The sequence below is a fragment of the Gardnerella sp. DNF01144 genome, from assembly GCF_049244245.1.
In the GTDB taxonomy this organism is placed as follows: domain Bacteria; phylum Actinomycetota; class Actinomycetes; order Actinomycetales; family Bifidobacteriaceae; genus Bifidobacterium; species Bifidobacterium piotii.
This window is the reverse complement of record NZ_CP058390.1, coordinates 1-57,671: the sequence shown is the minus strand read 5'-3', so window position 1 is coordinate 57,671 and position 57,671 is coordinate 1. Positions and strand designations below refer to the sequence as shown.

The 57,671-nt window shown below is 44.6% G+C and carries 36 protein-coding genes and 1 tRNA gene (1 of these 37 running past the window's edge); 11 read left to right on the top strand and 26 right to left on the bottom strand.

Features of this window, described 5'->3' with window-relative positions:
• From HXT36_RS00185 to hpt, 6 genes are all read right to left on the bottom strand, one after another.
• Positions 1–5,113: the 5' portion of a GA module gene (locus HXT36_RS00185; protein ID WP_421778810.1), read on the bottom strand. The gene continues 656 nt to the left of window position 1, outside the view; the window shows 5,113 of its 5,769 coding nt (coding positions 1–5,113); it begins with the start codon at positions 5,111–5,113; its stop codon lies off the left edge, out of view.
• Positions 5,114–5,670: 557 nt separating this feature from the next.
• The gene (locus HXT36_RS00180) at positions 5,671–6,696 is read right to left on the bottom strand and encodes a lipid II:glycine glycyltransferase FemX (RefSeq protein WP_016831155.1); all 1,026 of its coding nucleotides are present in this window, start codon (positions 6,694–6,696) and stop codon (positions 5,671–5,673) included.
• A 211-nt stretch (positions 6,697–6,907) separates the two neighbouring features.
• The gene (ettA, locus tag HXT36_RS00175; RefSeq protein ID WP_004130043.1) at positions 6,908–8,584 is read right to left on the bottom strand and encodes an energy-dependent translational throttle protein EttA; all 1,677 of its coding nucleotides are present in this window, start codon (positions 8,582–8,584) and stop codon (positions 6,908–6,910) included.
• A 94-nt stretch (positions 8,585–8,678) separates the two neighbouring features.
• On the bottom strand, positions 8,679–9,188 hold the full coding sequence (locus tag HXT36_RS00170; RefSeq protein ID WP_016831152.1) for a DUF3180 domain-containing protein: 510 nt from the start codon (positions 9,186–9,188) through the stop codon (positions 8,679–8,681).
• Positions 9,188–12,034: an ATP-dependent zinc metalloprotease FtsH gene (gene ftsH, locus HXT36_RS00165; protein WP_421778809.1), complete on the bottom strand. Its 2,847-nt coding sequence runs from the start codon at positions 12,032–12,034 to the stop codon at positions 9,188–9,190. Before ftsH ends, HXT36_RS00170 begins: the two co-directional genes overlap by 1 nt.
• A 233-nt stretch (positions 12,035–12,267) precedes the next feature.
• Positions 12,268–12,822, bottom strand: a complete 555-nt coding sequence (gene hpt / locus HXT36_RS00160; RefSeq protein ID WP_016833125.1) for a hypoxanthine phosphoribosyltransferase — start codon at positions 12,820–12,822, stop codon at positions 12,268–12,270.
• 69 nt (positions 12,823–12,891) lie between these two features.
• Here hpt and tilS point away from each other — a divergent pair, with 69 nt between their 5' ends.
• Positions 12,892–13,974 carry a tRNA lysidine(34) synthetase TilS gene (gene tilS / locus HXT36_RS00155; RefSeq protein WP_421778808.1) on the top strand — a complete coding sequence of 361 codons (1,083 nt, stop codon included), beginning with the start codon at positions 12,892–12,894 and terminating at the stop codon, positions 13,972–13,974.
• Positions 13,975–14,478: 504 nt separating this feature from the next.
• On the opposite strand, the gene HXT36_RS00150 is transcribed toward tilS, so the two are convergent.
• From HXT36_RS00150 to HXT36_RS00130, 5 genes are all read right to left on the bottom strand, one after another.
• Positions 14,479–16,131 carry a D-alanyl-D-alanine carboxypeptidase/D-alanyl-D-alanine-endopeptidase gene (locus HXT36_RS00150; protein WP_020757111.1) on the bottom strand — a complete coding sequence of 551 codons (1,653 nt, stop codon included), beginning with the start codon at positions 16,129–16,131 and terminating at the stop codon, positions 14,479–14,481.
• A 140-nt stretch (positions 16,132–16,271) separates the two neighbouring features.
• The gene (locus HXT36_RS00145) at positions 16,272–17,924 is read right to left on the bottom strand and encodes a hypothetical protein (protein WP_020757110.1); all 1,653 of its coding nucleotides are present in this window, start codon (positions 17,922–17,924) and stop codon (positions 16,272–16,274) included.
• Between the two features lie 20 nt (positions 17,925–17,944).
• A complete protein-coding gene (locus HXT36_RS00140) occupies positions 17,945–18,808 on the bottom strand; it encodes an ABC transporter ATP-binding protein (protein ID WP_016794953.1) in 864 nt (287 codons plus the stop codon).
• Positions 18,809–19,049: 241 nt separating this feature from the next.
• Complete coding sequence (locus tag HXT36_RS00135) at positions 19,050–20,276, bottom strand: glycosyltransferase family 2 protein (RefSeq protein ID WP_004130024.1); 1,227 nt, start codon at positions 20,274–20,276, stop codon at positions 19,050–19,052.
• The gene (locus HXT36_RS00130; protein ID WP_421778807.1) at positions 20,273–21,925 is read right to left on the bottom strand and encodes an AI-2E family transporter; all 1,653 of its coding nucleotides are present in this window, start codon (positions 21,923–21,925) and stop codon (positions 20,273–20,275) included. Before HXT36_RS00130 ends, HXT36_RS00135 begins: the two co-directional genes overlap by 4 nt.
• A gap of 123 nt (positions 21,926–22,048) precedes the next feature.
• Here HXT36_RS00130 and glnA point away from each other — a divergent pair, with 123 nt between their 5' ends.
• The gene (gene glnA, locus HXT36_RS00125) at positions 22,049–23,485 is read left to right on the top strand and encodes a type I glutamate--ammonia ligase (RefSeq protein ID WP_004132709.1); all 1,437 of its coding nucleotides are present in this window, start codon (positions 22,049–22,051) and stop codon (positions 23,483–23,485) included.
• Positions 23,486–23,554: 69 nt separating this feature from the next.
• On the opposite strand, the gene HXT36_RS00120 is transcribed toward glnA, so the two are convergent.
• The 5 genes from HXT36_RS00120 to infC all read right to left on the bottom strand — a co-directional run bounded on the left by HXT36_RS00120 (position 23,555) and on the right by infC (position 27,516).
• Positions 23,555–24,208: a peptide deformylase gene (locus HXT36_RS00120; protein ID WP_004130015.1), complete on the bottom strand. Its 654-nt coding sequence runs from the start codon at positions 24,206–24,208 to the stop codon at positions 23,555–23,557.
• A gap of 272 nt (positions 24,209–24,480) precedes the next feature.
• Positions 24,481–25,893: a phosphoglucosamine mutase gene (gene glmM, locus HXT36_RS00115; RefSeq protein WP_116438647.1), complete on the bottom strand. Its 1,413-nt coding sequence runs from the start codon at positions 25,891–25,893 to the stop codon at positions 24,481–24,483.
• Between the two features lie 242 nt (positions 25,894–26,135).
• Positions 26,136–26,519 (bottom strand): 50S ribosomal protein L20, encoded by a 384-nt coding sequence (gene rplT, locus HXT36_RS00110; protein ID WP_004114536.1) that lies wholly within the window; start codon positions 26,517–26,519, stop codon positions 26,136–26,138.
• A 54-nt stretch (positions 26,520–26,573) separates the two neighbouring features.
• Positions 26,574–26,768 carry a 50S ribosomal protein L35 gene (gene rpmI, locus HXT36_RS00105; protein WP_004112988.1) on the bottom strand — a complete coding sequence of 65 codons (195 nt, stop codon included), beginning with the start codon at positions 26,766–26,768 and terminating at the stop codon, positions 26,574–26,576.
• Positions 26,749–27,516 (bottom strand): translation initiation factor IF-3, encoded by a 768-nt coding sequence (gene infC, locus HXT36_RS00100; protein ID WP_016636400.1) that lies wholly within the window; start codon positions 27,514–27,516, stop codon positions 26,749–26,751. Before infC ends, rpmI begins: the two co-directional genes overlap by 20 nt.
• Before the next feature lie 257 nt (positions 27,517–27,773).
• On the opposite strand from infC, the gene HXT36_RS00095 reads away from it, so the two are divergent.
• From HXT36_RS00095 to HXT36_RS00070, 6 genes are all read left to right on the top strand, one after another.
• Positions 27,774–28,511: a thiamine diphosphokinase gene (locus HXT36_RS00095; protein WP_421778806.1), complete on the top strand. Its 738-nt coding sequence runs from the start codon at positions 27,774–27,776 to the stop codon at positions 28,509–28,511.
• Between the two features lie 198 nt (positions 28,512–28,709).
• Complete coding sequence (gap, locus tag HXT36_RS00090; RefSeq protein ID WP_016636398.1) at positions 28,710–29,765, top strand: type I glyceraldehyde-3-phosphate dehydrogenase; 1,056 nt, start codon at positions 28,710–28,712, stop codon at positions 29,763–29,765.
• Between the two features lie 95 nt (positions 29,766–29,860).
• Positions 29,861–30,361, top strand: coding sequence for a Cys-tRNA(Pro) deacylase (gene ybaK / locus HXT36_RS00085; RefSeq protein WP_004130002.1), 501 nt, complete (start codon positions 29,861–29,863; stop codon positions 30,359–30,361).
• 69 nt (positions 30,362–30,430) lie between these two features.
• Positions 30,431–30,505 carry a 50S ribosomal protein bL37 gene (locus HXT36_RS00080; protein WP_369803150.1) on the top strand — a complete coding sequence of 25 codons (75 nt, stop codon included), beginning with the start codon at positions 30,431–30,433 and terminating at the stop codon, positions 30,503–30,505.
• A gap of 181 nt (positions 30,506–30,686) precedes the next feature.
• The gene (locus tag HXT36_RS00075) at positions 30,687–31,457 is read left to right on the top strand and encodes an exonuclease domain-containing protein (RefSeq protein ID WP_248899337.1); all 771 of its coding nucleotides are present in this window, start codon (positions 30,687–30,689) and stop codon (positions 31,455–31,457) included.
• A 128-nt stretch (positions 31,458–31,585) separates the two neighbouring features.
• The gene (locus HXT36_RS00070; RefSeq protein WP_421778805.1) at positions 31,586–33,376 is read left to right on the top strand and encodes a UDP-N-acetylmuramoyl-L-alanyl-D-glutamate--2,6-diaminopimelate ligase; all 1,791 of its coding nucleotides are present in this window, start codon (positions 31,586–31,588) and stop codon (positions 33,374–33,376) included.
• A 27-nt stretch (positions 33,377–33,403) separates the two neighbouring features.
• Here HXT36_RS00070 and HXT36_RS00065 read toward each other — a convergent pair whose 3' ends face one another.
• Positions 33,404–34,858, bottom strand: a complete 1,455-nt coding sequence (locus tag HXT36_RS00065; protein ID WP_032815748.1) for a bifunctional folylpolyglutamate synthase/dihydrofolate synthase — start codon at positions 34,856–34,858, stop codon at positions 33,404–33,406.
• Between the two features lie 445 nt (positions 34,859–35,303).
• Between HXT36_RS00065 and HXT36_RS00060 the strand changes: the two genes are divergently transcribed.
• Together HXT36_RS00060 and HXT36_RS00055 are read left to right on the top strand one after the other, a co-directional pair.
• Positions 35,304–36,020, top strand: a complete 717-nt coding sequence (locus HXT36_RS00060) for an ECF transporter S component (protein WP_016636392.1) — start codon at positions 35,304–35,306, stop codon at positions 36,018–36,020.
• A 147-nt stretch (positions 36,021–36,167) separates the two neighbouring features.
• Positions 36,168–36,241 (top strand) — tRNA-Ile (locus HXT36_RS00055).
• A 106-nt stretch (positions 36,242–36,347) separates the two neighbouring features.
• On the opposite strand, the gene HXT36_RS00050 is transcribed toward HXT36_RS00055, so the two are convergent.
• From HXT36_RS00050 to HXT36_RS00030, 5 genes are all read right to left on the bottom strand, one after another.
• Entirely contained in the window at positions 36,348–37,244 is an 897-nt protein-coding gene (locus HXT36_RS00050; RefSeq protein ID WP_004132728.1) for a carbohydrate kinase family protein, read from the bottom strand.
• Between the two features lie 298 nt (positions 37,245–37,542).
• Positions 37,543–39,123 (bottom strand): aminopeptidase P family protein, encoded by a 1,581-nt coding sequence (locus tag HXT36_RS00045; protein ID WP_421779251.1) that lies wholly within the window; start codon positions 39,121–39,123, stop codon positions 37,543–37,545.
• Between the two features lie 132 nt (positions 39,124–39,255).
• Positions 39,256–41,868 (bottom strand): aminopeptidase N, encoded by a 2,613-nt coding sequence (gene pepN / locus HXT36_RS00040; protein ID WP_421778804.1) that lies wholly within the window; start codon positions 41,866–41,868, stop codon positions 39,256–39,258.
• 115 nt (positions 41,869–41,983) lie between these two features.
• On the bottom strand, positions 41,984–43,939 hold the full coding sequence (locus HXT36_RS00035) for a ribonuclease J (protein WP_421778803.1): 1,956 nt from the start codon (positions 43,937–43,939) through the stop codon (positions 41,984–41,986).
• 194 nt (positions 43,940–44,133) lie between these two features.
• Positions 44,134–44,277: a hypothetical protein gene (locus tag HXT36_RS00030; protein WP_020973320.1), complete on the bottom strand. Its 144-nt coding sequence runs from the start codon at positions 44,275–44,277 to the stop codon at positions 44,134–44,136.
• A gap of 457 nt (positions 44,278–44,734) precedes the next feature.
• Here HXT36_RS00030 and HXT36_RS00025 point away from each other — a divergent pair, with 457 nt between their 5' ends.
• Complete coding sequence (locus HXT36_RS00025; protein ID WP_421778802.1) at positions 44,735–46,138, top strand: MFS transporter; 1,404 nt, start codon at positions 44,735–44,737, stop codon at positions 46,136–46,138.
• On the opposite strand, the gene HXT36_RS00020 is transcribed toward HXT36_RS00025, so the two are convergent.
• The 4 genes from HXT36_RS00020 to HXT36_RS00005 form a co-directional block, all read right to left on the bottom strand.
• The gene (locus HXT36_RS00020) at positions 46,139–46,819 is read right to left on the bottom strand and encodes a GNAT family N-acetyltransferase (protein ID WP_421778801.1); all 681 of its coding nucleotides are present in this window, start codon (positions 46,817–46,819) and stop codon (positions 46,139–46,141) included. It lies immediately after the preceding gene.
• A gap of 87 nt (positions 46,820–46,906) precedes the next feature.
• Positions 46,907–51,169 carry a UvrD-helicase domain-containing protein gene (locus HXT36_RS00015; RefSeq protein ID WP_421778800.1) on the bottom strand — a complete coding sequence of 1,421 codons (4,263 nt, stop codon included), beginning with the start codon at positions 51,167–51,169 and terminating at the stop codon, positions 46,907–46,909.
• Positions 51,159–56,174: a PD-(D/E)XK nuclease family protein gene (locus HXT36_RS00010; protein WP_421778799.1), complete on the bottom strand. Its 5,016-nt coding sequence runs from the start codon at positions 56,172–56,174 to the stop codon at positions 51,159–51,161. Before HXT36_RS00010 ends, HXT36_RS00015 begins: the two co-directional genes overlap by 11 nt.
• A 434-nt stretch (positions 56,175–56,608) precedes the next feature.
• Positions 56,609–57,385, bottom strand: coding sequence for a hypothetical protein (locus HXT36_RS00005; RefSeq protein ID WP_421778798.1), 777 nt, complete (start codon positions 57,383–57,385; stop codon positions 56,609–56,611).
• Positions 57,386–57,671: the final 286 nt, after the last annotated feature.

Sequence of the window (57,671 nt, the reverse complement as noted above, 5' to 3'; positions counted from 1 at the left end):
AACCAGAGCCAGGATTTTCATCACCGCTTGGCGGAACTGGATCTGTAGTCTTGCCATCAAGAGCAGCAGCCGCGTCTCTCAACGCCTTAAGAGCTGCATCCAAAGCCTTCTGCTTAGCATCCTTTGTGTCAAGATGATCGTCTGCGCTAGCCTGCTTCTTACCGGTCAGCTTATCGATAAGATCCTTAGCCTTTTGAAGAGCCTCGTCGTACGCCTGCTTCTTATCAGCAGAAGCATTGGTGTACTCTACAGACTTCTTAATATCTGCATCTTTAGCGATTTGTTTCTCAAGAGGCTTGGTGTTAACGCCATCCAAAGCAAGGCGAGCCTTAATGAGCTTGTCTAGAGCTTCGTCAACCTTCTTTTGAGCATCCGCTTCCTGTTTAGGAGTTCGCGGCGTGGTGCCTTCCTTCTTATAATTTGCATTATCGTCGTTTGCAGTCTTCAAAGCTTGCTCAGCGGCAGTCAAAGCGTCATCAAATGCTTTTTTCTTATCTGCAGAAGCAGTGGTATAAACAGAATCGCCTGGAGTCTTAGGATCAGTTTCACTTGGCTTCAAGCCCTTATCAGAGCCAATCTCCGCAGCAAGAGCATCGGTTTTAACACCTGCACCCTTAACTGTGTTGTCAAGCGCTTGCATTGCTTTAAGAAGATCCGCGTAGATATCGTTGACTTCGGCAGCGCCCTTAGCATCGCCCTTATCTCTGTCTAGCACGGCACCAGCAGCGGTAGAGGCATCATCAAATGCCTTCTTTTGCTTATTTCCGTCTTGCAAGGCCTTGTACTTATCGCCCGTAGCAAACTTATCCGCAATAACCTTCAAGTCTTCAAGACGAGCCATAGCATTATCGGTGTTTGCAGCGTTAGCGAGCGCATCGTCAATGTCGTCAACACCAGTGTCATTGCCATTATCATCTTTGTGATTACCAGCATCAGTATCTTCAATAATCTTCTTGAAAGCTTCCTTCTGCTTATCATTAAGATGATTGAACTCATCAATCTTCTTTAGAGCATCGGCAATCTTCTGGGCCTTTTCTGCACGGTTTGCAATAGCAGTTGGGTCGCCAGACTTTTTACTATCGTCAATCTGTTTATTGAACTTGTCCTTTTCTTCCTGAGACAAATTAGTAGCATTGACCCGCTCTTTGGCCTTCTGCTTTTCCTCGTCAAGTTTTCCATTTTGTGTTTGACTTGGATCACTAGCATTTGTCTTCTGTGCGTTAGTCACCTGCGCGTTGATAGCATCCATAGCATCTTTGATGCTTACTCCACCAACAGCATTCTTGATATCAGAAGGCTTCTTAGCATCTTTTACAGAAGTCTTAGCACCGTTGATTGCAGTCTTGGCAGTTTCTACCTTCTTCTTAACAGCTTCTTTCTGAGTATCATTCAAGCCATTTTCAGCATCCTCAAGCTGCTGCAAAAGCGCATCAAGCTTCGCAATACCAGCGTTCTTGGCATTTTCTTCGTTAATCGCATTCTGGCGCTTGGCTGCGGCAAGAGCATTCTTAATATCTTCTGCAGTAGCCTTAGAGCCTTCCTTCAGCTTCTCAGCCAAAGTCTTAAGCGTAGAATCTTCTTCTGGCGTAGAGTCAAGCACGCTGTTAAGAGCAGCGTCCTCAGTGTGATTTGGATCAGACGAATCATCTTTTCCACCCTTACCATGGTCAAGGAACACAAACGTTGCTTCTTTAGCTTCCTTCTTAACGCCATTAAGTTCGTTTTGCTTCTTGGATTCATCAACAACGCTATTTACGCCATTAATGTCATTTGCTTTATCAACCTTACCTTTAAGATCCTTCTTTTCTTGTTCAGACAAATTCTTAAGAGCATCGATTGCTTTCTTAGCAGCTTCTTTAGCAGCATCAAGCTCGTGCTGCTTCTTTTCGTCGCCGCCGCCCTTATTGTTGTTGATGATTTGCTGAACGTTAGGATCAGTTGTGTTGTTCTTATTCTCATTGCCTTTATCATTTGCAGCTTTCAGAATCTTCTGAATAGCAGTCTGATCCTTAGCATCATCAATCTGCTTCTTGAAATCTTCCTTCTGCTTAGGAGTCAGATACGGATTCTTATCAATAATCTTCTTCGCATCATCCTTCATCTGCTGGAGTTGCTTATCATCAGGCTTTGGAGTTGGCGTGGTTTCTTCCTTATTATAGGTAATGGAAACCGTGAAGAGCTGCTTGCCGCTCTGATCCTTAAAGACAATTGACTTATAATCTTTCGTGTTACCAGTTTCACTTGATGTAACTGACTTGATATTATTGTCAGCAATCTCCATGTCAACAGTGCCAGACTTTGGCTTAAGATCAGAAGCAGATGGAAGGTACGGAATAGTCATGCCATTCGTTGTAACTTGGAAATTATTCTGTCCATCATAGTTAGCGTCAAAGAATGCTTTAACAGCCTTCTTGAAATCATCTTCAGTAGGCTTATTCGGATCTTTAACCTTAATCGCAGCAGGTGCGTTATACTTGCGCTCAGCTTTCTTTGCATCGGTAAGCTTGCGAATAAGATCGCGCAGGTCTTTCTCGGCCGTTTGACCTTTCGCCATTTCATCGATCTTGCTATCATTCAGCTGATCAGGATCCACGATACCAGCGCGCTTCAAGTCGTCGTTAGAAAGCCCATCAGTTTTCGTGCGCTTTTTCAGCAAATCCTTGGCTTGCTGCTTTAGATTGTCAATCGTATTGTCTTTTTGAGGTTGAGAGCTGTTCTTTTTAACATACAAATCTGTTAAAGGAACATCAAATAGTTTATCTGAGCTATTCCAACCAGTTTCAAAACCTTGAACAGCTATGGTTCCGTCCTGATTAAGGCTAAACGTTACTACGCCTACGCCATTATGCTCACCCTGAACATATCGTTGCATATTGGTCACACCTGATACAGGCGTATTATTCTCTTTAAGAGAATACGAGCCTGTACTCAACTCACTTTCGTTTACGTTAGTATAGTTCTTTTGAATGAACTTCTTAAACGCAGCAATCTGATCTGCGGGTTGAGGGGAATTAACGTTATCTACTTGTACTGGATCCACATAATACTTATATGCAGTCATCTGACCTGGATGGTGCAAAGTGGTATCTGGGGTTGGTGTTTGCGTATTAATTTCTTGCTTGAAGAATACGCTCATTGGGTAGGTAGCATCTTTATAGCCATCGGCTTTAAAGGTAATGTAACCCTTACCATCTTTCACGTTATACGAAACATCGGTAATAGTTACCTCTGAATTATCTTTAGCATCCTTACCTTTAGTTTTTTTCTTAAACGCATCTTTAGCTGCACCAAGTGCTTTATTATAAGTTGTTAAATCTTCTTCCTTCATATTGAAGGGATCAAATTTGACGTTTTTTTGGTTTTGAGGCGCTTCAACAATGAACTCTTTTTCGGCTGCAGGAGTAGGCACTGATGGATCTGGAGATGGCGTAGTCTTTGGCTTCTGCTTTAAGAACTGCCACGCTGCGATAGTGGTTGTTGAGCCATCTGCCCATTTGATTGTTGCGTTTCCAGTGTTGGCATCTACCGCAACAGGTGCTTTATTACCATTTTTAGTCTTTGCCTCGTCATACGGCGTTATGCCAGTGTTGGCTGTATCAAATTCATTGATAATCTGCGTTTTTTCTTGTTCCGTCAAGCTAGAAAGATTCTCAACCTCAATTGGATCAGGCACAACGTAAGGAGCCCAGTCGGAGATCTTTGGCCCTTGGAACACAAGCTCAGACGCAGGAATCGTAGCCTTGGAGCCATCCTTGTACGTCACAACAAGGTTCTTGCCGTTATCATCAAACTTAATTCCGTCAGTTTCAGCAAGATGGCTGTTAAAATCACTATTATCCTTGTTCGCCTTCTTGAACGCAGCAATAACAGCTTCCTTATCTTCCTTCGTCAAAGCGCTCGGATTTACAACAGGAGTTGCAGCAGGCAAAGTTGGCTTATACTTATCGCTATCGTACTCGTCTTTTGTTACAAGCAAGCTAGCTGGCATAGTGCGCTTGGTACCGTCTTTAAAGGTGATAGTTGCAGAGCCATCCTTATTTACCACAACACCATCTTTGGCAACTAATTCTTTATAGTACGTGGTGCTTTCGTTTGCTTTTTCAATTTTTGCTTTAATAGCCTTTTGCTCATCGGGGCTTACATCGTCAAGCTTCTTAACCTTCGTAACCTCTGGATACGCAAGCTTCAAATGGTCCGCAATCTTTGGAGTATTGTGCTTTTGACCAACAGCATAGTGCCAGTTACCTGCAAAGCGATAAACACCAGCAGCAAAACGAAGCGGATTCTTATCGCGCTCTTTCCAGGCAGTATCTTCCATCTCGGAAACGTAGGTCATATCATACCAACGCTGACCAGCAGATTCCCAGTCTACAAAAATACCCTTAAGGCCTTGAGTTTGCTTTTGGTATTCTTCCCATTGTTGTGCGGTATTGCCCGTATTATCGTAACCTTTATTGTTTTTGGTACCCAAGCCCATAAGCTGTTTCCAGCCCTTGCTTGCAAGAATATTTTCGTCACTAAAATAATAATTAGAAATATTATTCCATTGCTTAGGGCTGTTAAAATGTTTGTCCGAAACTGCACCATAACCGTTTGCGTCGGTTGTAATAAATTGCGAAGAACCAGCAGGTTTAACCTGCTGCTTGCCATTTTGTGTTAACTTTTCAATACGCTTAAATTGAATATCTTGAGGATCTTTTAAACCAGCAGGAACACCAAACCACCACATAGGGCGGAACTTCCATTCGTCTGCTGTAGCATTGTCGTGGCAATTAGAAAGATAATGAACACGAACAAATTTACCAAGAGGGTCTATGCCTGTAGTACCGCCTTCTTTGGCGTGCTCAAAGGTATCGTAATATTCAACGTCAATGTTGAAATGAGCCTCGGCATATTTTGCATCAGTTTTGAAACCGTAATAAACATTGTTGCCAGTGCCGTCTACATAACCGTCAGCATAGGCAGGCGAGGAAACGAATACCCCCCCCCCAAGCACCATTGCGCCAGCCAGCATTGCAGCGCAAACGCTCTTTGAAAGAACTGGCTGAGAATCAGCCCCAACACCAGAATAAACGCCAGAATAGTGCTTAACTACACGAATCTTCTTAGACATACTCTTACTCCATTATCTTTTTCTTTGGATTAATGCGCCAACCAGACCGCAAAATCCATATAACTATGCAAGGCATATTCTACTAATTGTTTTATACAATTTAAGATTAATTCGTATGATGAATTTTATGTGATTAACGCACACAAGATTACATAGATTACGCCTAACTAGGTAGAGATTCGAGATTTTTCGCAGCGAAAGAGGCGAGCCTCAGCGCCGAAGGTGGTGACTCGCCGAGAGAGCAAGAAAAATCGAGAATCTCGGCGATGAAAACCACACAAAAGTTCTAGATATCCAGAAGGTTTGATGTATTTCTCTACGAGCAATAAATAGCGCCATACTGAGGCCTTGGAATATTAACGTTCATAAGACCCCCGTAAAGGAGCGCGTCACTTGCGAGGAGAGAAATACTCAAACCTCGCGCAACGCTAAGTAAGAAATATCGTTCGCGCGGTCTAAGCGCGCGAACGTCTTCGCCGCACGTAAAGTCCACTGGACTTTACGTTTAAGCGGCTCAGCGAATCGAGGTGATTTTTCGCGCGTTACGCAGCTCAAAATCATCGATTCGCCTCTGGCAAATCATCCCACCTGCCAACAAACTTCTTGTAGGCATCTTGGTCAATAACAACGTCTAACTCGCCAATCCAAGTAAACGGATCATTCGCTCTGCAAAAACCGTTCTTAAAGAAGTAAAGGCCTTCATCCATGCTAAGCGAATAAGTTCCGCCCATGTTGAACCACTTTAAGCCAAGCTCCTTAGTGCGCAAAATCAAATTCCAAATACACGTATAGCCTGGAGCAACCTTTCCATGCATGGTCTGCGTTGCGCCGTAAATGTACCACAAAGTGTCTTTGTAAGGGAACGAAAGCATGCTTGCAACTGGCTCACCCTCGTACTCGCAAGTGCAAATCTCAATCTGCGGGAACGCAGCAAGCAAGCGCTCAAAGTATTCAAATGGCCTATATTTAATGCCATGCCTGTTTGCCATAATCTTTGTAAGCTCGTAGAAGGTTTGCAAGTCTTCTTCCGACCTACTCCAGCGAGTTACAACACCAGCCTTAATGCCAGCACGAATATGCCTTCTTGTAAGCGTGCTAAAACCAGCCATAAGCTCTTCTTCGGTTTTGCCCTCAACCTTAAGCATAATCTCGTGAAGCGGGTTGGAATAAGACTTAGGGTGGAATCCCTGGCCTCTAAACGTGTAGCCAGCAGCCCTGTACTTTTCTATAAGAGCCTCGTCGGTTTGAACGCAAGGGTCCATTCTAAGCAAAAATGCGTTGTACTTTTCAAAAAGTGGCTTTGCTTCGTTGATTAGCTTTTTAGTGGTTTCAACGTCGTAAAAATCGCAAACTGGGCCTCTAGGAGCGTAAAACAGCGTTTTATCGTCTACAGCCTTAATGCCAAGAATAGACACTGCAGCAGTAATCTTGCCGTTTTCTTCCAGATAAACGTATTCGCTAGACCAGTTGTTTTTAACCTTTGCCCATGCCATGTCTTGCATTGCATTAGTGTACGGAGAATTTTTTACAAAGTCCTCGTATTCCTTAACTTTAGCAGAATCATTTTTATCTAGTATTGGCATTTGCACTCCTTTTTTAGCTCAATACACGATTTTAGCGCGACTACCGTTTAAGATATTTGCTTTAGCGTTTTACAAGGCGATTTGCCGCCAACAGACTGTGTCTTGCTGCTAAAAGCTTGCGACTTGCGACTAGCAACTTACGATTAGCGACTTGCCACCAACAGCTTGCGATTAGCCGCCAGACGCCAGCCGCAGCACCAACAACTTGCGATTAGCGCGTAAGCTTTCTGTGCAAGCGATGCGGACGAGCAGCTTCCTCACCAAGGCGCGCAATCTTGTTTTCCTCGTACGCCTGGAAGTTGCCTTCAAACCAGTACCAATTTGCAGGATTCTCGTCGGTGCCTTCCCAAGCAAGAATATGCGTTGCAACGCGGTCTAAGAACCAGCGATCGTGCGAAACAACCACAGCGCATCCTGGGAAGTCAAGCAAAGCGTTCTCTAAGCTTTCAAGAGTTTCAACATCTAAATCGTTAGTAGGCTCATCAAGCAGAAGCAAGTTGCCGCCCTGCTTAAGAGTCAAAGCCAAATTCAAGCGGTTACGCTCGCCGCCAGAAAGCACGCCCGTAAGCTTTTGCTGATCCGACCCCTTAAAACCAAAGCTTGCAACGTATGCGCGAGTAGGAATCTCAACGCCTGCAACCTCAATAAAATCAAGGCCTCCCGAAACAGCTTCCCACAGATTCTTATTTGGATCCAAGCCTGCGCGATTCTGATCTACGTACGAAATCTTAACAGTGTCTCCAACAGTAAGCTCGCCGCCAGAAAGTGGCTCCAATCCCACAATCGTCTTGAAAAGCGTAGACTTACCAACACCATTCGGGCCAATCACGCCAACAATGCCGTTACGAGGCAATGTAAACGACAAGTCGTCGATTAACACGCGATCTCCAAAAGCCTTGTGAATATGCTTCGCTTCCAAAACTTGCGATCCCAAGCGTGGACCTGCTGGAATTTGAATCTCCGAAAAATCAAGCTTCTTGGAATTGCGTGCCTCTTGCTCCATCTGGTCATAACGCTCCAAACGAGCCTTATTCTTGGCCTGGCGAGCCTTTGGCGAGCTGCGCACCCAGTCAAGCTCATTCTTCAAGCGCTTAGCAAGCTTTGCATCTTTAGCGCCCTGAATCTCCATACGCTTGGCCTTAGTTTCCAAGTAAGTAGTGTAATTGCCCTTGTATGGGTAAAGCTGGCCGCGATCCACCTCGCAAATCCACTCTGCAACGTTATCCATAAAGTAGCGATCGTGAGTTACAGCAATAACAGCGCCTTCGTACTTGTGCAAGAACTGTTCCAGCCAAAGAATTGACTCCGCATCCAAGTGGTTTGTAGGCTCGTCAAGCAGCAGCAAATCTGGTGCTTCAAGCAAAAGCTTGCACAATGCAACTCGTCGTCTTTCGCCACCCGAGCACACAGAAACAGGCGAATCTGGGTCTGGGCATTGCAAAGCGTCCATTGCCTGCTCAAGTTGCGAATCCAAATCCCAACCGTTAGCCGCATCAATCTCCGTTTGCAGCTTGCCCATCTCTTCCATCAATGCATCAAAGTCGGCATCTGGATTTGCCATCTCTTCGCCGATTTTGTTGAATCGATCAACCTTTTGAGCAATCTCACCAAAAGCCATCTTAATGTTTTCGCCAACGGTTTTAGTCTCATCCAGCGGCGGCTCCTGTTGCAAAATGCCAACGGTGTAGCCTGGAGTAATCGAAGCTTCGCCGTTAGAAACATTTTCCAACCCAGCCATAATCTTTAGCAACGTTGATTTACCCATGCCATTAGGGCCAACAACGCCAATTTTTGCGCCCGGCAAGAAGCTTAAGGTAACGTCGTCTAGAATTACGCGATCTCCGTAAGACTTGCGTGCCTTAATCATTTGGTAAATAAATTCAGCCAAAGTAATACCTTTCTTAAAATTGTTAAACCGCTATTTTAGTTGCTATTAGTTGCCGTTAGTTGCCATTTTCTACATTAATCGCAGCTGAACGCCATTAAACCGCCGCCGCTTTCTGCGCTCGATCCGAAGAATCGCCAGCAGCATCCGCTCCATCTTCTGGAGGAATCTGACACATCCATTCGCCAACAATGCCAATAATCATGTCTATAATGCACACGATTCCCGCAATAACACATTCGCGAATAACGTTGGAATAAAGCGGAATATCCGCATGCGGCCAGCAAACAAAAATCTGACCTGCATACCAGCCCGTTAAAATAGCACCAGCCATTCCAAGCGATTTTGCAAGCATTAACGCCGAAACAGCCATTTGCATGTTAAAAGGCTTGCGCTCTTTTGGCTTAGAAGTAGCGTATTGATGCGTTTGCCAAGCAAGAACAAACGTGACTATTCCGCCGATTATCATAACAGCCAAAACAATCCACGGAGCTCCCGAAAGCGATATTGCGCTAGATTCTGTAATCGAGACCAAAAACGCGCCGAATACGAATCCAAACAATAGTCCAAGCGCAAAATACCACCAAGGCGTACGGTAAGCTTTCATCAGCACTCCCCAATAATCCAGCGCTCAGAATAAACGCCAACTTGCGAAGCATCTTGCAAAAGCGCAAGTTTGTAAGAGACTGGCTCGCCATCAATTGCAGCATCTGGCTCAACTTGCATCCACGGCTCCAATTGCGCAGCACTTAAGTGCAAAGGATTGCTTGAATCCATTGACTTTGTAGACGCGCTATCTAAGCCGTATTCTCTTGTTCCAACAATATTTAAGCGCAAATCTAAAGAGCTGGCAGAATCGGCAGAATCTCCAGAATCGCCATCAATTTGATCGCGTTGCATTTGCTCGATTCTTTGCGCAAATTCCTGATTGCTCATTGTTGTAGACGCCACTACAACCGCGCAAAAATCTTCACCGTTTGCATTGCTTGCCTGGTAAAGCGCCGAAACGCCTTCGACTTGAGTTACGCTATGCGAATCTTTATGCTCAAGTTCACTTAATACGTTTAGCATTGCGCGCATTGTTGAATCGCTCTTTTTGCCTTGCATAGAAACCACTGCGGTTGTTTGCATTGGACTATTTAGGGCATTTGTAGTATTTGCGATATTTGAGTTATAGGAAGACTCGTGCGATTCTTGCACTTCTGCGGTTGCTTGCGACTTTTGCGCTTCAGAATCCGCTGCAGCACCAGCCTTAGAAGCATTAGAATCCGAATCCTTATAGCTCTTCTCTAAACTCGCACCTGCAACATTCCTCTTTAAGCTTTCTGGAATCTCCACAGGCGGGAGCGGCGAATCTGGGCGATCCGCATTAGAAAGCCACAAATCGCGCTCTGGCGCCTTACGAATCTTAGAAAAGATTTGCTCAAGTTCCTTCTCGTTAAGAGTCTCCTTAACAAGAAGCTTGCTAACAAGCTCATCCAAAATATCGCGATTATTGTTAATAATCTGCCAAGCCTCGGTATGAGCCGTTTCAATAAGCTTATGAACTTCTTCGTCAATCACTTCCGCAGTCTTATTAGAGAACTTACGCGATTGCAAAGAATCCAAAGAACCAGAAGAATCCTGATCCGCATCCATCCACTTTACAGCACCAAGCTTAGACGAGAAGCCATATTCAACAACCATCTTGCGAGCGATTGCTGTAGCCTTTTCAATGTCGTTGGAAGCGCCAGTAGTTGGATCGTGGAACACAACCTCTTCCGCAGTACGGCCGCCCATAGCATACGCCATTTGATCAAGCAGCTGGTTTCGAGACTGAGAATAGCGGTCGCTAGTTGGCATAACCGCCGTGTATCCAAGAGCGCGGCCGCGAGGCAAAATCGTAACCTTAGTAACAGGATCCGTGTGATGCAAGGCCGCAGCAACAAGCGCGTGGCCACCTTCGTGATAAGCCGTGTTACGCAACTCATCCAAAGCCATGCCCTTAGACTTCTTTCTAGGACCAGCCTGAACGCGGTCAATCGCCTCATCAATAGCGCGATTGTCAATAAGCTGAGCACCAGAACGAGCGCAAAGCAAAGCCGCCTCATTAAGCACATTAGCCAAATCCGCGCCCGTAAATCCAGGAGTTCTAACAGCAACCATATGAAGATCTACGTCTGGAACAAAAGGCTTGCCTTTAGCGTGAACCTTAAGAATCGCCTCTCGGCCTTCCAAATCTGGAGCTTCCACAGCCACTTGGCGATCAAATCGACCTGGTCGCAAAAGCGCAGAATCAAGCACATCTGGTCGGTTTGTAGCGGCAATAATAATCAAATTAGTGTCGTTATCGAAGCCGTCCATCTCTACAAGCAGCTGATTAAGAGTTTGCTCGCGCTCATCGTGGCCGCCAGTCATGCCACTTCCGCGGCGGCGTCCAACAGCGTCAATCTCGTCAATAAAGATGATTGCTGGAGCGTTCTTTTTAGCCTCATCAAACAGCTCGCGCACGCGAGACGCGCCAAGACCAACAAACATCTCAACAAAGTCCGATCCAGCCATTGCGTAGAACGGAACGCCAGCTTCGCCTGCAATAGCACGCGCAAGAAGAGTTTTACCAGTTCCTGGAGGGCCATAAAGCAGCACGCCACGCGGAATGCGCGCGCCCAAAGCCTTGTAGCGAGAAGGATCTTTAAGGAATTCCTTAATCTCCTCAACTTCTTCTACTGCAGACTGCTCGCCTGCAACATCCGCAAACTTAGTTTTAGGAGTCTGACCTTCCAAAAGCTTTCCACGGCCGCGGCCGCCACCCATGCCAAGCATTCCGCCGCCTGCGCTTGCCATTCTGCCAAACATAAACCAAACAAGTCCAAGCAGAATCAAAATCGGCAGCATAGACGTAATCAAGTACGAGAAAAAGCTAGAAGTTTGTATGCTAACAGTCCAACCGTTTGCTGGCTTAGCCTTTTGAATCTTTTGCACAACTGTCTTGCTTTGAGCAATCGTGTAGTAGAACTGAACGTCTTTTCCGTAATCGTGCTTTTGCTTATCGCGCTTATCTACCTTAACGTATTTATTGTTTAGAGTAAGCTTAACAAGCTGCTTATTGTCTATAACCTCAACGTAATTTGCACTACGATTATCGAGCAACTCTAATCCGTCTTGAGTGTCGATTGTTTGCGAACCATTATGCACAAACAATTGGAATGCAGCTACAGAAAGCAAAACTAAAATAACAATCCAAGTCCAAGGCGACTTAAAGAATTTACGATTGGAATCGGAATTATTGCCATCCTTTGGATTGGCGTTATTCTTATTGCCATTATTCTTATTGCCGTTATTGTTCTTATTCTTATTCTTATTTGAATTGTTTCCAAAATTAGGAGGCAAGAACGGATTGTTGCCGTTTCCTCCCATAGGACTTTTCATAGGTCCACCCATAGGTCCGCGAGGCGACATTGGAGAAGCGCCCATACAATCAGACTCCTTTCAGGATTCTAACTAACAACACTCGTCTAAACACGTAATCACTAATCGCAAGCAACCAAAGCGTAATCGCTGTAATCGCTGTAATTAATCGCTTGAATTAATCGCTTGAATTAATCCCTGTAATTAATCGCTTTAATTAATCGCTAAATAAATAGCATGTAATCAATCAAGATTACTCAATTGCAACCATCTAATCAAGACCGCTAATAAAGAACCAATCAAGACTCATATACAGAAGGCTTAAGAACCGCAATAGAATTAAGATTCCTGTACTTTTCGTCGTAGTCCATGCCAAAACCGACTACAAACGCGTCTGGAATCTCAAAACCAGTGTACGCAATATCTACTTCCACTTCTCGGCGAGCTGGCTTTGTTAAAAGCGCAAACACCTTTACACTTGCAGCTCCCCTGCCCTTAAGCTCCCTAACAAGCCAGTCCAAAGTCTTGCCAGAATCAACAATATCCTCAACAATCAGCACATCTCGACCGCGAACATCAGTAGTTAAGTCCTCGCGAACCGTAATCTGGCCGCTGGTCTTAGTACCACTGCCGTAGCTAGAAAGACTCATAAAGTCCATCGGCGCGTTAAGTCTAAGCTCCTGCGAGAAAACAGCAAGCGTGTTTACAGCGCCTTTAAGCACTGCAACAAGCAAAATATCGCGGTTTTCGTAGTCTTTGCTAACTTGAGCAGCAACCTCGCGAATGCGCTTCATAAGCTCTTCGTGGCTGATTAATTCGTAATCAATATCATCTCTTATATCTGCAACTTGCATGCTAACTATAATTGCATAAGAGAATGACGGACATGTTACAACTTACACATTAGGATTTAGACTATAAGCATGGTGTACTCATCTTGTTGGCGCAAAGGAATCGGCCAAGTAAAACGTTGCTTTAATAACATAGGGTTAAACGTGCAAGACCCTCAATTCTTGCAACACGGCGAGCATGCAACTTTGCCATCCGCTCCTATTGTGTTGGTCGCATGCTCTGGCGGTCGCGATTCGCTTGCACTAACGGCGCTTGCATCAAAAGTTTGCGCAAGCAGAGGGATTCAATGCGGTGCAATAATCGTAAATCATAATCTTCAAAAAGACTCCAGCAAAGTGGCGCTTAATGCTGCTAAAACTGTTGCAAAACTTGGAGTAGAAGAGTCACTCGTATTTGTTAAATCTGTGCAAGTTAAAGATAACGAAGAGGGAGAAGAAAGCGCAGCCAGAGATGCTAGATACGCTGCGATTATTGAAGTTGCAAAAGATTTGCGCGCGGCGGCGGTTCTTTTAGCACACACAGCAAACGACCAAGCAGAAACGGTTTTAATGGGATTGCGCGATTCTGCTGGCTTGGAGGCCGTGGCTGGAATGAAAGACATTACGGTTAGGGAGAATGTGCTATTTGCGCGGCCGCTGATTAATCTTACGCGGCTTGAAACCACGCAGATTTGCAAGGATTTGGGCGTTGAATGGTGGGACGATCCAACGAACGGCGATTCATCGCCAATCGATGTTGAGCTGCCAAAATCCTACCCGCTGCGCTCTAGAATCAGGCATACACTTATGCCGTATATTTCGCAATTTTTTGACTCAGATATGACTTTGCTGCTTGCAAAAGGAGCGAAATTTGCTCAAGACGACCTAGACTACATAAACTCGCAAGTAAATCTTGTAGAAAAAGAGGCGATTGTAAAAGAGGATTGCAAAGTCAAAATCAAACTTGCGACTCTAGAAAATAGCCACATCTCGATTAGGCGGCGAATCGTAGCTCGCGCGCTAAGTGCTGCTGGAATACGCTTTTCGTCAAATCATATAGAATCAATCGACGAGTTAATAACAAACTGGCATGGTCAAAAGCCGATTGCGCTTCCAGGAGGATATGAAGCAAGCAGAAAATCGCATACTATAACGATTTACGCACGCGCGCTTTGACCGAGCTTGAAGGCAGGTCGTCGCGCGCGCGATATTTCCGCTTTTTGTACGTGATTTAGGTCAAAAATGGTACAAAATGCGGAAGTTTTTCCGCCAAGTGAAGTAGAGATTCGAGATTTTTCGCACTGAATGAGATGAACCTCAGCATGAAATGGTGATTCATCGAATGAAGAAGAAAAATCGAGAATCTCGGCGATAAAAGCTACGCAAAAGTCCTAGATATCCAGAAGGTTTGATGTATTTCTCTACGAGCAATAAATAGCGCCATCCCAAAACCTAAAACCTTAGAATATTAACGTTCATAAACTATCCGTAAAAGCGTTTCGCTTGCGCGGATTAGCCGCGCTCACGTCTTCGCAGCGCAGAAGCAGTGCTTCTGCCTTGAGCTGCTCAGCGCTCCAAATTGCCTTCTCGCGCTACGCTCTAAGCTCGAAGGCAGATTGGCGCGCCTGCGAGGAGAGAAATACTCAAACCTCGCGCAACAACAAGCAAAGACGCGAGCAACTAAAGATTGGTCAGCTCCGCCATCATCTTATTAACGCCAACATAAGTGTAGTTAACGTCTCCAGGAGGATTAACAACAACCGCAAAAGTTAGCGCGCCTCCCGACTTTCTAGAAACGTTGCCAACCATAGACGAAACATCACCCAAAAATCCAGTTTTAACACGCATCAATCCAGCTGCCGACTTATCAACAAGACGCTTTCTAGCAGAAGTACACCAAACGCCTGGCAAAGCCAAGCCTTCTGCTGCAGCAGCACCAAGCCCCGCCTTAAGATTTTGCGCTTGAACCTGAATCAAAGTAACCGCGCGAACAGCTGATTTAGGCGAAAGTCCCGAGCAATCCGACATGTGCAATCCGTTTATATCAATACCTAAATCGCGCAAAACATCTTGCACAGCCAAAGTTGCACCCTTTGGAGAATTTGACTTACGCATAGCGAGCGCAGTTAAACGCCCGAACTCTTCTGCAAGGGAATTGTCGGAATGCCTAAGCATATACGCCATTATCTCGCTTAGCGGAGCAGAACAAACGCGCGCAATCTGGCTAAAATCGGCGGAAATAAGCGATTTTTTGTAGCTAACATGCATGGAGTCTGCGCCAGAAATTTTAGCCGCCTTAGTGATTTTTGCAGAATCACCCTTCCATTCGCGAACGTCAATTCCAGACTTTTGCAGCAAATTTGCAAAAATCAAACCCGTACTAACCGCAGGATGCCTGTCTAAAAGCGGATAATCGTCGGTATCGTCCGCGTCGTTTCCGTACGAAACCCACGCCGCAAAATCGCGATTGCGCCCCTCATCTACCGCAACAGACGAAGTTGGAGCGTAGAATCTACCTTCTTCGTCGTTCTCGTTAATAAGCTCAGGGTATCTTTTTGCACCAAACAGCGAATCGTCAACAGCAAACTGAACAATCTTAACGCCCCGCTTTTTAAGAGCTGCAGCCGTTTTATTTGCAAGAGTTTCTAAACCTGCTCTACCGTTTACGTGATTCGGGTCGCTTTGCCCAGCCCCAAGCAGCATGTCTCCGCCGCCGCGCAAAACAATTCGCGCAGCACTACCACTCTCGTCGCAGCTTGCATAGACCAGCGTGTCTAGCGTTGAAGCCATGTCTAAAGTATGCGAGGCTGCTAGAGCTGTAAGCGTTTTCATTGTAGACGCTGGTTGCAAAGCAAGATCTTCGTTTTTTGCAGCAATAATCTTCCCGTTTGCATCCGCTATAACAGCCGCCGCATTTGGCCCAAGCGCGGGATTTTCAAGGAATGTTTGCAAAACCTTTTCCGCAGCAGCTTTGTCAACTGGCTTGTTTTTATCTAATTGCTTTATTAAAGACGCGTAATGCGCTATTTTCTTAGGTTTTGGACTGCTTAGCTCTTGCAAAGATTTATTGTTTTTAATTGCCATTCGCGACTGAATAAAATCGCGATTTTGCAAAAGATCTTTGCTATCGAACAGAATGTATCCGCACATTAGTGATAGAACGCTTGCAGCTGCGATTAAGCACACAACAGCGCGATTACGTGACTTTGGCGGCTTTTGCGCGCCTAAGCTAGACGTAAATCCAGCTTTTTCTCTTGATTCTTTAGACGTAAAAGCATCTTCGGGAATCTCGATTATATTATCTGGATTCTTAACGTTTTCATCGTCTTGCATGCGCACGCCGCCTGTTTTACCGATTAATTGCAACTCTGTATAACTATACAAGCCGTGCAGACTATATAAGAACTACATAAAGCCTACATAAGCTATACGCTTGCACACATAAATCGCAGATCTTACGTGCGCATTAATACTCAAGCAGTAATCGAGGCAAATCTGCGCAAGTTTTCTACAATACGAATCATGCGCTTATCCATCACTTTGCCACCAATAATTACGCCAACAACCAGCACAATCAAACCGTTCACTACAAACAGAATGCATGCAATCCACAGCAGTTTCGGCGCAAGAATAATAAACGCAATCACAGCCGCAGCCGAAGGAATCATGCAAACTACAGAAAGAAGCATAAAGCCGATAGCTGCAAAACTTCGCCCGCCAGCACTTCCTTGCGGCCTAGAGAATGGCTTTTCGATTGACGCTACAGGGTACATTGCAATGCACGAAGAAATTAAGCCAATGCCTATGGTAGCAAAAGCTACTCCGATTGGAGAAAGAGTTTGGAACATAACTGCATTCATATTTTGCTGAACATTTGCTACAAAGAAAAGGAAAGCGTAAACCCCTATTCCAAGAATTGCAAAGTACACAGCGCAAATCACGGACCAAACTATTGCGTGCGCTAAACGATCGTGCAAACCTTTTACGCCAATAATCGCATGCATAGTAAAAGCTGTTCCATCGTATGCAATATTGTTTCCAACAACCATTCCCATAAGCGTCGCAGCATATATCATCCAGCCAGAAACACCTATGTCCTGTGCTATAGAACCAAATCCTTTAGCATTAAAACTAGTTCCTCCTGCAACTACCAGCATAAAAAGCGGCGCAATAAGCAAAAACAGTTGACGCATATCTCTTCTCATAACGCTAACAATTCGAGCAATAATCGCACCAACTATGTTGTCTGGAACTGCTGCAAAGAAGCCGATTCCCTTAGTTTTAACAACTGTTTTTTGCTCACCGCGAAGTAGCTTAGGCTCTAATTTTGCGCAAAATACAGAGATTGCAAAGCAAGCAGCAATCGTCACAACGCAAATAAGGAAGCGAATAACAAGCGCAAGCCAATTGCCATTGATGGCGTCAAGAGGCAAAGCAATAGCCGCACTTAATGGAGTAAAAGCAGACACAGCGCAGAAACTTGTACCTAGCGAAATTACAATTTGCGAGGGGCTATGCGTATTCATTGATGAAACAAAAATCATGTACGCTATAAAAATAACAAAGTAAAAAATGTTTCTTGAACGCTTGTTTATTAAAATAGTGTCCAAAAGCTCAATAAGCATTTTGCTTAAAGACACGATTGTTGCAACGTAAAGCGGAGCCGCAATTACGCTTACTAAAACCGGCACAATTCCAAAGTTTCTGTACGCTAAAGACCACAAAGCAAGCGCGATTGTGCAGCTTACAGAAATCGCTCCAAAAAGTGAGCCAAGAAGCATACCAGCTTGCTGCTTTACGTGAGGAATGCCGTAAAGCGCAAAACTACGCGATTTTAGTGTTGTGTCGCTGCCTAACATAAACAAGTTTATAAACAGCGTAAAAATTGACACAATCGACGCAATCATTATTGGAATCAATTGGAATTCCTGCCAATCTTTAGCGTCTGCAAGCATTCCTGGATTAAGATACTTTCCTGCTTCCCAGCCTGCAAAACCAAGAGCACATATAATCGCAAGTCCGAAAACAATTGATATACCAAAACCGATTTTTTGCCAACTCGACTTTCGCATAACGGAAAAAGTAAGCGCCCAGCGAAGGCGAACCATTGTAAAAATAATAGACATGATTACTTACCGCCTTTCGCTCACGCGTTGTGGTTGCTTGCGATTGGCGTTGCGTTATAAGACTCGCCGCCATTAAGCCAATCAATGCGCGCAGCAGAATGACGTCCACCAACAAGCTCCATAAAGCGATCTTCAAGATCTTTGCCTTGAGCAACTTCTTCAAGAGTGCCAGAAGCTGCAACATGACCTTCATTAATAATCGCCACGTGCGAGCACATTTTTTCAACCAATTCCATAACGTGCGAAGAAATAATCACCGTGCCGCCAGTAGAAACATACTCGGCGAGAATATCCTTCAAATTTGCGCTAGAAACAGGGTCCACTGCCTCAAAAGGCTCGTCCAACACAAGCACGCGCGGGCTGTGAATCATTGCTGTTGCAAGGCAAATCTTCTTAGTCATACCAGTTGAATAGTCCGAAACCATAGTGTTTGCAGCTTCTGTTAAGTCGAAAGCAGAAAGCAAGTCGTTTGCGCGCTTTACGGATTCTGCGCGGCTCATATCGCGAAGCATGCCAGCGTATGTTAAAAGCTGAAGGCCAGTAATCGTCTTAAAAATCTCATCTGCTTGAGGCATTAAACCGATTGCGCGCTTAGCGCTATTTACATCGCTCCAAACATCGTTGCCAAAAATCGAAGCCGAGCCAGCATCTGGCATAAGCAAGCCCGTAAGCATTTTAATCGTAGTAGTTTTGCCAGCACCATTAGGGCCGACCAATCCATAGAAAGAGCCTGCTGGAATATCTAGCGAAAGATTATCTACAGCAACTTTCTTGCCAAAAGTCTTAACAAATCCGCGAATAGAAACCGCAGGAACTTCTGAATTGCTATCACTTGCATCACTCGAATAAGTGTTTGCACCAAAAACTGGAACAGAATCCACCATATAAACCTCGCAACATACAGATAAACGCACGTATTGCGCCACATTAATTGCGCAATCGCACGTTTATATCAAGGCTTCCATTATCTCATATATTGCGTATAAACACACTACGAGGCAGGTCATGTCGTTCGCGCAATACCGAGTAAGGGGAATATGCGCGTATTATTTTCCGCACTTTGTACGTGATTTAGGCCAAATTTGGTACAAAAAGCGGAGTTAATTCGCGCAGAACGCAGCAAAACTATCGACCCGTGTGATGAATCGGCTTCCACTCGCTCTTAGAGAACACAGCTTGGAACGCAATCGGCACATACGAAAGCATAAAAATCGGGAAGCTAAGCACGTACGCAAAAAGCTCTTTGTTAGTAGCTCCAAGCTTATCGTGTTCTACAAGAATAGTAAGCGAAACAAACACCATCATACCCAAAACGCTTGTAACAGTAGTAGTTATAAAGCTAAGCGTTGAATCAATCTGACTTGCCCACGTAACAAATCCAAATGCTGCAAATATAAATCCGAGTATAAGGCGAATAATCGCAAGCACCATAAACGGGCAAAGCATAAGCGTAAAATCAACCGACGAAAAATCGCGCTCGCGGATTCCGTGGCGTATAAGAGCCGCTCCGTAATATCGAAACACTTGCAAGAAGCCCTTACTCCAGCGCAGCCTTTGCCTCCAGCTTTGCCTAAACGAAACAGGCTGCTCGTCGTAAAGAACGGCCGACCCGCAATAGCCCACTTTGTCGCCGTGCAAAATCGAGTCCATTGTAAACTCAAGATCTTCGGTAAGCAGATGGAACTTCCACCCACGATTTCTGTGCATGATTTCGCGCGAAAACATGAATCCCGTTCCGCCTGCGTGGCAGCTAGATCCAAAAAGCATGCGCGAATTGTTAGTAAATCTCGATTCGCGTATAAACCACAATGCGGACCCAGAAGACACCCAATTATCCGATAAATTCACGGAATTTCTGTAGCTTGTTAAAATCTGATACCCAGCGTGGAATCCCTTGTTCATCTCTTCAAAATAGTGCAAATCTAGCTTATTGTCTGCGTCAAAAACAAAGTACGCGTCGTAATCTTTGTCTTTTCCAAGCTCCATTATGTGGTCCAAAAGGTAGCTAAGCGCGTAACCTTTGCCAATATGCTGCTTATCGAATCGCTCTATAACATTGCACCCATACTTTCGCCCAACTTGCGCCGTGCTGTCTGTGCAATTGTCGGCAACTAGCCAAATATCTATTAGCTGTTGGTTATAAGTTTGATGCTGTATGCACTCTATAAGATTTCCGATTACAGCTTCCTCGTTTCGCGCAGATATTAAAACCGCGTAATGCTTGTCCATTGGAGCATTCGGAAATACCACTGGCTTTGCAACAAGCGACGCCACTGCGCAAACGCCTTGGTAAATAACGCTGCTCACGCCGATTATGATTACTAAAACGTCGAAAATAGACAAAAGAATCATTTATTCCACCCGCTTCGTGGATTTGTGTTTGTGTTCGATTTTTTGTTTTTACTTTCGTTTGGAATTGTAGCAGATTTATTTGCTTGCGACTTACCTTGCGACTTATCTTGCGACTTATCTTTAGCATTTGCATGCAACCCGTCGGCTGCTTGCGATTCGCGAGCCGCTTGCCCACTATCCAAATCCGCATTTTCCGCACGCTTCTTAGCAATATCGCGATTAACTGCATCTAGAACATCGCGCGAAATCGCCATTGTTTCAATGTATCCAGAATCTTCTTTAGAATTTTGACTTTCGCTAGCATCACTAGAAGAAACACCAGAATCACTAGAAGAAACATAAGCTTGCTTATACCAATACATAATGTCTTCATTAATCGAAACTCTAGAAGACGAGCCTTTCATAACTCGAAGAACCTTGTCTTTAACAGGCTTTACAAAACTATTACCAATCGCTTCAACACTTGTAACCATAATAGACTTGCGATTAGGCTTTGGATCGTTCATTAATGGAGAATCAACAAGTTTGTATTGCTTTGTGCAAACCTTAAGAATGGCTTGCAAGCTGGCAGTAACAGGAAGCGCCAAAAATGCGCCGAGCGCCCCAAAAACAGCACCCATTACCAACACCGACAAAAATGCTACAGCAGGATTTAGGTCCATTGTTTTTTCGGAAATCTTAGGAGAAATCACCATGTTTTCAATCTGCTGATAGATGGTAACAAAAACAAGAACAGCCAATGCCGCTGCAAAACCGTTGGAACTCCAAGCAAACACAATTGGTAAAGCTCCGCCCAAATACGTACCAATCGTAGGCACAAATTGCGAAACTATTCCGCAGAACAGCGCAAGCGGAAGCCAGTACGGAACTTTCATAAATATTAGGAAAATCGCAGTACCCGTTGCGTTAATCGCAGCCAAAATTGTGCGCGAGAACAAGAAGCTCGATATTTGCTCTTGAACAACCGACCATATAAACAAAAATCGCCTTTGAGACTTAGGATTTAGCAAACGGCAAACACTTCTACGCATTGCAGGACCAGCCGCCGAAATATAATAAGTAACCATCAAAATGGTAAGCAAATCAAGCAAAGCGGCCATCAAACCCCAGGTGGTGTTAAGTGCAAAACCGCCAAAATCCACAACCCACGATGTTTGAATGTTGCGCAAAATCTCCATTCCAAGCTGCTCAATATTCGGCATCTTAAATCCAGTGGAATTTAACACAAAATGCGCAAATTGGTTGTATAAATCAGGCAAACCAAGAACCATAGAAACAGCTTGTTGCACAAAAAGATTGCCGAAAAGAACAAGCAGCAAAATAATAACCGCAAGCAGCCCAACCAAGCTTGCCAAAGACGCAAAAGCCCTACTCCAACCGTGTTTTATAAGGCGCACAACAAGTGGCTCTATTGCAAGCGCTATAAAAATGGAGATTACAACGTCGAAAACTATAAAAGCTATACTTCCCCACGCAAACCAAACAAAAATCGCAACAAACGCGGCGATTACCGCATACATAAGCGCGCGACTTAGCCAATCAGGAGGCCTGCGATTATCTCCCTTAGCTGGAAAAATCGAAGCTAAGTCGATTTTTGCGCTTGTGCCGTTGCTATCCATACGGCTTTCGTAGTTTTCTTTATTTGTCATAAATTCCATTGTACTTTACAAAGCGTGTAACACAATCGTAACCAGATAGTCGAGTCGCTGAAATCCAAAATCATATACAACAATCTAAACTATTTACTGAGATTTTTATGAAAGGATCGTGGCATGACCACTTTGCAAACTAAAGAAGATGCCGAGGCTTTGATTAAGCAAGAAGGCATTGAGTACGTATCTGTTCGATTTACTGATTTGATTGGCGTTCAGCAGCATTTTACTGTGCCTGCAAGTGAGTTCTTAAACAGCGCATTTACGGATGGAATGGCCTTCGACGGCTCTTCTATGCAAGGATTCCAGGCTATTAACGAATCCGACATGAAGCTTATTCCAGACGTAGACACCGCATACATTGACCCATTCCGCAAGCACAAGACTTTGAACGTTGCTTTTTCTATTGTGGATCCTGTAACAGACGAGCCTTATTCTAGGGATCCTCGCCAAGTTGCAATTAAAGCCGAAGCCTACTTAAAGGCCACTGGCATTGCCGATACCGCAAGCTTTGCTCCAGAAGCAGAGTTCTTTATTTTCGACAAGGTTCGTTTTGCAAACGACATGCAGCGTTCCTTCTACGAGGTGGATTCTAACGAGGCTCCATGGAATTCTGGCATAGACACCGAAGACGATGGCAGCAACAACATTGGTTTTAAGAATCGCGTAAAGCACGGATACTTCCCTGTGCCACCTGTTGATCACAACCAAGACTTGCGCGACGACATGGTTTACAATCTTCAAAAGGTTGGTTTGATTCTTGAGCGCTCTCACCACGAGGTTGGCGGCGCAGGCCAGCAGGAGATTAACTACCGTTACAACACGCTTGTTCACGCTGGCGACGACTTAATGAAGTACAAGTACGTTGTTCACGAGACTGCTGCTTTGGCCGGCAAGGCTGCAACGTTTATGCCTAAGCCAATTGCTGGAGATAACGGCACTGGTATGCACTGCCATCAGTCGCTTTGGAAGGACGGCAAGCCATTGTTCTATGCGGAAACTGGTTATGCTCAGCTTTCCGATATTGCGCGTTGGTACATTGGCGGCTTGATTAAGCACGCGTCTTCTGTGCTCGCTTTTACAAATCCTTCGCTTAACTCTTACCACCGCCTTGTTCCAGGGTATGAGGCTCCAGTCAACTTGGTTTACTCTGCTCGCAACCGTTCTGCAGCTATTCGTATTCCTCTTGCTGGAGATGCTCCTGCTGCTAAGCGTATTGAGTTCCGCGCGCCAGATCCTTCGTGCAACCCGTTCTTGGCGTTCTCTGCTCAGCTGATGGCAGGCTTGGATGGCATTATGAACCACATTGAGCCTCCTGCTCCTGTTGATAAGGATTTGTACGAGCTTCCTCCAGAAGAGCACGACGGCATTAAGCAAGTTCCTTCTTCGCTCGGTGAGGCTTTGCAGGCTTTGGAAGAAGATCACGACTTCCTTATGCAAGGAGATGTTTTTACTAGCGACTTGATTGAGACTTGGCTTAATCTAAAGCACGAAGAGATGGATATGGCTCGCTTGGCTCCAACGCCACTTGAGTACGAGCTTTACTTCCACATCTGATATTTGTGATTAATAAAATCCCCCGCAAGAAAACTTGTGGGGGATTTTATTTTGCATTCGTCTTTTATTTTAAATCGCAAAGCCTAGTGTTCTAGCAGCGTTTACAGGAACAGCCTCATCTGCCCAATAATCCTCAAGGTTTTCGTCGCTAGAAAGCGAGCGCATCTCAGCGCGATCAATGTAAAGCTCACCGCGCAAATGATCCGTCTCGTGCTGGAAGATTCGCGCTGGCCAACCGTGCAAGCGCTGCGAATGTTGCTTTCCATCCTCGTCTTGCCAAGTGGCTTGAATGTCTAGCCAGCGCTGACGAACAGCTTGATACCCTGCAACACTTAAGCAGCCCTCATAGAAGCTGCGCGTTTGCGTGCCAATTGGCTCATAGTGCGGGTTAATAATCGCCCTAAATGGCAATTCCGCAATATCTCTAGGGTCGTCTTCGTCGTCTCTAACGTGATCTTCTACAACCGCAATCGCTAAGCCAAGCCCGATTTGCGGAGCGGCCAAACCAACTCCTGGAGCGTCTAGCATAGTGCTGTGCATAAGCGAAATAAGCTTGTTAAGCGTTGCGCGCGTAAGCTGACCATCGTAAGCAACCGTGCGCTGCCTTAAAACAGGCTCCCCTGCTTGAACAATCGACAAAACGCCATCTTCTGTAGCAGAATCCAAAAGGCGCTCTACTGCGCGGCTAAGCTTAGTGTCGACACTTGCGTGATGCGTAAACATAGGACTCCTTTACAAGGCGATTCTACAAAACTTCTAACTCTATAAATCTAAATTTGACTATTGCTAATTGCATATATAAACAACAATACCAAAAGAGCTAGTATATCAAGATTATCCGCTTTTTGTAGTTCTAGACGGCGTGTTGAGCTACAAAAAGCGGAACCAATTGACGCATTTTGTACCAAATTCGACCCAAATCACGTACAAAACCCGTCAAACAACTCCGCACTTTGTACCAAATTTGACCCAAATCACGTACAAAGTCGGTAAAACTACAACTTAAGATTATCCGTTACAACTTGTGCAAGTCGCGCGCAAACCTCATCTGCTTGCTCTTGCGTTGCAGCTTCACACATAACGCGCACAAGTGGCTCCGTTCCGCTTGGTCTAAGAAGAACGCGACCCGTGTCTCCCAAAAGCGCACTTTCCTTCTCTACAGCATTAAGAACATCAGCATTAGTTTTAGCAGCCATCTTATCTACGTTTGGCACATTTACTAAGCATTGCGGAAGCTGTGGGAAGTCGGCAGCCATTTGTGAAAGCTTCTTGCCCTCTCGCACAACTTCTCGACACAACGTAAGCGCTGTAAGAGTGCCATCTCCCGTGGTTGCAAACTCGCGATTAATCACATGCCCCGACTGCTCGCCGCCAAGAGAATAATCGCCTCTAAGCATCTCTTCTAGAACGTAACGGTCTCCAACGCTTGTTTGAACAGTAGAGATGCCCATGTCTTTTAGCGCAAGCTTTAATCCAAGATTGCTCATTACAGTAACAACAAGAGTATTGTGATTCAGCTTGCCTTCGGCCTTCTTAGAACGCGCAAGAATGCCCATAATTTGGTCGCCATTAACCATGTTTCCGTTTTCGTCTACAGCCAAGCATCGGTCTGCATCTCCGTCGAAAGCTACTCCTAAATCGGCCTTAGACGCCTTAACCATAGCTTGCAACTGCTCGGGATGCGTGGAACCAGCATGATCGTTAATGTTGTAGCCATCTGGAGAAGCGTTAATAACAATCACTTCTGCGCCAGCCCTGCGCAATGCTTCTGGAGCTACTACAGACGTTGCGCCATTTGCGCAATCTGCCACTACTCTAAGACCTGCAAGAGGCTTAGGACGAGTAGAAGACTCACTGCTTAAAGGCGCTACAGAAGAAACAAGATGATCAATATAAAGATTCGTAGCTGTAGTGGTATCGTGGCTGATTCGCCCAACACCACTGCCCGTAGGACGCTGCCAATCCTTGCCTAAAACCGCCTCAATCTCGTCTTCTTTACTGTCTGGAAGCTTAAAACCACCGCGCGCAAAGAACTTGATTCCATTATCTGGCATTGGATTATGCGAAGCAGATATTACTGCACCCATCTCTACGTTTAGCACAGAAGTTAAAAAGGCCACGCCAGGAGTTGGGATTATGCCAGCGTCTATAACGTCAAATCCGCCTGCACTCATGCCTGCTGCCAAAGCGGATGCTAGGAAATCGCCAGAAACGCGAGTATCGCGACCAACCAGCGCCCTTCTCCTAGCGTGCATCTTTTTCCCTGTATCTTCGCTATTTGAATCGCTGCTATGCGTTGCCTCTCCTAAAACACGGACGGCAGCATCGCCTAAATCTAACGCTAATTGTGCAGTCAAATCGCGATTCGCTAATCCTCTAACGCCATCGGTACCGAACATATTTGGCATAATCAGACTCTTTCAATTAGATTTCAAAAAACACACTGTGTTCCATTTTACTCTGCAATGCGCTAGACGCGCCACAGTTTCACGCTACGACTTAAGCACTTAATAATTAAACACAAAACCAGGTTATGAACCTAATATATGCACAAAAACAATTAAGTCCGCCTAAAAAGACGGACTTAATATTTAATGCTATTTAATGCTTAAAGTGATTAAATCACTCAAATAAAGCCAATAAACTAAAATCAGGCCTCTACTGGAGCATTAACATCTGCAGGCAAAGCAGCCTTAGCAGCTTCGACGATTGCCTTAAAGGTTTCAACATCGCTAACAGCAAGCTCTGCCAAAGCGCGGCGATCCAATTCGATGCCAGCTAAGCGCAAGCCCTGAATAAAGCGGTTGTAGGTGATTCCTTCTGCGCGAACAGCAGCGTTAATGCGCTGAATCCACAACTTGCGGAAGTCGCCCTTGCGAGCCTTGCGGTCGCGGAAGTTATAAGTAAATGAGTGAAGCAGCTGTTCCTTTGCCTTGCGATAAAGGCGGGAACGCTGACCGCGATAACCCGAAGCCCTATCAAGAACAACGCGACGCTTCTTGTGAGCATTAACTGCGCGTTTTACTCGTGCCATAAGTATTCCTCAGCTTTCTTAAAAATTTTTAATTGCGTCTTCGTTTTACTGCACTTACTTAGCTAGCAAGCCCTTCAAATTCTTGCTCTGTGCTGTAGCTAAAACCTTATCTGCAGACAAAGCACGACGCTTACGAGCAGACTTATGCTCCAAGTTGTGGCGCATTGCGCTACCATCGTGCATTACCTTACCAGTGCCGGTAAGGCGAACGCGCTTGGACGCTGCGGAATTAGTTTTCATCTTCGGCATTGCTGCCCTCCTTATGATTCTGATCAGATTCTACAGAAGCTTTTGCGGACACATCGGCCGCTGCCTGAGCTCCTTGCTTTGCCGCAAGTCGTGCTGCTTGACGAGCTTGACGCTCTGCGCGCGATTCAGCGCCTCTACGACGCTGCTCAGACTGAGTATGAATCTTTTTACCCTTAGGCGCGAGAGTCATTATTATGTTACGACCCTCTTGCTTAGGGGCAAACTCCACGGTTCCACTTTCGGAAACCTCATCTGCAAGCCTACGCAATAACTCAACTCCGCCTACAGGCCTCGACTGTTCGCGGCCGCGCAGCATAATGGTGACTTTTACTTTGTCTCCACCATTTAGGAATCGAAGAACATGACCCTTCTTAACGTCGAAATCGTGATCGTCAATCTTGAGTCGGAAACGAATTTCCTTAATCTCGGCCGTACTTTGATTACGACGCGCTTCACGAGCCTTAATCTTCTCGTTGTACTTGTACTTACCGTAGTCAATAAGCTTGGCTACAGGAGGCTTAGCAGTAGGCGCAACCTCTACAAGATCGAGGTTTGCTTCCTTTGCTAGGTTCAACGCTACCGAGGTCGCAATAACACCCACCTGCTCGCCTTTCGGACCGATAAGGCGTACTTGTGAGACGCGAATCTCTTCGTTAATGCGTGGTTCGTCGCTAATGATGACTCCAATCCTTGTTAAAACAGTGGAACAGCGCACCAAAAGGTCAAAGATAAATTCAAGTTCAAACATCAATCAAATGCGCTTAAGAATAGCGCTATAGCAAGCATATTGCTACGTGACCGAAGTCATGAACCCGAAACCCTTTAGGCTTCCAGGTGGGATATACCACTTTCTTGATTACTCAAGCCAAATGTCTATTCTACTTGGAGACTTGACAATAGTCAAACATGCTCAAAAACACTAAACGAATACTAAACCAGTACTAAATCAGTCGCAACAAAACACGCGATATAATCGCAATTCCGCGCGCGCGGTATTATATGACTATGGAGCCTTTGAAGCGCTGCGTTGTTTTAGCAGCTGGAGATTATTACGACCATACGCGCGAACACGTTCCTGATCGCGCTTTAACTATTGCAGCCGATGGCGGCTGGGATCATGCATGCAGACTTGGTTTACACGTTGATGCTCTAATTGGCGACTTTGACTCCGTGCGATTAAAGCTCCCAACAGACGCTGCGATTACGAGACTTCCTGCAGAAAAAGATGACCCTGATTTGCTTTCTGCTCTTAAAGTTGGTTGGTCTAAAGGCTCTAGAGAATTCCATATTTTTGGCGGCTTAGGCGGCCGCGTTGATCACACGATTTCCAATATTCAGCTTATGGTTCGACTTGCAGTTAGAGGCGGAATTGGATTCTTGTATGGAGACGGCACGATTGTTACAGCAATTCACAACGGTTCCCTTGACTTTCCTGCGTCCAACGGTCCCGAAGGCCGAATGGTTTCTGTATTCTCACACACGCCTGTTTCTAACGATGTAAATGAGATTGGTCTTAAATATCAACTTCAGCACGAAACTATGTATGGCGATGCCGTTCAAGGCCTAAGCAACGAATTACTAAATGACACTCCTGCGCACATTGACGTTCACGAAGGCACTCTTGTAATCACATTCCCTATAGACGCTCCACTGCCGCAAGTTAGCTGGTTTAAGCGCCCAGTTGGCGATTTGGGAGATGTAAACGCTAGTGTGTCGAGCGCTCTAGCTGTTTCGCCAAAGTAGTGCGAATAATCGCAAATATGCGACGCAACAAGGCAAAATGTTGCACAAGTGTAATACAAAATGATGCACTAACGTAGTACATGCCGCACATTAAAATGAACATGTTAGTTTAAATAACGAAGACCAAAAACGTATTGTTAAAAATCGCGAAAAATCGCAAAAACCGTGCGTTAAGGTTTCACTCAAGGGAGATCACACATGACAGTCAAGATTGGTATTAACGGCTTTGGACGTATCGGCCGTTTGGCATTCCGTCGTATTTTTGAGCTTCAAGCTCGTGGCGGTCAAGCTGGCGATATTGAAGTCGCAGCCATCAACGATCTGACCACTCCTTCAATGCTTGCTTACTTGCTTAAGTACGACAGCACTCATGGCACTTTCCGCCACGACGATGGCACCCCAGTTGAGGTGACTTCCACCGAAGACGCAATCGTAGTAGATGGCAAGACTTACAAGGTTTACGCCGAAAAAGACGCAAACAACATTCCATGGGTTAAGAACGATGGTGTTGAGTTCGTGCTCGAGTGCACTGGTTTCTACACTTCTGCAGAAAAGTCCCAGGCTCACTTGAACGCTGGAGCTAAGAAGGTTCTTATCTCTGCTCCTGCTAAAGACGAAACCACCCCAACCGTTGTGTTTGGTGTAAACCAAGAGATCTTAAAGCCAACCGATAACATTGTGTCTGCTGGCTCTTGCACCACCAACTCCATGGCTGCAATGGTTAAGCTTTTGCAAGATAATTGGGGCATTAAGTCTGGCTTTATGACCACTATCCACGCTTACACTGGCACCCAGATGATTCTCGACGGCCCACGCGGCTCCAAGCCACGCAACAACCGTTCTGCTGCTTGCAACACAATCGAGCACTCCACTGGTGCTGCTAAGGCAATCGGCAAGGTTGTTCCAGAGGTTAACGGCAAGCTTCAGGGTCACGCTCAGCGTATTCAGGTTCCAGATGGATCCGTTACCGAGTTGACTACTGTTCTCGAGAAGCCAGCAACCACCGAAGAAATCAACGAAGCCTTTAAGAAGGCATTCGAAAACTGCGATTACTTTGGCTACAACGCCGATAGCATTGTGTCTTCCGACATTATTGGCGATACTCACGGTGGCGTTTTCGATCCAACTCAAACCGACGTTAACACTGTTGACGGCGTAACCTTGGCTCGTACCGTTACCTTCTACGACAACGAATACGGCTTTACTGCTAACATGATTCGCACATTGCTTTACTTCGCTGAGATTGCTGAGTAAAATTAGCGAAACAAATAAAGCTAAATAAAACTACAAACCCCTTGCGGTGACTCATCGCAGGGGGTTTTCGCAACGCATTGCACACGGGGGTAAAAATGGGCAAAAAACATGCTGCAACAGGCAAAGCAACGCCAGCAATCGCACAGCTAGAAAATGCTGGAATCACATTCCGTGTTGTTGACTACGAGCACGATGCAGATCACATGGATGACGGCTACGGCATGGAAGCAGCGCAAAAATTAGGCGTAAACGCAGAGCAAGTTTGCAAAACGCTTATGGTAGACACAGGCGAAAAGCGCGTAGTCGGCATTGTGCCAGTAAACGCTCGATTAAGCATGAAGGCGATTGCGAGCGCAGTAAATGCCAAAAAAGCCAGCATGACAAGCCCAGATGTAGCTCAACGCGAAAGCGGATATGTTGTTGGAGGAATCAGCCCATTTGGTCAGCGCACTCATCACGAAACTGTGTTGGACGCTAGCGTTATGCACTTTGACGAGATTCTTGTTTCTGGAGGAAAACGCGGTCTTGACGTTGTTCTAAATCCAAACGATTTGGTTAGCTTGCTTAACGCAACTGTTGCAAATATTCTAGCTTAAAGCTAGCAAACGTCGTGGCAACGTGCGATAATCCGTAAGGTTGTTCATTTTAATCGTTAGGAGTTTATTATGGGTATGCGTGGACGCAAGCGCAAGGCTCGCCGCAAAAAGGCAGCAAATCACGGCAAAAGGCCAAATGCTTAATGCAAATGCTTAATGCAAATGCTTAATGCAAATGCTTAATACGTTTGATTTGCGTATAAATTTGTAACTAAAAGCCCACGGATTTATTACCGTGGGTTTTTTGTTTACGTGATTTTTAATCAAACTACCAAACGACTCAAAAACGCACGCAAGGGTCTTCGCTGCATTCTAGGATTATTGCATGGCAAAGAACATAGATGAGTTGCTAGAAGCACTAGAAAAAGCACCGCAGCAAGATAAAAACACAACATTGTGCAAATCAATGCTGCTTGGCTTCGACACAGAAACAACGGGCGCAATTATTGGCAGTGATTCAATATGCTCTGCAACGCTCGTTTTTAGAGACCCAGCGCGTGGGCGTAACAATGACGTTATTGCAACGTGGCTTGTAAACCCGCATAAGCAAATCAACCCTAAAGCAAGCGAAGTAAACGGCTTTACAAACGAGTTTTTGCAAGAAAACGGAGGCGATCCAACTCAAGAAATCGAATTACTTGGAAAAGCCATTAGCCTTGCACAAAGCAAGAATATTCCACTTCTTGCATACAATGCGCCTTTTGACGTTAAAATGCTAAACCATGATTTGCAAAGATGGAGTCTTGACTCTTTGCAAAATCGCCCAAAAAGCACAATTAATGGCGGCGAGATGCTTATTGTAGACCCGCTTGTTATAGATAGAGCCATTTCTAAGCGAACTGGCAAACGCACACTTACATACACAACGCAGTTTTATGGAATAGAGCCAATTGGCAATTTTCACGATGCTACAGCAGATACAGTTGCTGCAGTTGATTTGATTGAGCCTATAAGCGAGTTGCACGAAAATGTTGCAAATCTTAAGTTATGCGAGATTATGGTTTGGCAGCGAGACGCTTACGCAAAGTGGAAGTTAAGCTTTGATAGCTGGCTTAAGTCTAAAGGAAGACCAGTTAGCGAAGGAAGTTGGCTGTAATTAATGGCGATTATTGTGCAATTTGCGCGCGAAAAAATCGCAAGCAGCCGCACGAATCAAATAAACACAACTAAAATAAAATCAACTAAAATAAAACGCAAATAGCAAAAACAACACGGAAAAGCGAAATGTCTTTACAAAAATTATCTTTAGACGAAGCATGCAATATTTTGTTGAAGCAAAATCTTTTGCGAGAAATAATACAAAATAAAAGTGCGCAAAAACATGACGATTTAACGCACGAAAACGACCAAACTTGGTCAATCGATGCTAGCGATTTTAGTGCGCACTCAAAGCCGTACAGCCACATAACGTACGATTCGCGCGATATTAAGCCAAACACATTGCTTTTTATTAAGGGCAATTTTAAGCCAGAATACCTTAAAGACGCAGATAAAAATGGCTTAAACGCATACGTTGCTCAGGATTGCTACGCGGAATACACTAATGCGGTTGGATTGATTGTAACAGATGTTCATAAAGCTATGAGCTTACTTTCGGCAGCATTCTTTAACAATCCGCAAGAAAAGCTTACGACTATTGGCATTACGGGAACAAAAGGCAAAACAACCACAGCATACTTTACTCATGCTATTTTGAACGCACATTCTAATGGCAAAGCGGCGCTATTCTCTTCGGTAGACAATTGTTTAGATGGTAAAACATATATTGAGTCGGACTTGACTACGCCAGAAAGCCTAGATGCATTTAGAATGATGAGCCAAGCCGTAGAAAATGGCATGAAATACCTTGTTATGGAAGTTTCGTCGCAAGCATACAAAGTCAACCGCGTGTATGGATTGCACTTTAATGTTGCGGCATTTTTGAACATTAGCCCAGATCACATAAGCCCAATCGAACACCCGACTTTTGAAGATTATTTGTATTGCAAGCGTCAAATCGTAAAAAATACGGATGCACTTGTGCTTAATGCGGATTGCGCGCATGCGGATTTGCTTCTTCAAGACGCAAAGCAAAATGGCGTAAAAGTCACGACTTTTTCCAGAATACACAAAGAAGAACTAGACGGAAACACTTGTAATTGCACAGAATGCAGCGATTATTCCGATATTCATCCTTACGAAAACAGCGAAAAATACCCAGAGCTTGTTTTGCCAAGATATGTAGCGATACCAGAGTTGCAAGAATCGCAAGAATCCGATGAATCGCAAGGATTGCAGAGCTCGCAAAATACGCAAAATACGTCAGAGCATTGTATTGCGATCTTAGAAGGCGAAGCTAACGAGTACGTAAATCAAGACATGCCTAATTACAGCGCTATAGACAAATTCAATCTAAAAATCGCAGGCGACTTTAACTACGAAAACGCCACTGCAGCAATCGCAATCGCAAACGCATTAAGCATAAATGAAAACACAGATCAAAAAGCCCTACATGCTATAGAAAACGTTCAAATATCGGGGCGAATGGAAGTCTTTAAAGACACAAAATCCAATACAGTTGCCATAGTTGATTACGCACACAACTACATTTCCACAAAATCTGTTGTTGACTTCGTATACGACAAATACGGTAACAATGATCTTAGAATCACGCTTGTAACAGGATCCACGGGAGACAAAGCCGTTGACAGGAGAAAAGAAATAGTTCAAGCCGCACAAGATCGAATCAACCAATTTGTGTTCACTCAAGAAGACACAAATGTCGAAGACGAAATGGACATTTGCAAATACATGCAATCTTGCGTAACCAATCCAAACGTTGAATCGCGAATTATTATAAACAGAGCTGAAGCTATTGAGTACAGTGTTGAAGAAGCAAGAAAAGATGCTAGAGAGAACAACAGACTAAACATAATACTTGCTATCGGAAAGGGCGACGAACGCTGGATAAAGGTGCACAACAAACATGTTCCTTACGAAGGAGATTCGTTTATTATTAAACGCTTATTTAGCTAGTTTAGCTAATCACCTCTTTAGCTAAAGTCATTCCGCAAGATTTGGATGAATATTAGCGCGTTGATCTTTTGGCTTCTTTAAGTCTGGATTAACGCGCTCAATCAGCATAGTGCGCGCATCTCCTGCCGTAACAAAGCTGCCGCAAATCAGCACTCCGTGCCCATACCCCACTCCAAGTTCATCGTCTTCGTCAACAAGATTCACTGCCGTTTGAATAGCGTCTGGAAGATCGTCAACGCGAATCACGCGATCTTTACCAAACACACCAATCGCAATCTTCTCTAAATCTTTAGGATCCATAACGCGGTCTCGCCAAGAGTTACGCGTAACAATAATCTTAGTTAAAATCGGCTCAAGCACACCCAAGTATTCTTCAACTTGCTTATCTGCCATCATTGCCACAACGCCAATAAGCTGCTCAAAATTATAGTTTTCTTCGATTGTTTTACGAAGCGACTCGGCAGCATTAACATTGTGACCGCCGTCAATAATAATCGTTGGAGAAGTACGCACTTGCTCAATTCGGCCAGGAACCTTAACTTGACTCAAAGCCTCGGCAACCAAATCGCCGTCTAAAGCGCCATTTACAGGCAGAACAACCTCCGCAGCAGCAAGCGCCGCCAACGCATTATGCGACTGATGTACACCAAACTTATCTATTGGAACATCTTCATAAGTGCCATTTGGAGTTCGCAAAGTGGCAACTTGACCACCAACAGCTGGAGTGCGCGAAACAACCTCTAGCTCGCCGCTGCCGTCACTAAAGTCACGTAAAAGCTTGGCATTATTGCGATTTGCCACCTCTTGAATAATAGGCAAAACTTGCGATTCGTGTGGCTGCGGCCCCAAAATCACAGTGCAATTTGGCTTAATAATGCCAGCCTTTGTACGCGCAATCTCTTCAACCGTGTTTCCAAGCCATTGCATGTGGTCCATGTCTACAGGGCCAATAATCGCAGCATCCGCGTTCATAACATTAGTGGCGTCCCATTCGCCGCCCATGCCAACTTCCATCACAGCAACATCTACAGGAGCGTCAGCAAAAGCCCAAATCGCCATAGCTGTAAGCACTTCAAAAAAGCTCATGCGCGGCTTGCCATCAGCATCCATGCGAGCGTCAACCATGTTTATAATGTCTTTCATTTGATCAAACACGTCAACAAACTGGTCATCGCTAATTTCTTGGCCGTCAATCATAATTCGCTCATTTACGCGTTGCAAATGCGGCGAAGTATAAAGACCCGTGCGCAAACCGTACGCGCGGCAAATCGCCTCCGCCATGCGCGCCGTGGAGCCTTTGCCATTGGTGCCAGTAATGTGAATCACGTGCATAGACTGCTCTGGATGCCCCAAAATATCAAGAATTAAGCGCATTCTATCTAAATCAAGATTTGTCTTGTTATGCTCTGGAGCGCGGCTCATAATATCTCGCTCAACGTCAACAATTCGCTCATTGGTGCGATTTGGATGTTCCATCGACATTTTGTGCTCCCCTATTTTTGATTTACGTTTTCGGATTTACGTTTCGCTCATTTTTCCAACTATCTAGATTAATAACTGTAGTGTTTTTGTACCTGATTTACGGCGTGTCGTGGTACAAAACGCGTAAAACAACTCCGCACTTTGTACCACATTCCACCCAAATCACGTACAAACTCGGGAGATATCGCTCGCGCGCTACGCTTCTCAAGCGAAAAGGCAGGTCGTCGCGCGAACATGTTTGCTTGCGTTGAATAATCGGTTTTATAGCGCGTTATAGATTTCTGCAATAATCAAAAACGTTACAAATCGCACAAAACTAGCGCATAAAGGCGTGTTAGTGGCGATTAAATGGTAAAGTACACGTTGGCGTTTCTGCCCAGGCTGCGTAGGTCGAGAAACGCTCAAAGAAATTACAATGCGCAGCAATCAATAGTTAGGAACACTAATGAGTGATATTCTAAACAACGAATCCGCAAACAATCAAAGCGAAGAAAACGCACAATACTCCGCACAATCCGAAACTCCAATAACCGATAAGGCTCGTGCAAACGCAAATCCTGCACCAACAACAATCGCAAGTCTTAAATGGCGCGTTGCAGATATATCGCTCGGCGCCGCTCTAGCCGCCTTGTTTGGCATAATCTACTGGGGCTTTACCATTGTGTTCTTCTCCCAAATCTCCCCTATTTTGCGCACTGTTTTGCCTGGATTTGGCAGCATTTTGCACGGCGTTTGGTACATGTCTGGCCCACTTGCTCTTCTTTTAATCCGCAAGCCTGGTGCTGCGATTTACGTAAACGTTGTTGGCGCCGTGTTTGAGAACATTCTTGGCCAGCAATACTCTGCGTTTATGGTTTTGGCTTCTGCCGCTTTGCAAGCCGTGTTTAGTGAGCTTCCTTTTGCTATAGCTCGCTACAAAAAGTACAATCTTACTTTAAGCGTAATTTCTGGCACGCTTACCGCTCTTGAATATGGTATTTACTTAATGTTTGTGGTTTACCAGGGCAAGAGCGCAAACTATCTTACAATTCACATGATTTGCGAACTTATAAGCGGCTTTGTGATTGCAGGCATTGTTCCTTGGCTTCTGTTCGTTGCAGTTCGTAAGACTGGAGCTTTGAGCAATTTTGCTTCTGGAAGAGACCAAGAAGTAGTAGCATAACTATTTACTCTAAAGCTGCTTGCGACTTGTCTTGCGCGCACCCATGCGCTTTGCGTGCTAAACAACACGTTAATCGTAGTGTGTTAAACAGCGTGTTAAACGTTTATGGGTGTGTGCTAATCTAGTCGTTGCTAACTTTGTTAGCGTGGGGCTTTAGCTCAGTCGGTTAGAGCAACGGACTCATAATCCGTCGGTCCAGGGTTCAAGCCCCTGAGGCCCCACTAAATGATCGCCTTAATGGCGTATAAAAAAGCTTCAACTCGTTTGATTCTAGGAATTAACTAATTAATCTTACAAGTTGGAGCTTTTATTTATATTCTTTGCAGCCTATAGCCCTGCTTTAGAAAGATAGTCTGGGATTTCGCTCGGGTACTCTGGCCACGCTCCTGCTTGAGTGCAAACGTACGCAGCAGTGTTGATTGCAGCACGATGCGCGTCTTTAAGCGAATCGCCAGCTAAAATCCTTGCAGTAAACGTGCCAGAGAATGAGTCTCCAGCACCAACCGTGTCGTTAACTTCCACATGAGGAGTTGGGTAGGTAGAGCTTTCGCCATTCTTAGTAAAGATTGCGCTAAAAGTAGATCCGCCAGTCAAAATCACATAATCCAAACCATAGCGAGCCTGGAACCATTTGCAAGCCTCATTGTCGGAAGTTTCGCGAATATTGAACATATCTCTAAGAAGAAGCAGCTCGGAATCGTTAAGCTTAAAAACAGTTGCCTCTTTAAGAAGAGCGTCAATCAAATCCTTTGAATAATGATCGCTACGAATGTTTATGTCGAAGAACTTCATAGCGTTTGGCTTTGCGTGCTTTAAAAGCTCCAAAACAGTATCGTGCGTTTCTTGCGATCTTAAGCTAAGAGTTCCAAAGCAAATCGCGTCTGCTTTGCTAACAAGATCCACAAGTTCGCGCGTATAAACAATATGATCCCACGCAATGTTTCGCACAATCGTGTACTCTGGAATGCCATTTCTAAGCGAAACATCTACCGTACTAGTTGGCCAAGCATTGCGCTGAATAACGTGCTTAATTCCTGCTTTTTCAACTTCTTCAACAAGTTCATTGCCAAGAGAATCTTCTCCAACAGCACTAATAACGTAGCTTTCTGCACCATTACATTGCGCGTGATACGCAAAATTCGCTGGAGCACCTCCAACTCGTTTTCCTTGGGGAAGCAAATCCCACAGTAGTTCTCCAAGTGAAAGAACGATTGGCTTAGTCATTGTATTCCTTTCGAGAGTATCGATGATTTTGGCTGCGACTCGTTAATCAACATCTTTATTGCAACAAGTCACATAAATGCATAAAACACATAAATGTATAAAACGCATGAAACATATAAAGCTTATGCAGCACACAAGCCACATAAGCCGCAATAAAGTAATGTTGTTATAACAACTAAGTGCTATAACAACATTATTGCGTAAAGATTAGATAATTAATTTAGATAGTCTTAGATGATTCTAAATAATCCTAGATAATCCTAGACAATCCTAGACAATCCGTTTAGATAGCAGCACACTATTTAGCAGCGCGCTGAGCCATCCAAGCTTCAACATCTTCGATTTGCTTAGGAATATCGATAGAAAGCCACTCAGGACCATTCTCCGTCATCAAAACATCATCCTCAATGCGGATTCCGATTCCGCGCATTTCTGGCGGAAGCATAAGATCATTGGCAGCAAAGTACAAGCCAGGTTCGATTGTAAAAATCATTCCTGGAGTAATCTTCGCACCCTGATAAGCCTCGTAGCGAGCTTGAGCGCAATCGTGAACATCTAGACCCAAGTGGTGAGCAACACCACACGCATGCCAGCGACGATGCTGCTGACCTTGCGGCGAAAGCGATTCCTCAACACTAACCTTTAGAATGCCCCACTCGTGCAAATGCTCCGCAAGCACGCGCATACAAGCGTGGTGAATATCGCTGTAGGTAGCACCTGGCTTAGCAGCCTCAAAACCAGCTTGCTGAGCGTCGAGAACGCACTGGTAAAGCTTCTTTTGCAAATCCGTAAACTTGCCATTGGTTGGGAAAGTTCGCGTAATATCTGCTGTGTAAAGGCTGTTGACTTCCACGCCTGCGTCAATAAGCAAAAGTTCGCCGCTAGAAACCACGCCCGTGTTGCGCATCCAGTGCAAAATTGGAGCGTGCTTGCCAGAAGCAACAATTGTATCGTAGCCAACTTCGTTTCCAACTTCTCGAGCAACGGAGTTAAAAGCGCCTTCAATCATGCGTTCAGAATGCTCCTTGCCCAAAGCTTGAGGCAAACGCGTAAGCATGCGGTCAAAGCCTAACTTTGTAGCAGCAACAGCTTTGCGCATTTCGCCAATCTCGTAGGCATCTTTAAGCATTCGCGCTTCGGCTGCTACTTCGTGCAACTTATCGTCTGCAGCAATATTTGCATCTTCGTCGCTAAATCCGCTCGCTTCTCTTAAAGCATCTACGCGCGCAGTTAAATCAGCATCCGACTCGCGCACAATTCGCACGCGCACGCTTTCTGCAGCGCTATTATCGTCGCTAACGTTTTTTGCAATTGCGTCGTCAAGCTCGGCAATATCGCGCGTTTCAATGCCAGTCATAGCCTTAAGCTCTTTAAGTCCTGCGCGAGGGCCAACCCAGTATTCGCCGTAATGCGGATCTTTGTAGAATGCTGCAGTGCTATTGTCTGCGCGAGGAGCCACAAAAAGCTGCGGAATGTGAGTTTTGCCAGCCGCTTCCTCATCGCTTCCTGCTTGCACTGGCTCAAGCACAAGAACAGCGCCTGCCTCGTAATCCTGGCCCAAGCCAGTGTAGTATGCGAAAGTTGTGTCTGGCCTAAAAGCGTAGTCACAATCGTTATTGCGCACTTTTGGCTGGCCTGCTGGAATAACAAGGCGCTCGCCTGGGAATCGCTTGCCAAGAGCCTCTAGACGCGCTGGTGTGTATTTCGACGATTCAAGCGGTTCGATTTGAGGCTCCTGGTTATCCCAGCCGCTAGTCATAAACTCTTTAAAGGAATCGCTGTTTGGTCGCAAAGATCGATTGTTTACGCGGTCTTGTGCTTTTTGCGTGCCATCCGCGTTTAGTTGCTCTCCATGTATTGTTGGTGTTGATTGATGCATATCTTCTGCCATCTTGCGACTCCTTGATTTTAATCTTAATCAACTTAATCTTAATCAACTTAGATTCAATCTACATTTCCCTATTTTCTTATTAGGAATGTACATTGAAAATTGCTATTTGATTGCAAAAAACTAGAGCGAAGCGTTGTAATGCTGCACTTTAAGCGTACGGCGAGAAGAATCAAGCTTGCCGAGCACCATACGACGCAAAGCAAGGTCGGCATCCTTATGCTCATCAAGCCAGCTTTGCCCGCGCTCAACCAACTCGTCTACATCCGCATAATTTGGATACAAGCCTTCAATCAAAGTTTCCGCCATGTGGAATGTGCGATTCTTCCAAATCCACTCAACTTCCGCAAAGTAGCGTTCAACATAAGGCTTAACCAAATCACCTTTAGCAGTGCTTGCAAATCCAGCAACAACAGCACCCATTTGCATATTAGTCAAATCAAGATTGCGCAAAGCCTGTTCAAAAGCCCAATCCTTAGCTTCTGCAGTTGAGCGAGCCGCACGAGCCTGGTATGCGTATTCACGATTCTCGGTAGTATCGCGCTTAGCGAGTTCCGCATCAATTCCAGCTTCGTCCAAAGCATTTACGCCTGCGAGCGCAATAAGAATGCTCCAGCGCAAGTCGTTGTCGATTTCCAAGCCTTCTAAGCGCACAGAACCGTCAAGCAATCCATTAGCGATTTGCACAAACTCACTATCTCCAACTTCGCCGTATCCAAGATAAGCCTTTAGCAACTGGAACTGTTCGTCAGAGCCTGCGTTAGCCGCCAAAGCCAACTGCCAGAGTTCGTGAGCAACATGCTTTGCAACTTGCGCTTGGCGCTCAGGCACAACATAGTGGCTTGCAGTTACCTTTACTTGACCAAGAGCATAGCGGAAAGTAGTTGATTCGTGCTCTGTTGCCAAGGCCTTAAGGCTAAGTTCCACAAAGCGCTCTGCTGGGAATTCTGCGTCGCGAGTCATATCCCACAATGCGAGCCAAATAAGCGAGCGCGTCAAAGAATCCTTAAAGCGGTAGAGATTTTCTGCAGCAAATTCAAGCGACTTTTCGTCAAAGCGTAGCTTTGTGTAAGTCAAGTCGTCGTCGTTTACAAGAATAAGCGCTGGCCTTTGCAATCCGCGCGCTTCCGCCACTTCCGTCACTTCGCCATCAACATCTAGTTCGATTCGCTTTGTGCGCACAATTTCGCCACTTGCTTCGTCCACATTGTAGAATCCAACAGCCAAGCGGTGTGCGCGAAGAACAGGATGCTCAACTGGGGCGCTCTGACGCAAACGCAAAGAAGCAATAGTGCCGTCGCTAGCTTCTTCAACTTCTGTAGAAATCGTGTTAATTCCAGCCTTTTCAAGCCATTGCGCACTCCAAGACTTAAGATCGCGTCCGCTTGTAAGCTCCAACTCGTGCAACAAATCAGCCAAAGTTGCGTTACTATAAGCGTGCTTGCTCAAATAGTTGTGAATTCCTTCAAAGAACTTTTCGCGGCCAACATATGCTACAAGTTGCTTCAAAACAGAAGCGCCCTTTGCGTAAGTAATGCCGTCGAAGTTAACGGAAGTGTCGTTCAAATCGTTGATTGGAGCCACGATTGGATGCGTTGTTGGAAGCTGATCTTGATTAAGCGCCCAACTCTTTTCGCCAGAATTAAACGTGCTCCAAGCGTCGTGCCATTCGGTTGCTTCAGCCGTTGCAAGCGTAGACGTAAACTCAGCAAAAGACTCGTTGAGCCAAAGATCGTTCCACCACTTCATAGTTACGTAGTCGCCGAACCACATGTGTGCAAGCTCGTGCAAAACTGTTACAACGCGGCGCTCAGCATAAGCGTCTGTAACTTTGGACTCAAACACGTATTGGTCGCGAATTGTAACCATACCAATGTTTTCCATAGCTCCAGCGTTGTATTCTGGCACGTAAATCTGATCGTACTTTGCGTACGGATATGGCACTCCCCAAGTCTTAGCGTAGAAAGCAAAGCCCTTCTTTGTAATATCAAACAAGTAGTCAACGTCTTTTGCAAACGCGTCTTTAAGCGCCTGACGGCAGTACATTGCCATTGGAACTACGCGACCGTCCTCGTTGTTATAAGACGTATGCCACTGCGCGTAAGGGCCTGCGCAAATCGCAGTTAAGTAGGAGCTCATTTTTGGAGTTGACTCGAATACCCAGCGCTTCATGCCTTCTACAACACCATTTTCCAAAGTGCCGTCTTCAGTTTCACGACCTTCAATCGCAGTTTCGCTGGCGACTGGCATGTTGGAAGTAACAATCCAACTTTCTGGAGCATCTACACTAAAGTCAAAAACAGCCTTCAAATCTGGCTGGTCAAACACTGCATAAACTCGGCGAGCGTCTGGAACCTCAAATTGCGTGTAAAGGTAAACGTTGCCGTCGGAAGGATCAACGCTTCTGTGCAAGCCCTCGCCCGTGTTGGAATATTGGCAATTTGCTACGACTTCTACGGTGTTATGCTCAAGCAAATTGGCAAGCTCGATACGGCTATCTGCAAAAACCTTAGAAACGTCAAGAGAAACGCCATTAAGCGCAACGGATTCAACGCTGTTTGCAATCAAATCAAGGAAGCTTGTTCCACCAACTTTTGCGCCAAACTCAATTTTTGTGTGCGACTTAAAATCGCTGCCACCCTTGCCTAAATCAAGTGCAACAGTGTAGTGAATTGGCATTTGGATAGCGCTAAAACGTTCCGCAGCTTCTACGCGAGTCAGATTTGCTCCTGGCATATTAACTTCCTTTTGTGTTTATTGTGTATTTACTTGTGTATTTATGGTGATTTTACTTTATTTATGATTTTTACGTGGCTCTTATCGCTTGACTAGTCCTTGACTAATCACTTGACTAATCCTTTTGCGCAAGATCCGCAACAACTGGCACAATCATTGGCTTTCTACGCAACGCGCGCGCAATCCAACTTCCAAGCGTTCTGCGCATAATCTGCTGCAACTTGTGCGTGTCTTTCTCGCCGTGCATCATGGCATCTTGAAGCTGGAAAACAATCTGAGATCGAACTTTTTCAAAATCAGACTCGTCTTCTGCAACAGCATTCAAGTAAATCTTTGGACCTGCTACAACATCTGCGCTATCTGTATTTACAACTACAAAACTAGACACAAAGCCTTCTGCGCCAAGGATTCTGCGCTTTTCCAGCTCCTCGTCTGTAAGCTCGCCAACGGAATCGCCGTCAACATACACGTATCCGCATGGAACAGAGCCAACAACAGCGGCATTTCCGTGGTACAAGTCCACAACATCGCCATCTTCTGCCAAAACAACATTCTTAGGGTCCACGCCCGTTTTAACAGCAATCAAACCGTTTGCAACAAGATGCCTGTGTTCTCCGTGAATTGGCATAGCGCACTTTGGCTTAACAATGTTGTACAAATAGAGCAACTCGCCCTCATTGCAATGACCAGAAACGTGAATTGCAGCATTGTCTTTGTTGATTACGCGAGCGCCCATTTGCACAAGCTTGTTAATAACCTTATAAACTTCGTGCTCGTTTCCTGGAATTAAAGAGCTTGCAAGAATAACGGTATCAAACTCGTTAACTGTAATATCTTTGTGTATTCCGTCTGCGATTCGCCCAAGTGCTGCCATCGGCTCGCCTTGAGATCCTGTGCACATATAAACAAGCTTGTCGTCTTGAATATCTTTTGCTTGCTTTAGATCTACAACAGTGTTTTCTGGAATATGCAAGTAGCCAAGATCGGCCGCAATAGACATATTTCTAACCATTGATCGCCCAACAAACACCACTTTTCTGCCATACTTGTGCGCAGCATCTACCACTTGCTGAACGCGATGAACGTGGCTAGAGAAGCTTGCTACGATTATCTTGCGCGAAGCGTTAGCAAACGCTTGATTCAAAGCTGGGCCAATCGAAGTTTCTGGCTTAACAAAGCCTGGAACCTCGGCGTTTGTGGAGTCTGCCATCAATAGGTCAATTCCTTGCTCGCCAAGCTTTCCAAATTCAACCAAATCGGTGATTCTATGGTCTAATGGAAGCTGATCTAGCTTAATATCTCCCGTATCTATAATCGTTCCAGCAGGAGTTTTTACGCATACAGCAAGAGCGTCTGGAATCGAGTGCGTTACGCTAATAAACTCCAAATTGTATGGGCCAACTTTTAGCTTTGATCGGCCTTCTACTTGAATTGTTTTTGGCTTAATCTTGTGTTCTTCGCACTTTGCTTCAACAAACGCAAGAGTGAGCTTAGACCCGATTAGCGGAATATCTGGGCGCATTTTAAGCAAATACGGCACGCCGCCAATGTGGTCTTCGTGGCCGTGAGTTAAAACTAGCGCGTCTACTTTATCTAGTCTGTTTTGAATGTAGTGGAAGTCTGGCAAAATCAGATCCACGCCTGGCTGCTCTTCTTCTGGGAACAAAACACCACAATCTATAAGCAAAATATGGCCGTTATATTCAATAACGTTCATATTTCGACCAATTTCACCCAAGCCGCCAAGCGGAACGATTCGCATTGACCCCTTGCGATACTTTGGAGGCGCAACAAGCGCGCCCTCTCGCTGATCGTTTACAACTGGCGGAAGCGCATTGTAAGTGGCTTTAGAGCTTTTAGGAGACTTAAATCCTTTAGATGCCCTACTCACCTTATTCGATTCAGAGTCTTTAGTTTTTTTAGTTTTTGTATTTTTATTTGTAGTTTTATTTTCTTTTTTCACAGTTTTTATTGACTTTTTATTGTTTATATCTGGGGATTGAGGAATTTTTACAGAGTCTACAATCTCTGCAAGAATCTTATCCGTCGATTGCGTCGTTGTATCACTCATCTGCTCTATTGTAGCGTTAAGCCTCAACGGATTTACAAAACTGCGACTTCGCGCGTCAACAAAAAATGGCAATCACAAAAATACCGTCTTAAAAGGCTGCCTTACAAGGCTGTCTTAAAATGCCAACAAAAATGCCGCGAAAAATGAAAGTCAAAAATATTAAGCTAAATCTAGTGCTCTAGCACTCTAATACTCTAATGCTTGCCGTATTTTTTCCAAATCTTAATTCCAATACCAACAAGAACAACCACGATTGCAAAAATCATGGAGCCAAGTATTGCAGAACCCGATTGAGTGTTAGCGAATCCAGCTGCCGAGCAAATAAGTGAACCAAACATTTCTTGCCTTCCCAGTTTGTTTGAAATCTATAACACAATTCTACAATACTTTTCTTCAAAAGATAGTCACAAAAACAATCGTAAAAACAATCACATTGCAATAACGCAACTAATCTGCGGAAAACTTTTCCGCATTTTGTACCACATTTGACCTAAATCACGTACAAAAAGCGGAACCAATTAACGCACTTTGTACCACATTTGACCTAAATCACGTACAAAAAGCGGAACCAATTGACGCACTTTGTACCAAATTTGACCTAAAACACGTACAAAAAGCGAAACCAATTAACGCACTTTGTACCACATTCCACCCAAATCACGTACAAAGTCGGGAAAAAACAAAACAACATCGGCAAACTTTGACGCCATAATGTAGACTAGAAAGACACTCAAAAATCAATCATGTTAATCAAGTTAAACATGTTAAGCGCGTACAAATTTAAGGGAAGTGAATATGTCATCGAAATCGGCGCAGCCAAAGTCTTCGCCTATGTCAAACTACGTAAGATTGTTCTCTTTTGAAGGAACACGAGCGTTTTGCATATCTGGAGCAATAGCAAGGCTGCCTATTTCGATGATGGGCTTAGGAATTGTTCTGGCATTAAACCACATCTATAATAATTGGACAATTGCAGGCACTATGAGCGCCGCATACGTGCTATCGCAAGCAGCCGTAACGCCATTATATGCAAAGCTTTTTGATAGATTCGGCCAGCGAAAAGTGGGTGTAATCGCCCTAAGTGCGCAAGTTGTTTGCATGCTGTCGTTTGCAACCGCCGCACTTTTCCACATACCTTTGCCAATACTGTTTGCGCTTGCAATTTTAATGGGAGTTACACAATTTGCGTTCGGCGCGCTTGTTAGAACTCGCTGGGCATACACGCTTAAAAATCAAAGTGACGACACGCTACTAAACGTTGCATACGCGCTGGAATCTGGAATTGACGAGATTGTGTTTATATTCGGGCCAATTCTTGCAGCGTGGCTTGCCACTAGCGTTCACCCTGTATCGCAGCTTTTTGTGCCAGTTTTGGCAAGCGGACTAGGCGGAGCATGGTTCTTGTCACTTAAAAACACGCAACCTGCGGTTGTTAAAATTGTGCAAGTAGAAAGCGCACCCGCGAATGATGAAGATGTGCGAGTCGCGCTGGAAAATGGCCCTTACCGCACATCGGAAGACTCGGCGGAAGACTCGTCAAAAAATGGCAAGAAAATAATCGCAAAAAATCTTAGAGACAAGCTTTCGCTAAAACAACTAAGAAATGCAAATCGCAAAAACAAGCCAAAAAACGTGCTTCTTTACCGCGGAATCATACCGCTTGTTATTATGTTCCTTGTTTTTAACATGAGCTTTAGTGCTTTTGACGTATCCGTTACAGCAGCAATGCGCGCGCAAGGATTAGACAAACTGATCGGCTTGCAACTTGCGCTGTTTGCGTGCGGGTCTTTAGTTGGAGCTGTTATTTTTGGCTCGCACAAATTCCGCGGATCTAATTGGTCTCACCTAATCGTATTTCTAAGCCTGCTTACTGTTGGATTTATTCTTATGAACATTAACATAGATAGGCTTATACTTCTAAGCATTTTTGAGCTTTTAAGTGGACTATGCGTTTCGCCGATTTTTGCAACTGGAAACCTTATTGTTAAAGATACGATTCCAGAGCATTCGCTTACCGAAGGATTATCGTGGCTGCCAACAGCATCGGCTACTGGCGCATCGCTTGGATCCATGGTTGCGGGATTTGCGATTGACGCTTGGAGTTCGCGCGGCGGAATGATGGTTCCGTGGATTTCTACGCTTGTTGCGATTCCAATCGCGTCAATTGGGTGGATTATTGTAACGCGCAAGCGCGATTAATCAACGCGATTGATGCGTGCGTTTTGTGCGGTTTACAAACGGCTCGCCCGAATATATGTACAAGTCCTCAACAAGGTCTTTTACGCGATCCGCATACTTTTCGTGATCTTTTTTAGCCCACGTAGCATCTCGCCTAAGCCCGTGATAATCGTAGAAACTAACATCGCAAGCCGTGTCTGTGTGCAAAAAGTAGCGGTTCACTCCGCGGCTGCGCAAATGTTGCATTGTGCGCTTCCACAATCCGCCGCCGACTCCGTGCCCGCGAGCGTCTGGAGAAACAATAAAAAGCTCCAACTCTGCCTGAGTCAAGTCGTTAATATGGCTCATCGCCTCTAACTTGCGCTCAATCTGGCCCATGCCAATCGCAGAATCCAACGCTTTTGCGTGCGAAGAATCGCCTTTGCTAGACATCTTTGCTTCTTGCTCTTCTAGCATCTTCTGCACTTGCTTAAACAGCACTTTATCTCCGTACACGCGTGCAAGCAGCAGCCCCATAAATTTGCCGTTTATTGTTGCAACAGTTCCGTAAGTAGAAGGCTCCAAATAGTGCAGCACGAATCGCCTAGAAAGATTGCGCGAAGCGTCTGCTCCAACAGCATTCGCAATTCCCCATGTGCGCTCGTATTCTTCTACGATTGCGTCAATGTCGTTAATTTTAACTGGACGAAACTCAACCGTCATTTTGTCCTTCTTTTACTTTTACTAACTTTACTTTTACTAACTTAAATCGGCTTATGCCCTACTTTTAGATTATCAAAAATGTTGATTCTAAAAAGACGCCTCGCTCAAAATCTCGTCACGAGTTTTGCTCAGCGCGTGAATCTCGCGATTTTCCGCACTCGCCTCGCTAACGTAGTAAAGAGTGGCGTCAATGCATCTTAAATCAACGTTTGTTGCGCGCGCAAGCAGTAGCCTATACCAGTCAAGCTGCTCGAGTTTTAAGCGAATATCTTCCGCGCTTTTTGGCCGCTTACCCGTCTTCCAGTCAACGATTGTGTAGAGTTTTGATTCGTCGTTAGCGTCTAATCCTCCTGCAAAAACAGCATCCAAAGTGCCGTTAATAATTCTATTTGCAAACTCCGTATTATCGACTTGCATTAAAATCGGCATTTCTGCAGCAAGCGGCACTCGTTTTGCCCAACGCGATTCTATAAGCCGTTGCTTCCATTCGTCTAGTTGAGCGTCTTGAGATTTGGCCAAATCATTAGCAAAGTACGCATTCTTGCGACTTTGATTAAACTCGTAAATCAAATCTTTGCGATCTTGAGGAATAAATTGCTCATCTAACAAAGTGCCATTTTTTACAATAGTACGCCACTTAGCGCACTCGGATGCACTAGAAGACACTGCCGAATCTACAAATTGCTGCGCCCACGCGTGGAATTTTGTACCGAGATTTGCATCCATCGACGAAACGGACGGAATTGGGCGAATGCAAGCCAATAGATTGTTGTAAATTCGATCGTTTGCGCGCGAGCTAGAGTTTGCGTTTGCGTTTGTGGAATTTGCTCCGTTTACATCAGGCGCAACTTTGCTTATTTTTTGCAAAGATGTTACATTAAGCCTAGATCCGTTGGAAATCTTTTCCACCTTTTTTGCCAAGTCTTCTAGTGAATAATCGCCAGCATTTTGCGCAGTTAAATCGGCATCTTGAACAAACGCTTTTGCGCGTGAATAAAGAGATTTTTGAGAAGATATTAAGGAAGATTTGCCATCGGCATCGCCACTAAAATCGCCATTAAAATCTTCACTCTTAACAAGCTTTGCAGATTCTTGAAGCGCATTTTCTACATCTTCACTCAAAGCACAAGGCCATTCAAGCACGCTTTCTTTAGCACGCGAATCGCTTTGAACTTTAATTTTTCCAAACTCTTTAGAAAGCTCACCCGCAAAATCGCCTGCAATAAGGCCAAAAACGTCTTCGCTGGAATCGCCAGAATCATTGGAATCGCCAGAATTTTCCGCCTCGCATCTTTTAACTTCAATCACACCATTAAGCGACTTTATAGCTTCCATCGACTCCTTAAGAAACACCGAAGCTGCACGCTTTCGCCCATTTTCTTCCGAATCTCCAGAATTTGCTGAACCAGTTAAAAGCGCTGCAAACTTTGCGCGCGTAAGAGCAACGTACATAAGGTGGCGCTCGTCCATGTGAAGCTGGATTCCGCGCTCCTCACTTTGCGTAAATGGCATAAAATCAACGCTTTGCTGGGATTTATACGCATTATACACACGGCGAGTTTCTTCGCTCAAAAAATCGCCAGAATCCGAAGAATCGCAAGCATCCACCTCTTGAACAGCCTGCGCAAAATCACACAAAGTTTTGATTCTATCTGGCTTAATCTCGTCAAAAATCTTTTGCACACTATCCAAGTCTTGCATTGCTTTTTCTGGGTGCATTGCCTCGGCACGCGTTACTGTATGCGGAAAATGCGGCAAAATATTGGCATCCACGCGCAACGCAGAAGGCACGCTTGCAGCAAACTCAATCGGTATGCGAGCGCTGGCTTGCCCATTATCATCAACTTTTAGCGAATCGCCTTGATTGCTTGGAAAAGCGCCCTCGTTTAGCCCAACTACAGCAACTGCAGGCCATTGCAAACCTTTTGATTGGTGAACTGTCATTAAAACAACTTGCGCACTATTTTGCTCTGTTCCAGATGCTTGCAAATCAAGCGTTTTTGCTGAGTCAATCCAATTGATTAGTCCGCGCAAACTAACATCTTGCCACTCGCCCATCTCTTGCACATACGTTTCTACAATCGCGTTTAGCGAATCTAGCACATTGTGCATGTCGTTAAGCATTGTTTGATTGCTAAAATCCTTGTATTTTAAGGCCGCTCCAACAGCGCTATCAATGTCTACATTAAGCGCTTCAACAGCCAATTGCATAACGCTTGTTAGCGAATTTCTTTGCACGCGATCAACTTTATTTAGGATTTTACTAAGTCGACTTACTGCAGCAAATGCATGCGCACTCAGCTTTTCTCGCATTTGGCTAACCCAATAATCGCAAAAATCGCCAGCAACCGCAGACTTACCAGACTTACCAGAATCGCCAGAATCGCCACTCGCGCCACTCGCCCCAAAATCGCGCATAATCAAATCAGCTAAATACACTCCGCCATAAATATTTATGACTTGCGCCGATACTTCCCCACTATTTGCCTTATTTCTAAGATTGCGAACAGCACAATCCCACTGGCTTCTAGGCAATCCCTCCTCAACAAGACCAGCCGCAGCATACACGTTGTAAAGATATTCCGTATTCGCACTATTTGCGATTGATGCCAATGTGCTCAAATCCGCGGTAGATAGCGCAAAACGAGGAGTGGCAAGAAGACGCATAAGCGAATTTGAATCGCTATGATCTTGAACAACTCTTAGCAAACTCAAAACATCTTTAACAGCAGGCTTTTCAATAATCGAAGAGTAGCCAACTATGCTTGTGCGAATCCCAGCATCCTCCAGTTTTTGAGCATATTGTGGCATTTTTGCTTTACTTCTAAAAAGAATTGCAAGTTGCGGCTCAAGCGGATTTTCGCCATATTTTTCAACGATTTTCTTAGCGAATCGCACAACTGCATCAATTTCTTCGCCTTGATTTGGCATAAATAACGCACCAACAGTGCCATTTGTCGCATCCTCTTTTGGCTTTAGAGTTTCCACTTGCACTTCGCGATCGTCAATGCTGCTAAACCTACGACTTGCGTTTTGCGTTGAAGTATCGCCATTTTCTACGCGCATTGGCTCGGTTAGCGCGTTTGCAACTTTTAGTATAAACAGCGAATTTCTGCGCGTAACAGTTAGCGAATATTTGTTTTGCGCGCTTATGTTAAAGTCTTGTTCAAACTTGCAAAAAGCTCCAGTTGAAGCGCCTCTAAACGAGTAGATTGCTTGGAACGGGTCGCCTACTGCCATAACATGCGTGCGATTCCCCTCTGCAGCAGCATTACCATAAAACAGCGTATTTATAAGCATTGCTTGCGTTGTAGAAGTATCTTGATACTCATCTAAAAGAACTTGCGAATATTGATTCCTGTATTGCGCACAAATCGAAGGAAAATGCGTAACCAAATAGTAAGCTGCAATCGTAAAATCGCTAAATTGCGCCATGTTTACGCGCTTTTTTTCGGCGTCAAATTGCAAAACAAGATCTAGCAAAATGTCTCGTTTTAGGCACGCGTTGTATAGATTTATGCAAAATTGCAAGCACGAATCATCCCAATATTTTTCGTAACTTTTACACGCATCCTTAAATTTTTCCGCAGACGCTTTCTCCACGTCTTGTTCACTCATTCCAGCTGTTTTTTTGACTTTTTTGTATTTTGGAATTGCTGGAGCTTTTGCGCTTAGTGGCGATTCTACTTTTCTATCTGCAATAACGTTTTTTAAGTGTTTTGCAAACTCATTATTCCACTCGCGTATTTTTTGAACAGCTTGAGGCACGCTTGAGCACGTTGCGCCTACACTATCTACTCCAATCATCGAGCACGATATTTCGGCGCAAAGATTAATAACATCCGCACACAAAGTGTCAAAATTGTATAGCTTACTTAAATTTTTAGCGTTATTTTGTGGATTATCTAAATATTTTCCGATTATACTTTTTATGATTTCCATCGCGCCAGCATCGCTTAATGGCATTGTGTTTTGATTAAAGCCAACCAAAAGCCCGTATCTTCTTACGATTGATTGAAAGAATGCGTCGTACGTCATAACTTCTGGCTTTAAGAATGATTTTGCGCCATTTGCGCCATTTGCACCGCTTGCACTAACCTCCGCCGAAACGCGACTTAGCAATTCCGCAGCAGCTTTATTTGTAAAGGTTAAACCCAATATGGACTCTGGCGGAACTTTGCTTTTAATTAAATGTATTACGCGGCGAGTCATAGTGTACGTTTTGCCGCTGCCAGCTCCAGCAACTATTAGCACGTCTTGATTAATCGGCGCTTCTATAACGTTTTTTTGCTCTAAGCTTGGACCACTATTAGGCGTGGATTTTACGGCGCTAACGTTGTTATTGCTCATTTTTACCTTCAATCACTTCGTAAACAGTGTCCACTTTTTCCGCACACGCAGGGCAAACGTCTAAACATCTACAATAATTTTTATGATCCGCTTTTGGCTCTACAGCAAAACTTGTTGACTTAACAGCAGCAGCGGCAAAAAATACGCGAGATATCATCATAAGCGACCATTTTGCGCGCATTGGCAATTTCACAAAATCCGCCCACGCACTTTGACTTACGCCTTGCGCAGGATTTTGCTCATCAATGCTTGGAAGATCGTAAAGTCGATTATTATTAGAATATCTGTAACGACTTATGATTTCACTAGCGCTTAGCGAGCCATCTTCGTCAAACAGCGAAGGCTGACAAATATTCTCCGCAACACCATTATCTTGCGCAGGAGAATCCTTGTACACAACGTGGAACAACGCACTTCGCGCGATTTTTGTGTGCTTAAGCTTTAGCAGTTGCTCATAATCTTTGTTGTTTTCGGAGCAAAAAACAATTCCCAATTGATAGCAAATAAGTTGCAAATCATTAAAAACTTGCTGTGTTTTAGGAACTTTTCCTGTTTTATAGTCGATTAGGCGAATTTGTTGCGTGTTGTCGTTTAACTTTCTAAGTTCCATGCGGTCAATTCGCCCCTGGATTCTAACGCGCAAATCACATGAGCCGCCATTAGGCCATCCGCCTACCAAAAATCCCATTATTGAATAAAGATCTTCCAAGCTTGTTTGCGCTTTAGTCGCAAGATTATACGCGTTTAGAATATCATCAAAGCCAAAAGTGGCGTTTATTTGGCACTCGCAATAAGATTCCTCAAGACTACCCAAAGGAACGTCTGCAATAGTCGGTTTAGCTGTTTTTGACTTTTCTGGTGCAGGCAGAATCTTTGTTACAACACCATCTTCGTCTTTTTGCACAAGAATCGGGTAATTTTGCCCGTTTAGCGAGCCTACAAAATATTGAGCAATCGTGTAAAGCGCGCGGCGAACATTCAAATCGTTTTTTATAAAACGGTAGCGGTCTTTTACGTTAGAAATACTAGAATCACTCGGGCAAATCGAATAATAATGCTCAATCATCTTATTTGCAACGTCATCAATCGCCTTTTTTTGCAAAGCGCTAAACGAATCAAACGAAAAATCAAAGTCCGCAGATTCCTGCGCACTAGCGCCAACAAACCCACTAACAAATGCTCGAAGCTGCGGGTAGTTTTTGCGCAAATAATCGTTGTCTAAATGCTCATCTTGACTTGCCCACCTTGCAGTTTCGTGAATAAGCGTACCAAATTGTGCTGCAGTACTTCCTACGGCAGGCCCCGCAAATTTACTCTCCAAAAGGCAACAAACTGGGCAAGACCAAAGTTTATCTACCATTGAAGGAGATAGAGTTACAAGAGTTTTATTAGTGGAGGATTTTTCTTGTGACTTTTCTTGCGATTTTTCTTGCGACTTTAGTGGCGATTCTTCTTGCAACTCTTCTTGCAACTTTGCGGTTGCTTGCGATTCTTGTGTTTCAGAATCAATCTCAGAATCGTAATTTTTACGCATAAAATCCCAATTATCTGGATTTGCTGCATCAACTCCGTTGTTTTTCAACAGATTTAACGCATTTAACGCATCTTGAATCGTAGGATTTTGCGCCAAACTATCGCTATTATTAGAGCCAGACTCCTGTTTAGCAAGCGTGATTCTAGACGCGCAAACAAGACCTCTTGCATCGGCATCAACCGCCGCAAAATCGCCACAAAAATCTGTGTAGTCACAACTTCCGTCTTGATTTCTCCAATAAATCTCTGGCAAATAGTAGTACAAAAAGTCCGAAGGAACGCAATCATCACTATTCACCGCGCTAATGCAAAGATGCTTGCGAGCGCGCGTAATTGCCATTAGCAAGCTTCGCTGTTCGCCAGTAAAAATCGCTTGCTTATCGCTTACGCAAATGCCATTAGGATTTTTAGAATACGCGTCAAAAAAGTACGTTATATCGTCAATATAGCTGCTATCGGATTTATCGCCACTTTCGCCATCGCCATTGCCATTGCCACTTAAAATCCTGCTATTTAGCACAATATCAACAAGCGTTTCCGAAGCAAACATAGTGCTTCTAGCAGCCGTATTTGGCCAAACTCGCTGCTGAACCGCTGGAATCCACACGTAATCCCACGTTCTTCCAACCGAACCAGAAGGCGTTGTAAGAGTCACAGCGTCTGGAAGAGGGGCCACGCTTGCAAGCGAATCCGCTTCGATTTCCATTTGGCGAACTTGATCAATAAACTCCGCGATTGTTGGTCCAGCCGAGACTCCATTGGGCATCTGCTGGCCTTGCGCAACCGTATACGAGAACGAATCCGCGTACTCAAAAAGCCTCATTGCAGCGTCTAATCTATCGTTTGCAGCGCGACCTTCATCATTGTTGCTAAGCGCTTGAATTTGCCACTTTTTAGCGCAATTGCAAAGATTCCAAGCTTTACTCAAAACGTAGCTAACTTGATTTTCTCCGCTGTTTTTAACTTTTTCAAGGTTATTTTTTAGGTTTTTAGAAAGTCTTAGCACAATATTAAACACGCGCATCAACGCACGCGTATGAACACTGTTTGGGCGCATTTTTTGCAAAACAGAAAAGATTTCTGTAGATTTTACGCCTTGAGTCTCTTCGTTTTCTAAATCACCAGAATCGTCAGAATTGCCAGAATCGCCAGAATCGCCAGAATCGCCAGCAACCGAAGAGCAGCCGTCAATAAACGCCTTAAGAATCAAAATGTAGCACGACTCAATGCTAAATTGCGTACTATTTGCGTTTGGTTGCGCGTTAAAAACGCGATTGTCAACCGTAACGTTTGTGCCTTGGACTGCAGATGTAGCTACAGATGGCTCGTTTGCACTTAAAATGCGATTGCTAAGCACTTCCCATTGCTCTATAAGCTTACTCAACGGCGAATTTGTGCCGTTTGTATTTACACCATCTGCATTTGCGCTATTTGCATTAGCACTATTTGCATTTGCGCTTGAAATCACTTCGCTAAGCGAACAAATTGAGCGCATAAGAGAATCAATAGCCGCCAAATCTGCGCAATTGTAATCGCCAGAATCCACAAGCGGACTTTCCAAAACGGTCTTTATTCTAGAGCGAACAAAATGTGCAATCGAATAAAGCGTGTAATTGCCCGAATGCACGTTTTTTGCTAAATCGTCAACACTTTTTTGGCTAAATTGCGCTAACTCAATAATCGCAAAAAGCGCTTTAATAAACGGCTCGTCTCTAAGCGCGCGCGTGACGCTCGAGTAGCGCACAGGAACTCCGTCTTTTCTAAGACGCTCGCCAAACGCGCGAACTGTTGCATTATCGTGCGCAATTAAGGCCATGTTTTTCCACGGAATCTTATTGTCTAGATGAGCGCGCTTTATTTGCCAAATAACGCAATCCATCTCTTGGCTAGGAGTTCTGTACAAATCGCCAGAAACCGAAGAATTTTCTGTTTTTTGCGAATTTAATTCGATTTTTTCTATAGGAAAAGCACCTTGAATATTGGCCATTTTCCAAGCTCTGCGAGCCATAGGCGTTTGCGTTGGCATAAGCGAAGCAATCGAAAGCGAAACGCGTGCAGAAAAGAGATTTAGCGAAATTGAGCGATTAGAATGGTTTAGAAAATCAGGGAGATTATGCGATTCTTGGCACTTTACATCTTGCGATATCTGTTTTGCAAAATCTTCGCCAAATCCTTCGAGCTTATAATCGCAAATTTTAGAAACAGCAGCTTGCATAACGCCATTTTGCGCTGATTCAATAACGTAATCTGGGTACGATCCGCGGAAGGATTGCACGGATTCGTCGGGATTTGCCGTTAAAACAATTCTCACGCCCAAGCGCGCTAGCGACTCAAGAAAAGCCAAACCAGCAAGCGTTACATCGTGAAAATCGTCAACAACCAGCATGTGCGGAAGGAAGAGTTTAAGAGCGTAAAACTCAAGGGAAGAATCGCAAGCCGCCGAAGATTCATTAGCACTATTGCAATGTAAATTATTAAAAATATCGTTCAAAATTTGAACGCCACTTGCCAAAAGCCTAGAAGAATCAAGCCTAAAAGCGTTCGGATACTTTTTGCGCACGCAATCCGCATACTCGCTTCTAAGAGCAAAAGCCAAATTCCATTGAGTTCTAATGCGGCTAACAATAATAGACGATACAAAATCCGACTGAACACTAAGCTGCGAGTCCAAACTGTTCAGCATATTTTTTTCCGCAAAATCGCTTACAATGCCCATCTCGTCTAAGCGCGCGAGCATATCTCGAAGTTGGTGAATAAAAGCGCTATTTACAGAGATGTTAGAGATGTAATTAGAATCGAGCGAATCACTAAAATCATGCGAATCATGCGAGTCCTCGCTATTTTGCGCGTTTTGTAATTTAGAAATTGTGTAAATCCAAGAATTTTTAGAAGAATCAATAGAAGAATCTTTAGAAGAATCTTTGGAATAATCGCTAGCAAAATACTCGCTAAAAAGAGCGCAAACTTTGCAATTGCCACTATCGCCTTGCAAAACGTGATTAACGTGTACGCGCACAACTTCGCGAAGAAGAGCATCTTGCTCAGCGCCATTAAGCAACTTAGGTGCAGGCATGCCAAAAAGCTTGTTTCGCGCGGAAATCAAACTAAACGCAAGCGCGGAAAGTGTGCCAACTGGGCGCGATTGATGCGAGACACCCAAGTTTTGAATCACGTAATCCGACATTCGTGCAGCTGTAGAGCGATTTTGAGCAGCAGCAACAGCTATATCACCACGAATAGCGTTTTTTAGTAAAAGCTGCGCAGCGCGATTATTGAGCGAGCAAGGCGAATCAGATGCCACGCTCCAATCAAAACGCAAACCCAAAAGCAACGCGCTAAGCGCAAAACTTGACTTGCCATCGTTTGGTGCTCCAAAAACAAGCAAAACATTGGTGTTGCGTTCATGCGCGTTTTTAAGAGTGCCATTTAGCAACGACTGAACGTCTGTTAGCGCAGATTCTTCCGTACACATAAACACAATTCTATCAACTGGCGCGAGCTATTCCCGCGTTTACGCTTTGACTGAGCTAACGATCACCTGCCTTGTGCTACTTATGTAGTGCGTTTGTATTAAAAAACACCAAAATCCAGTACAATCGCACTACAAGGCAGGTCATGTCGTTCGCACGTAAAGTCCACTGGACTTTACGTTTGAGCCAAATCACGCTTTGAAGGAGCTTGAAATGCGCTATGCAATTTCAAGCTCAGTCAAAGCGCCCATGCAAGTAGATTCGCGCGCGTGTCGTGTCGCTTGATTCCGCACTTTGTACCAAATTTGACCCAAAAATGGTACAAAACGCGGAAGGTCGCTCGCGCGGATTAACCGCGCTCACGTCTTCGCCGCGCAGAAGCAATGCTTCTGCCTTGAGCGGCTCAGCGCTCCGAATTGCCTTCTCGCGCTACGCTCTAAGCTCGAAGGCAGGTCGTCGCGCGATCGTTTTTAATCGCAAGAAATGCTATTCCAATGCCAATAAAAATCAGCGTAAAAATGGCAAGCAAATAAACAACACCAACTCCAAGAGTTGTGGAATTAAACGTGTTTGGAGCAAAACCAAACCATCCTGCAGGCGCTTTGTAGTTCAAAAAGTTGTACGGCGCTGCCATAGCATGCTCTCCCCATCGCACGCCAGCAAACTCGCTTAGAGCAACAGCGTACGCAACGTAAGTGAGCGGCGGAATCGTAGCAAAATAAACGTGCGCGCGGCTGGACTTGTACTTGTAATCAAAAAGAATAAAGTCAAAAATCGCAAGCAACGGCGTTATAAAATGCACACATAAGCTTGAGCACCCATTGTTCATGTACGCGCCAACAAATCCGAGCTTGTTTGTAGGAGCCAAAAAGCACAGATACAGCGTAAACGTGACGGCAATCGAAATCGTCATCATAAACTTAAAAACGTACCATGCGTTTGGCTTTGAATCCACCCAGTCGCCAGTTTGCTCACTTTGCTCATCCTTCTCACCCTGTTCATCGCTTTTAGACTTAAGCGCACTTCGCGTGTCTAAAATTAGCGAGCCGAGCAACGCCGCGCAAATCATCAAGTTAGAAAGATTCGTAAAATACGTTAGCGCCATTGAATCCCAAGACATTGCCATTCCGTAAATGGATGAAACTATTGCAACAACTCGAATTATGGTTCTTGTAACGTACTCCTTGCGCGTTAGTACTAGTGTTTCGCTCATTTTAAGCTCGCTTTCAAATAAGTTTTAATTCTTATTTATGTTCTTCGATTATTTATGTTTTTCGATTATTTATGTTTTTCGATTATTTATGTTTTTCGATTTTTCACATAAACACATTTCGTTTTACATAAATAAGATTTACTATACTTGACTCCGATCTATAAATAGCAAAACGTGCAAAATTTAATGGCGATTTTTGTAGATAATGCCAAACAATCTGCAGCTAACCCGCACAAACGACACGACCTGCCTTGTAGTGCGTTTGTACCGAATTTACGGCGTGTCG

Excerpts from the sequence above, each read along its gene's own strand:
- hpt (WP_016833125.1), bottom strand. The coding sequence starts at position 12,822 with ATGCAAGTTGCAGATATAAGAGATGATATTGATTACGAATTAATCAGC.
- HXT36_RS00030 (WP_020973320.1), bottom strand. The coding sequence starts at position 44,277 with ATGTTTGGTTCACTTATTTGCTCGGCAGCTGGATTCGCTAACACTCAA.
- HXT36_RS00095 (WP_421778806.1), top strand. The coding sequence starts at position 27,774 with ATGGAGCCTTTGAAGCGCTGCGTTGTTTTAGCAGCTGGAGATTATTAC.
- rpmI (WP_004112988.1), bottom strand. The coding sequence starts at position 26,768 with ATGCCGAAGATGAAAACTAATTCCGCAGCGTCCAAGCGCGTTCGCCTT.
- HXT36_RS00035 (WP_421778803.1), bottom strand. The coding sequence starts at position 43,939 with ATGAGTGATACAACGACGCAATCGACGGATAAGATTCTTGCAGAGATT.
- HXT36_RS00050 (WP_004132728.1), bottom strand. The coding sequence starts at position 37,244 with ATGACTAAGCCAATCGTTCTTTCACTTGGAGAACTACTGTGGGATTTG.
- tilS (WP_421778808.1), top strand. The coding sequence starts at position 12,892 with ATGGTGTACTCATCTTGTTGGCGCAAAGGAATCGGCCAAGTAAAACGT.
- HXT36_RS00130 (WP_421778807.1), bottom strand. The coding sequence starts at position 21,925 with ATGACAAATAAAGAAAACTACGAAAGCCGTATGGATAGCAACGGCACA.
- HXT36_RS00015 (WP_421778800.1), bottom strand. The coding sequence starts at position 51,169 with ATGAGCAATAACAACGTTAGCGCCGTAAAATCCACGCCTAATAGTGGT.
- HXT36_RS00150 (WP_020757111.1), bottom strand. The coding sequence starts at position 16,131 with ATGCAAGACGATGAAAACGTTAAGAATCCAGATAATATAATCGAGATT.
- HXT36_RS00135 (WP_004130024.1), bottom strand. The coding sequence starts at position 20,276 with ATGATTCTTTTGTCTATTTTCGACGTTTTAGTAATCATAATCGGCGTG.
- gap (WP_016636398.1), top strand. The coding sequence starts at position 28,710 with ATGACAGTCAAGATTGGTATTAACGGCTTTGGACGTATCGGCCGTTTG.
- infC (WP_016636400.1), bottom strand. The coding sequence starts at position 27,516 with ATGTTTGAACTTGAATTTATCTTTGACCTTTTGGTGCGCTGTTCCACT.
- HXT36_RS00075 (WP_248899337.1), top strand. The coding sequence starts at position 30,687 with ATGGCAAAGAACATAGATGAGTTGCTAGAAGCACTAGAAAAAGCACCG.
- HXT36_RS00060 (WP_016636392.1), top strand. The coding sequence starts at position 35,304 with ATGAGTGATATTCTAAACAACGAATCCGCAAACAATCAAAGCGAAGAA.
- HXT36_RS00170 (WP_016831152.1), bottom strand. The coding sequence starts at position 9,188 with ATGAAAGCTTACCGTACGCCTTGGTGGTATTTTGCGCTTGGACTATTG.
- HXT36_RS00145 (WP_020757110.1), bottom strand. The coding sequence starts at position 17,924 with ATGTCTATTATTTTTACAATGGTTCGCCTTCGCTGGGCGCTTACTTTT.
- ybaK (WP_004130002.1), top strand. The coding sequence starts at position 29,861 with ATGGGCAAAAAACATGCTGCAACAGGCAAAGCAACGCCAGCAATCGCA.
- glnA (WP_004132709.1), top strand. The coding sequence starts at position 22,049 with ATGACCACTTTGCAAACTAAAGAAGATGCCGAGGCTTTGATTAAGCAA.
- HXT36_RS00005 (WP_421778798.1), bottom strand. The coding sequence starts at position 57,385 with ATGAGCGAAACACTAGTACTAACGCGCAAGGAGTACGTTACAAGAACC.
- HXT36_RS00180 (WP_016831155.1), bottom strand. The coding sequence starts at position 6,696 with ATGCCAATACTAGATAAAAATGATTCTGCTAAAGTTAAGGAATACGAG.
- HXT36_RS00025 (WP_421778802.1), top strand. The coding sequence starts at position 44,735 with ATGTCATCGAAATCGGCGCAGCCAAAGTCTTCGCCTATGTCAAACTAC.
- glmM (WP_116438647.1), bottom strand. The coding sequence starts at position 25,893 with ATGCCAAATATGTTCGGTACCGATGGCGTTAGAGGATTAGCGAATCGC.
- HXT36_RS00020 (WP_421778801.1), bottom strand. The coding sequence starts at position 46,819 with ATGACGGTTGAGTTTCGTCCAGTTAAAATTAACGACATTGACGCAATC.
- HXT36_RS00010 (WP_421778799.1), bottom strand. The coding sequence starts at position 56,174 with ATGTGTACGGAAGAATCTGCGCTAACAGACGTTCAGTCGTTGCTAAAT.
- HXT36_RS00070 (WP_421778805.1), top strand. The coding sequence starts at position 31,586 with ATGTCTTTACAAAAATTATCTTTAGACGAAGCATGCAATATTTTGTTG.
- ftsH (WP_421778809.1), bottom strand. The coding sequence starts at position 12,034 with ATGGGCGCTTCTCCAATGTCGCCTCGCGGACCTATGGGTGGACCTATG.
- rplT (WP_004114536.1), bottom strand. The coding sequence starts at position 26,519 with ATGGCACGAGTAAAACGCGCAGTTAATGCTCACAAGAAGCGTCGCGTT.
- HXT36_RS00120 (WP_004130015.1), bottom strand. The coding sequence starts at position 24,208 with ATGTTTACGCATCACGCAAGTGTCGACACTAAGCTTAGCCGCGCAGTA.
- HXT36_RS00065 (WP_032815748.1), bottom strand. The coding sequence starts at position 34,858 with ATGTCGATGGAACATCCAAATCGCACCAATGAGCGAATTGTTGACGTT.
- HXT36_RS00140 (WP_016794953.1), bottom strand. The coding sequence starts at position 18,808 with ATGGTGGATTCTGTTCCAGTTTTTGGTGCAAACACTTATTCGAGTGAT.
- HXT36_RS00045 (WP_421779251.1), bottom strand. The coding sequence starts at position 39,123 with ATGCATCAATCAACACCAACAATACATGGAGAGCAACTAAACGCGGAT.
- pepN (WP_421778804.1), bottom strand. The coding sequence starts at position 41,868 with ATGCCAGGAGCAAATCTGACTCGCGTAGAAGCTGCGGAACGTTTTAGC.